The 57671-nt window shown below is 44.2% G+C and carries 55 protein-coding genes, 1 tRNA gene and 2 pseudogenes (1 of these 58 running past the window's edge); 28 read left to right on the top strand and 30 right to left on the bottom strand.

Features of this window, described 5'->3' with window-relative positions; genetic code table 11:
* The 5 genes from ACED42_RS12230 to ybaK all read left to right on the top strand — a co-directional run.
* On the top strand, nt 1-33 hold the 3' end of the coding sequence (locus ACED42_RS12230; protein ID WP_009848726.1) for a SirB2 family protein. It extends 351 nt beyond the left edge of the window; only the last 33 of its 384 coding nucleotides appear in the window; the start codon falls outside the window, past its left edge; the stop codon is at nt 31-33.
* Nucleotides 34-60: 27 nt separating this feature from the next.
* Nucleotides 61-870, top strand: coding sequence for a SirB1 family protein (locus ACED42_RS12225; protein WP_371702717.1), 810 nt, complete (start codon nt 61-63; stop codon nt 868-870).
* Between the two features lie 22 nt (nt 871-892).
* The gene (gene kdsA / locus ACED42_RS12220) at nt 893-1747 is read left to right on the top strand and encodes a 3-deoxy-8-phosphooctulonate synthase (protein ID WP_371702715.1); all 855 of its coding nucleotides are present in this window, start codon (nt 893-895) and stop codon (nt 1745-1747) included.
* Nucleotides 1748-2296: 549 nt separating this feature from the next.
* The gene (gene ushA, locus ACED42_RS12215) at nt 2297-3958 is read left to right on the top strand and encodes a bifunctional UDP-sugar hydrolase/5'-nucleotidase UshA (RefSeq protein WP_029223112.1); all 1662 of its coding nucleotides are present in this window, start codon (nt 2297-2299) and stop codon (nt 3956-3958) included.
* A 118-nt stretch (nt 3959-4076) separates the two neighbouring features.
* The gene (ybaK, locus tag ACED42_RS12210) at nt 4077-4550 is read left to right on the top strand and encodes a Cys-tRNA(Pro) deacylase (protein ID WP_017103969.1); all 474 of its coding nucleotides are present in this window, start codon (nt 4077-4079) and stop codon (nt 4548-4550) included.
* 106 nt (nt 4551-4656) lie between these two features.
* Here the strand turns inward: ybaK and rluF are convergent, their stop codons facing one another.
* The 3 genes from rluF to ACED42_RS12195 all read right to left on the bottom strand — a co-directional run bounded on the left by rluF (nt 4657) and on the right by ACED42_RS12195 (nt 6863).
* Nucleotides 4657-5796, bottom strand: coding sequence for a 23S rRNA pseudouridine(2604) synthase RluF (gene rluF / locus ACED42_RS12205; protein WP_009848721.1), 1140 nt, complete (start codon nt 5794-5796; stop codon nt 4657-4659).
* A gap of 177 nt (nt 5797-5973) precedes the next feature.
* Complete coding sequence (gene smrA, locus ACED42_RS12200; protein WP_009848720.1) at nt 5974-6555, bottom strand: DNA endonuclease SmrA; 582 nt, start codon at nt 6553-6555, stop codon at nt 5974-5976.
* A gap of 167 nt (nt 6556-6722) precedes the next feature.
* Complete coding sequence (locus ACED42_RS12195) at nt 6723-6863, bottom strand: DUF3149 domain-containing protein (protein WP_004736246.1); 141 nt, start codon at nt 6861-6863, stop codon at nt 6723-6725.
* 255 nt (nt 6864-7118) lie between these two features.
* Here ACED42_RS12195 and ACED42_RS12190 point away from each other — a divergent pair.
* A tRNA-Pro gene (locus ACED42_RS12190) sits at nt 7119-7195 on the top strand.
* A 391-nt stretch (nt 7196-7586) separates the two neighbouring features.
* Here the strand turns inward: ACED42_RS12190 and ACED42_RS12185 are convergent.
* On the bottom strand, nt 7587-8009 hold the full coding sequence (locus tag ACED42_RS12185; RefSeq protein ID WP_371702713.1) for a hypothetical protein: 423 nt from the start codon (nt 8007-8009) through the stop codon (nt 7587-7589).
* 121 nt (nt 8010-8130) lie between these two features.
* Nucleotides 8131-9018, bottom strand: coding sequence for a TraB/GumN family protein (locus ACED42_RS12180; protein WP_371702711.1), 888 nt, complete (start codon nt 9016-9018; stop codon nt 8131-8133).
* Nucleotides 9019-9422: 404 nt separating this feature from the next.
* Here ACED42_RS12180 and ACED42_RS12175 point away from each other — a divergent pair, with 404 nt between their 5' ends.
* Together ACED42_RS12175 and ACED42_RS12170 are read left to right on the top strand one after the other, a co-directional pair.
* Nucleotides 9423-12074, top strand: coding sequence for a beta-N-acetylhexosaminidase (locus ACED42_RS12175; RefSeq protein ID WP_371702710.1), 2652 nt, complete (start codon nt 9423-9425; stop codon nt 12072-12074).
* A gap of 533 nt (nt 12075-12607) precedes the next feature.
* The gene (locus ACED42_RS12170; protein WP_019824160.1) at nt 12608-13264 is read left to right on the top strand and encodes an oligogalacturonate-specific porin KdgM family protein; all 657 of its coding nucleotides are present in this window, start codon (nt 12608-12610) and stop codon (nt 13262-13264) included.
* Between the two features lie 247 nt (nt 13265-13511).
* Here the strand turns inward: ACED42_RS12170 and ACED42_RS12165 are convergent, their stop codons facing one another.
* On the bottom strand, nt 13512-13952 hold the full coding sequence (locus ACED42_RS12165; protein ID WP_065675626.1) for a DUF411 domain-containing protein: 441 nt from the start codon (nt 13950-13952) through the stop codon (nt 13512-13514).
* Nucleotides 13942-16725, bottom strand: a complete 2784-nt coding sequence (locus ACED42_RS12160) for a copper-translocating P-type ATPase (protein ID WP_371702708.1) — start codon at nt 16723-16725, stop codon at nt 13942-13944. Before ACED42_RS12160 ends, ACED42_RS12165 begins: the two co-directional genes overlap by 11 nt.
* A 331-nt stretch (nt 16726-17056) precedes the next feature.
* On the opposite strand from ACED42_RS12160, the gene gltX reads away from it, so the two are divergent.
* Nucleotides 17057-18484, top strand: coding sequence for a glutamate--tRNA ligase (gltX, locus tag ACED42_RS12155; RefSeq protein WP_017069020.1), 1428 nt, complete (start codon nt 17057-17059; stop codon nt 18482-18484).
* Between the two features lie 84 nt (nt 18485-18568).
* Here gltX and ACED42_RS12150 read toward each other — a convergent pair whose 3' ends face one another.
* The 18 genes and pseudogenes from ACED42_RS12150 to ACED42_RS12065 all read right to left on the bottom strand — a co-directional run bounded on the left by ACED42_RS12150 (nt 18569) and on the right by ACED42_RS12065 (nt 34308).
* Nucleotides 18569-19792: a beta-ketoacyl-ACP synthase gene (locus ACED42_RS12150; protein ID WP_017062286.1), complete on the bottom strand. Its 1224-nt coding sequence runs from the start codon at nt 19790-19792 to the stop codon at nt 18569-18571.
* Complete coding sequence (locus ACED42_RS12145; protein ID WP_104210988.1) at nt 19789-20514, bottom strand: 3-ketoacyl-ACP reductase FabG2; 726 nt, start codon at nt 20512-20514, stop codon at nt 19789-19791. Before ACED42_RS12145 ends, ACED42_RS12150 begins: the two co-directional genes overlap by 4 nt.
* Entirely contained in the window at nt 20511-20975 is a 465-nt protein-coding gene (locus ACED42_RS12140; protein ID WP_371702706.1) for a hotdog family protein, read from the bottom strand. The genes ACED42_RS12145 and ACED42_RS12140 overlap by 4 nt, the downstream gene beginning before the upstream one ends.
* Nucleotides 20968-22167, bottom strand: a complete 1200-nt coding sequence (locus ACED42_RS12135) for a beta-ketoacyl-[acyl-carrier-protein] synthase family protein (RefSeq protein ID WP_102257958.1) — start codon at nt 22165-22167, stop codon at nt 20968-20970. The genes ACED42_RS12140 and ACED42_RS12135 overlap by 8 nt, the downstream gene beginning before the upstream one ends.
* A gap of 5 nt (nt 22168-22172) precedes the next feature.
* Nucleotides 22173-22796: a DUF3261 domain-containing protein gene (locus ACED42_RS12130; protein ID WP_017103980.1), complete on the bottom strand. Its 624-nt coding sequence runs from the start codon at nt 22794-22796 to the stop codon at nt 22173-22175.
* The gene (locus ACED42_RS12125; protein ID WP_371702704.1) at nt 22793-25165 is read right to left on the bottom strand and encodes an MMPL family transporter; all 2373 of its coding nucleotides are present in this window, start codon (nt 25163-25165) and stop codon (nt 22793-22795) included. Before ACED42_RS12125 ends, ACED42_RS12130 begins: the two co-directional genes overlap by 4 nt.
* Nucleotides 25137-25835, bottom strand: coding sequence for an outer membrane lipoprotein carrier protein LolA (locus ACED42_RS12120; protein ID WP_371702702.1), 699 nt, complete (start codon nt 25833-25835; stop codon nt 25137-25139). Before ACED42_RS12120 ends, ACED42_RS12125 begins: the two co-directional genes overlap by 29 nt.
* Complete coding sequence (locus ACED42_RS12115) at nt 25822-26352, bottom strand: acyl-CoA thioesterase (RefSeq protein WP_371702700.1); 531 nt, start codon at nt 26350-26352, stop codon at nt 25822-25824. The genes ACED42_RS12120 and ACED42_RS12115 overlap by 14 nt, the downstream gene beginning before the upstream one ends.
* 39 nt (nt 26353-26391) lie before the next feature.
* Nucleotides 26392-27939 carry a histidine ammonia-lyase gene (gene hutH, locus ACED42_RS12110; protein WP_371702698.1) on the bottom strand — a complete coding sequence of 516 codons (1548 nt, stop codon included), beginning with the start codon at nt 27937-27939 and terminating at the stop codon, nt 26392-26394.
* Nucleotides 27917-28882, bottom strand: a pseudogene (locus tag ACED42_RS12105) (glycosyltransferase family 2 protein); the annotation flags it as partial. The gene hutH and the pseudogene ACED42_RS12105, both read right to left, overlap by 23 nt.
* A 62-nt stretch (nt 28883-28944) precedes the next feature.
* Nucleotides 28945-29737: pseudogene (locus ACED42_RS12100) on the bottom strand (glycosyltransferase family 2 protein); the annotation flags it as partial.
* Nucleotides 29730-30092, bottom strand: a complete 363-nt coding sequence (locus ACED42_RS12095; protein WP_065678580.1) for a 3-hydroxyacyl-ACP dehydratase — start codon at nt 30090-30092, stop codon at nt 29730-29732. The pseudogene ACED42_RS12100 and the gene ACED42_RS12095, both read right to left, overlap by 8 nt.
* A gap of 88 nt (nt 30093-30180) precedes the next feature.
* Nucleotides 30181-31563 (bottom strand): AMP-binding protein, encoded by a 1383-nt coding sequence (locus ACED42_RS12090; protein ID WP_371702696.1) that lies wholly within the window; start codon nt 31561-31563, stop codon nt 30181-30183.
* 6 nt (nt 31564-31569) lie between these two features.
* Complete coding sequence (locus ACED42_RS12085; protein WP_012603416.1) at nt 31570-32127, bottom strand: septation protein IspZ; 558 nt, start codon at nt 32125-32127, stop codon at nt 31570-31572.
* Entirely contained in the window at nt 32127-32384 is a 258-nt protein-coding gene (locus tag ACED42_RS12080) for an acyl carrier protein (protein ID WP_009848591.1), read from the bottom strand. The genes ACED42_RS12085 and ACED42_RS12080 overlap by 1 nt, the downstream gene beginning before the upstream one ends.
* A gap of 10 nt (nt 32385-32394) precedes the next feature.
* Nucleotides 32395-32655, bottom strand: coding sequence for a phosphopantetheine-binding protein (locus ACED42_RS12075; RefSeq protein ID WP_009848590.1), 261 nt, complete (start codon nt 32653-32655; stop codon nt 32395-32397).
* 106 nt (nt 32656-32761) lie between these two features.
* Nucleotides 32762-33532 carry a 1-acyl-sn-glycerol-3-phosphate acyltransferase gene (locus ACED42_RS12070; RefSeq protein WP_009848589.1) on the bottom strand — a complete coding sequence of 257 codons (771 nt, stop codon included), beginning with the start codon at nt 33530-33532 and terminating at the stop codon, nt 32762-32764.
* Nucleotides 33529-34308, bottom strand: a complete 780-nt coding sequence (locus tag ACED42_RS12065; protein ID WP_371702694.1) for a beta-ketoacyl synthase chain length factor — start codon at nt 34306-34308, stop codon at nt 33529-33531. The genes ACED42_RS12070 and ACED42_RS12065 overlap by 4 nt, the downstream gene beginning before the upstream one ends.
* 71 nt (nt 34309-34379) lie before the next feature.
* On the opposite strand from ACED42_RS12065, the gene ACED42_RS12060 reads away from it, so the two are divergent.
* The 3 genes from ACED42_RS12060 to ACED42_RS12050 are packed head-to-tail and all read left to right on the top strand — an operon-like array spanning nt 34380 to nt 37138.
* On the top strand, nt 34380-34769 hold the full coding sequence (locus tag ACED42_RS12060) for a hypothetical protein (protein WP_017103990.1): 390 nt from the start codon (nt 34380-34382) through the stop codon (nt 34767-34769).
* A 29-nt stretch (nt 34770-34798) separates the two neighbouring features.
* A complete protein-coding gene (locus ACED42_RS12055) occupies nt 34799-35872 on the top strand; it encodes a methyltransferase (protein WP_371702692.1) in 1074 nt (357 codons plus the stop codon).
* A 24-nt stretch (nt 35873-35896) separates the two neighbouring features.
* Nucleotides 35897-37138, top strand: a complete 1242-nt coding sequence (locus ACED42_RS12050; RefSeq protein ID WP_102257953.1) for an NAD(P)/FAD-dependent oxidoreductase — start codon at nt 35897-35899, stop codon at nt 37136-37138.
* Nucleotides 37139-37308: 170 nt separating this feature from the next.
* Here the strand turns inward: ACED42_RS12050 and ACED42_RS12045 are convergent, their stop codons facing one another.
* Together ACED42_RS12045 and ACED42_RS12040 are read right to left on the bottom strand one after the other, a co-directional pair.
* Complete coding sequence (locus tag ACED42_RS12045) at nt 37309-37815, bottom strand: hypothetical protein (protein ID WP_009848584.1); 507 nt, start codon at nt 37813-37815, stop codon at nt 37309-37311.
* Nucleotides 37816-37954: 139 nt separating this feature from the next.
* Entirely contained in the window at nt 37955-39088 is a 1134-nt protein-coding gene (locus ACED42_RS12040; RefSeq protein WP_017099160.1) for a flagellar assembly protein FlgT, read from the bottom strand.
* A gap of 192 nt (nt 39089-39280) precedes the next feature.
* Between ACED42_RS12040 and ACED42_RS12035 the strand changes: the two genes are divergently transcribed.
* Nucleotides 39281-39916 (top strand): FlgO family outer membrane protein, encoded by a 636-nt coding sequence (locus tag ACED42_RS12035; RefSeq protein WP_012603422.1) that lies wholly within the window; start codon nt 39281-39283, stop codon nt 39914-39916.
* Nucleotides 39917-39925: 9 nt separating this feature from the next.
* Nucleotides 39926-40357, top strand: coding sequence for a flagellar assembly lipoprotein FlgP (gene flgP, locus ACED42_RS12030; RefSeq protein ID WP_012603423.1), 432 nt, complete (start codon nt 39926-39928; stop codon nt 40355-40357).
* 284 nt (nt 40358-40641) lie between these two features.
* Here the strand turns inward: flgP and ACED42_RS12025 are convergent, their stop codons facing one another.
* The 3 genes from ACED42_RS12025 to flgA all read right to left on the bottom strand — a co-directional run bounded on the left by ACED42_RS12025 (nt 40642) and on the right by flgA (nt 42374).
* Nucleotides 40642-41067 (bottom strand): flagella synthesis protein FlgN, encoded by a 426-nt coding sequence (locus ACED42_RS12025; RefSeq protein WP_017099161.1) that lies wholly within the window; start codon nt 41065-41067, stop codon nt 40642-40644.
* 65 nt (nt 41068-41132) lie between these two features.
* A complete protein-coding gene (flgM, locus tag ACED42_RS12020) occupies nt 41133-41450 on the bottom strand; it encodes a flagellar biosynthesis anti-sigma factor FlgM (RefSeq protein ID WP_371702721.1) in 318 nt (105 codons plus the stop codon).
* 177 nt (nt 41451-41627) lie between these two features.
* The gene (gene flgA, locus ACED42_RS12015; protein WP_012603426.1) at nt 41628-42374 is read right to left on the bottom strand and encodes a flagellar basal body P-ring formation chaperone FlgA; all 747 of its coding nucleotides are present in this window, start codon (nt 42372-42374) and stop codon (nt 41628-41630) included.
* A gap of 76 nt (nt 42375-42450) precedes the next feature.
* On the opposite strand from flgA, the gene ACED42_RS12010 reads away from it, so the two are divergent.
* The 14 genes from ACED42_RS12010 to ACED42_RS11945 all read left to right on the top strand — a co-directional run bounded on the left by ACED42_RS12010 (nt 42451) and on the right by ACED42_RS11945 (nt 57004).
* Nucleotides 42451-43377, top strand: coding sequence for a chemotaxis protein CheV (locus tag ACED42_RS12010; RefSeq protein ID WP_009848577.1), 927 nt, complete (start codon nt 42451-42453; stop codon nt 43375-43377).
* Between the two features lie 11 nt (nt 43378-43388).
* A complete protein-coding gene (locus ACED42_RS12005) occupies nt 43389-44216 on the top strand; it encodes a protein-glutamate O-methyltransferase (protein WP_009848576.1) in 828 nt (275 codons plus the stop codon).
* A gap of 255 nt (nt 44217-44471) precedes the next feature.
* Nucleotides 44472-44867, top strand: a complete 396-nt coding sequence (gene flgB / locus ACED42_RS12000) for a flagellar basal body rod protein FlgB (protein WP_009848575.1) — start codon at nt 44472-44474, stop codon at nt 44865-44867.
* A gap of 4 nt (nt 44868-44871) precedes the next feature.
* The gene (gene flgC / locus ACED42_RS11995) at nt 44872-45285 is read left to right on the top strand and encodes a flagellar basal body rod protein FlgC (protein ID WP_009848574.1); all 414 of its coding nucleotides are present in this window, start codon (nt 44872-44874) and stop codon (nt 45283-45285) included.
* 17 nt (nt 45286-45302) lie between these two features.
* The gene (gene flgD / locus ACED42_RS11990) at nt 45303-46013 is read left to right on the top strand and encodes a flagellar hook assembly protein FlgD (RefSeq protein ID WP_009848573.1); all 711 of its coding nucleotides are present in this window, start codon (nt 45303-45305) and stop codon (nt 46011-46013) included.
* A gap of 45 nt (nt 46014-46058) precedes the next feature.
* A complete protein-coding gene (gene flgE, locus ACED42_RS11985; protein ID WP_009848572.1) occupies nt 46059-47363 on the top strand; it encodes a flagellar hook protein FlgE in 1305 nt (434 codons plus the stop codon).
* Between the two features lie 269 nt (nt 47364-47632).
* A complete protein-coding gene (gene flgF, locus ACED42_RS11980) occupies nt 47633-48382 on the top strand; it encodes a flagellar basal-body rod protein FlgF (protein WP_009848571.1) in 750 nt (249 codons plus the stop codon).
* Nucleotides 48383-48403: 21 nt separating this feature from the next.
* Nucleotides 48404-49192: a flagellar basal-body rod protein FlgG gene (flgG, locus tag ACED42_RS11975; protein WP_017103996.1), complete on the top strand. Its 789-nt coding sequence runs from the start codon at nt 48404-48406 to the stop codon at nt 49190-49192.
* 59 nt (nt 49193-49251) lie between these two features.
* A complete protein-coding gene (flgH, locus tag ACED42_RS11970) occupies nt 49252-50028 on the top strand; it encodes a flagellar basal body L-ring protein FlgH (RefSeq protein WP_135445487.1) in 777 nt (258 codons plus the stop codon).
* A gap of 93 nt (nt 50029-50121) precedes the next feature.
* Nucleotides 50122-51213 (top strand): flagellar basal body P-ring protein FlgI, encoded by a 1092-nt coding sequence (locus ACED42_RS11965; protein WP_009848568.1) that lies wholly within the window; start codon nt 50122-50124, stop codon nt 51211-51213.
* Nucleotides 51214-51223: 10 nt separating this feature from the next.
* Nucleotides 51224-52165, top strand: coding sequence for a flagellar assembly peptidoglycan hydrolase FlgJ (gene flgJ / locus ACED42_RS11960; RefSeq protein ID WP_371702690.1), 942 nt, complete (start codon nt 51224-51226; stop codon nt 52163-52165).
* Between the two features lie 220 nt (nt 52166-52385).
* Nucleotides 52386-54266 (top strand): flagellar hook-associated protein FlgK, encoded by a 1881-nt coding sequence (flgK, locus tag ACED42_RS11955; RefSeq protein WP_371702688.1) that lies wholly within the window; start codon nt 52386-52388, stop codon nt 54264-54266.
* A 9-nt stretch (nt 54267-54275) separates the two neighbouring features.
* Entirely contained in the window at nt 54276-55466 is a 1191-nt protein-coding gene (gene flgL / locus ACED42_RS11950; RefSeq protein ID WP_017100666.1) for a flagellar hook-associated protein FlgL, read from the top strand.
* A gap of 401 nt (nt 55467-55867) precedes the next feature.
* Complete coding sequence (locus tag ACED42_RS11945; protein ID WP_017100665.1) at nt 55868-57004, top strand: flagellin; 1137 nt, start codon at nt 55868-55870, stop codon at nt 57002-57004.
* Nucleotides 57005-57671: the final 667 nt, after the last annotated feature.

Here is a 57671-nt window from a genome sequence, read left to right as displayed (position 1 = left end):
GCAATGACGAAGACACCAACATTTTTCGGTTAATTATCTCCTTATTTCGGTTAACTACCTATGTACGAATTTTTTGATGAAGACTTTGACCAGCTAGAGTTAGCTGAAGGTGCATTGATCTTAAATAAAGCGATTAACCCAGAAACTCAAGACCGTTGGGCAGAACAAGAGTTGGCGAGATTGTTAAAAGACGCCGAGTTTGCTTTGGTTAACGAAACGGATGAACAGCAGAAGTTTGAATCCTTTATTCGACTATTCTTTTATGAGTGGGGTTTTGCTGGGGATAAAGATGCGTATTTTTCTTCGGAAAACGCATTTATCGATAAAGTACTTGAGAGAAAAAAAGGCATTCCAGTGAGTCTTGGTGCGATCTTTCTGTATCTAGGTCGCAAGTTAGGCTTCCCTGTTGAAGGCGTATCTTTCCCAACTCAATTCTTACTTAAAGTGAGTTGGTTCGGGCAAGCTGCTGTATACATTAACCCGTACAACGGCGAGTACGTTGGCGTGCAAACTTTACGAGCATGGCTTATTGGGCATGATGGCCCACTAGCTAAGGTAAAAGCTGAACACTTAGAAGTTGCTGACCACCCAACGATTATTGGTAAGTGGCTAGCGTTACTTAAGAGTGCATTGCTTCGAGAAGAGCGTTATACGCTAGCATTGAAGTGTACCGACCTTGCGTTAACGTTTGTGCCGGATGATCCGTATGAAATCCGCGACCGCGGCTTTATTTATCAGCAGCTAGACTGTCATCAAGTCGCTGCTACGGATTATCAATATTTTATCGACCAATGCCCAGATGACCCTGCATCTGAGCTACTAAAATCTCAAGTGAACGTCATGAACGAAAAGACAGTGGTTGTTCACTAATTAATAATTATTTAGAGAGAATATGATGGAACAGAAAACAGTTCACATTGGCAATATGCCAATTGCTAATGACAAGCCATTTACGCTATTTGCAGGTATGAACGTTCTTGAATCTCGCGATCTAGCTATGCAGATCTGTGAGCACTACGTGAAAGTAACAGAGAAGCTGGGTATCCCTTATGTATTTAAGGCGTCTTTCGACAAAGCAAACCGTAGCTCAGTTCACTCATACCGTGGTCCTGGCATGGAAGAAGGTCTTAAAATTTTCCAAGAGCTGAAAGGTACTTTTGGCGTGAAGATCATTACTGATATTCACACAGAAGCACAAGCTCAGCCTGTTGCTGATGTGGTTGATGTAATCCAACTTCCGGCGTTCCTTGCTCGTCAAACTGATCTTGTTGAAGCAATGGCTAAGACTGGCGCGGTTATCAATGTGAAGAAGCCTCAGTTCATGAGCCCAGATCAAGTGGGTAATATCGTTGATAAGTTTGCTGAGTGTGGCAACGAGAACATCATTCTTTGTGAACGCGGTTCTTGTATGGGTTATGACAACCTAGTAGTTGATATGCTTGGTTTTGGTGTGATGAAGAAATCATCAAACGGTAGCCCAATTATCTTTGACGTGACTCACGCGCTTCAAATGCGTGATCCATCAGGTGCTGCATCTGGCGGTCGTCGTGAGCAAACGGTTGAACTAGCTAAAGCGGGCATTGCGACGGGTATTGCTGGTCTATTTCTTGAGGCACACCCGAACCCGGATCAAGCACGCTGTGATGGCCCATCGGCGCTACCGCTAGATAAGCTAGAACCGTTCTTGAAGCAGATGAAAGCACTTGATGACCTTATCAAAGGCTTCGAGCACATCGAAATCAAATAGTTTTATCTGATGTTAAGTCACTAGTATTAACTAGAGAGTGTTAACTCGTTATTTGATTGTAATAGACAAACGCCCAACTCTTAGAGTTGGGCGTTTTTTAATGGAACATCCGTTTAGTTCACCGAAGCCTCGGCCTATTTGGTCTATGACTAAGCTGTCTGTCTGGCTGTTCACGAACTTGTTTTGCAGTGCGTCAATCTACGATAGGCGATTAAATCCTTGTTAACAGAGCCTCTGATTCCCTAAGAAAGCGCTGTAGGTGTGTGAGGTCTGTCCTGTTTGTAGTTAATTACTGACGTTCATCACACTTTATAAGTAAACGATTGCCTGTGATGCAGGGGAAGTTTGAGTGTAATCTCATAATTTTGTTACACTTAACTGTTGATCTATGCGTGACCAATTCGACATAAATATGAAATCGTCGTGTTACATTTAGAATGTTAATTTAAGATTAGTCATGTTGAAGTCTTATTGTTCGAACTCCAGACAAGGAGTCGCAATGGATTATAGAAAGCAGTGGATTCCCCTAAAAAGTTCAAAGGTATGACAATGAAGCAACGCCTTATTCTAAAGACAGCACTAAGTGCTGCAATCCTAGCTACTTTGGCTGGATGTGCGTCTCAATCAGCTCATGATTGGAACCAAGACGAAACTTATAAGCTAACTATCCTGCATACGAACGACAACCATGGTCGTTTTTGGCAGAACAAATACGGCGAATACGGCATGTCTGCACGTAAAACGCTTGTTGACCAACTTCGTGCAGAAGTTGAAGCAGAAGGCGGTAGCGTGTTGCTTCTATCTGGCGGTGACATCAACACGGGTGTACCAGAGTCAGACCTTCAGGATGCAGAACCTGATTTTAAAGGTATGAATAAAATTGGTTACGATGCAATGGCATTAGGTAACCACGAGTTCGATAACTCACTAGACGTACTGCAAAAACAGATCGACTGGGCAAACTTCCCAATGCTATCTGCAAACATCTACGATAAAGCGACAGGCGAACGTAAATTCCAAGCTTACGAGATGTTTGAAAAGCAAGGTATCAAGATTGCTGTTATCGGTCTAACGACTGAAGATACTGCGAAAATTGGTAACCCAGAATTTATTGCTGGTATCGATTTCCGTGACCCTAAAGAAGAAGCGAAGAAACTGATCGCTGAACTTAAAGAAACAGAAAAACCCGATCTTATCTTCGCTGTGACTCACATGGGTCACTACGAAAATGGTCAGCGTGGTGTTAATGCTCCGGGTGATGTAGCACTAGCTCGTTACCTAAATGAAGGCGATCTAGATATGATCGTTGGTGGTCACTCTCAAGAGCCTGTATGTATGGAAGGCCCTAACGTTGCGAAGCAAAACTTCAAGCCGGGCGATGAGTGTAAACCAGACGTTCAAAACGGTACTTACATCGTTCAAGCTCACGAGTGGGGCAAGTACGTAGGCCGTGCTGATTACGAATTCCGTAACGGCGAACTAGAGATGGTGAGCTACGACTTGGTTCCCGTTAACCTTAAGAAGAAAGTTAAGATTGACGGCAAGAAGCAACGAGTTCTTATTCAAGATGAAATCGCACAAGATCCAGAGCTGCTTGAATTCCTACGTCCTTTCCAAGAACAGGGCCAAGCTCAGTTAGAAGTTCAAATCGCTGAGACAAATGGCAAGCTTGAAGGTGACCGTAACGTAGTTCGCTTCCAACAAACTAATCTGGGTCGTTTGATTGCTACTTCTCACATGGAGCGTGCAAAAGCAGACTTCGCTGTGATGAACTCTGGTGGCGTTCGTGACTCAATTGAAGCCGGCGATGTGACTTATAAAGATGTACTAACAGTACAGCCTTTTGCAAACATCCTGACTTACACTGATATGACAGGTAAAGAAGTTCTAGATTACCTAAACGTAGTGGCGACTAAACCTGTTGATTCAGGTGCTTATGCACAGTTTGCAGGTATTTCTATGACTGTTGCTGACGGTGAAGTATCGAATGTCTTCATCGGTGGCAAGCAGCTTCGTTTAGACGAAACATACCGCTTTACGGTACCAAGCTTTAACGCTGCTGGCGGTGACGGTTACCCTAAACTGTCTGATCACCCAGGCTTTGTGAACACAGGTTTTGTTGACGCTGAAGTACTAAAAGAGTACCTAGAAGCAAACAGCCCTGTTGATGTGAACAAGTACGCGCCTTCAGGTCAAATGGTTTACAAGTAATTGAATCCAGTTAATTGAATCATTAGGTGCTAAATTAGATTGACTCTAGCACCATGATAAATTTAACTAAAGCGACGCCTCGGCGTCGCTTTTTGTTTATCTATCGTTTGGATTTGTTATGACCCCTGCAATCAATCTCGCCAAGAAAAAGAAAATCGCTCACAGTGTGCATCAGTATCATCATGATACAAATAACACGAATTATGGATTAGAGGCTGTCGAAGCGCTTGGTCAAGATCCCAAACGTGTATTCAAAACGCTTTTGTTCAGCTTGAATGGTGTGGCGAAAGATTTGGCGGTTGCCGTTATTCCCGTCGATAAGAAGCTAAATCTAAAGTTTGCAGCAAAAGCGGCGAAAGGTAAAAAAGCAGAGATGGCTGATCCAGATATTGCTCAGAAAACGACAGGTTATGTGGTGGGAGGAATCAGTCCTCTTGGTCAGAAAAAAGCATTGCCTACCTTTGTTCATTTCAGTGCTACCGATTTTGAAACGATATGTGTGAGTGCAGGGAAGAGAGGGTTAGAGATCGAGCTAGACCCGAAAGACTTAGTACTACTTACGCGTGGTCAGTTTGCTGAACTATGCCTGTAGCTTGTGCTTTCCATAACGATAAACGTACATGATCATAAATAAAACGCCCGCTAGACTAATCTAGCGGGCGTTTCTTTATCGACAGTCCCGTTTGAAAGGGTTCTGACTACTTTTTCAAACCTAAAGTACCACCAACACGTTTCGTTACAGGCTTGTTCGGTCTGTTTGAATCTGGACTGCGGTTTGTCGGTTTACCGCTTCTACGTTCGTTATTGTCGCGATCTGTGCGATTGCGATCCGAACGGTTTTTATCTGAATTAGAACGCTCTGAACGAGAGTTTGATTTCCAGTTCTCGGTATTGCCACCGCCACCGCTTTCACCGTTCGATGAGTTACGGCCACGCTTTGAGTTAGGCGCATGACGGAATTCATCCGCATTGTTACCGCGATAAGTGCGAGTACGGTTCTCGTTTTGATTACGGCGCGCTGTTGAAGTTTGGTTCTCTTCACGGCTATCAAAAAGTTTCGCGTCAGTCGCTTTACGAATGCGTTGACCCTTCGCGTTCATTTTTGACGCATCTTCAGTACTTACTGAGCCTTCACACATCGCCAAGATTTCAGTAATCTCTTCGTCGCTCAGGTAGCGCCATTTTCCGTTAGGAATGCCGTCTAATGAGATGTTCATAATACGAACACGGCGAAGCTTAAATACTTCATATCCGAGAGCTTCACACATACGGCGAATCTGACGGTTAAGGCCTTGCGTTAATGTGATGCGAAACGAGAACTTGGTCTCTTTCTCTACCTTACATGGCAAGGTAACAGTATCGAGAATATGAACGCCAGCGCCCATTTGCTTCAAGAACTCAGTCGTAATAGGTTTATCTACACGAACCACGTATTCTTTTTCGTGGTTGTTACCTGCACGTAGGATTTTGTTTACGATATCGCCATCGTTGGTCAAGAAGATAAGACCATCAGAAGGCTTATCTAGACGACCAATAGGGAATATACGCTTGTGGTGACCTATAAAGTCGACGATGTTGCCTGGAATATCACGCTCAGTAGTACAGGTGATACCTGTTGGTTTATTAAGAGCAATGTAGATCGGCTTTTCTCTTGAACGAACAGGTTTATTGTCGATCTCAACATCATCACCAGGCAAGACTTTAGTGCCCATTTCAGGGATCTTACCGTTAATAGTAACTCGGCCAGCATCAATGAGTTTGTCGGCTTCGCGGCGTGAGCAAAAACCAGTTTCACTGATGTATTTATTAAGGCGTTTAGCTTGGGATTCTTGTGACATGATATTCTCTTAGCGTTTCACAACGGAAATATAGATAAACAAAAAGCAACCTCTGAATAGTTGCTTTGAGTTGGGATTCGTTAACTGAGGACAATTTTAGCACTTGGTGTGAGTCTAGGCACGAAATATCGCTCTTGATGCAAGACCGCTATTAGCTTACTTATCTATCTCAACTTATCAACTGCTGCGCTTTTGATGGCGCTCTCTGTTCTCTAGCTTTTTGTCATTACTCTTTCTGAGCATGACATAGACCGCACCTGTACCACCGTGAAATTGCTGAGCTGAATGAACACATTGAACATCGTTAATTTGTGTTAGCCAATTTGCCACGTAGCTTTTCATCATTGCTGGTGGATTCGAACGCTCACCTTTACCGTGGACAATGATAACGGTGCGAACATCCATTCTTAAACACTGGCGTAAAAATGAGAGTACTTCGTTACGAGCGTCTTTCAGTGTTTTCCTGTGAAGGTCGAGTTTGGCTTGAATTGGATACTTGCCCAAGCGCAGCTTTTTGTATACGCCTTCTTGTACGCCATCTTTTTTATAAGCAATGACATCGTCAGGTTTGATCATTGGAGAGTAGTCTAATGATAAGTAGTCTTTCTCGTCGTCAGACAGCCACATAGCGGCTTCACGCTTAGCAAGGTGAGATTCTGTGACTCGGTGTACTTTCTGGTGTTCGGCGGTGTCATGGTCGATACGTTTAACATCGCCCATCATTTCTTGGAATAGATCTAAGTCGTCATCATGAGACATAGTGTGTATCTCAAGTTGGATAAGGATAGGGTAAGTATACCTAAGTTGAGGCCGGGTTTAAAAATGAAAAAACCGGAGAAGACAATAAGTCTGCTCCGGTGCAAAGCGTTTTTACATCCACCCAAAGAAAATGATACTTAAAAGTAGATGACTTAGGCTGAGCGATTCTAGTGAGGAGATTTTTCAGTCATAACTTTGTAGATGAAGAAGCCTCCATAGAACATCATGAGACCCAGAGCCCCGAATATTACTATCATTGAAGATAGCCCCACCGCATTACCAAATAGGAGTTCTAGCCAAAAGTCCATGTGTATACCTCAAAGTTATATGACACGAGTTAGTGTATTAACTGGTGTTATCAATTCACTGATCTGGATCAATCCTGTTTCATAAGTTAAATACTTGTTGGTAACTGTGTGTTTTTCGTCACATTGGCATTTCACTTGTACGTCTTTTGTTCGAACGATTCGATATTGTAAAAAAGAGTGAAAAAAGCCCTTGCGGATAAACTCAGAATCCGTATTATACGCTTCATCGACAGGCAATCAGCCAGTTAGATATCTCGGTGAATAGCGCAGCTTGGTAGCGCATCTGGTTTGGGACCAGAGGGTCGGGGGTTCGAATCCCTCTTCACCGACCACATTAAGAAAGCCTGCTCAATGAGCAGGCTTTCGTCGTTTTAGAGCGTAGAAAATAGGATTAGAACCAAAGTGGGGTTCGCCTGATGTTCAAAATAAGCTCTTCACCGACCATATTTAGAGAGCCTGCTCAATGAGCAGGCTTTTGTCGTTTTAGATCATGGAAATAGGATCAGAACCAAAGTGGGGTTCGCCTGATGTTCAAAATAAGCTCTTCACTGCCACATTGAAGAAAGCCGTAGCACTCTCGTAATAGAGGGGGCTACGGCTTTTTTGCATTTTGGTATATGTGTCATTCCCTAGAGCGACGAAGGAGTGAGTCGGAAATCTCTTGTTGTTCTAAACATCCCGCATAGAGAAAGGATTGACTCAATAAGCCAGCCGAAAATCTGTTTACTTCACATCACACGTGATGTTCTTGATTGGCGTCTCTGAAGTAGCAAAGCAAACATACGCTTCAACAGGGTTATTTCGACCAATTCGAATGTAACCCGCCTGTATTTCATCTTCGTTAAACGTCACCGAGTGAGAGTTACTCGTTTGGCCATCGTAAAAGCTCGCTTCAAATTTTCTATTCATTTGGCTCGCGATACGGTTGCGTGTCGTCGATGTAATGAACGTAATATTGGCACAGCGCATCGGTGGCTTCTCAGTGATCAGAAACTGGCCGCTTTCTTTATCTAACACACCGCCTTTTGTATCCGGTTGAATGTCTATCGCCTGAAACTGTTCGATGGTACAAGTTTCTTTAGCCGTCACTACCGTAGGCGTGAGGATCGCTAGGGCTAAAGGTAAAGCAAAGAGTACTAGTTTCATGAGAACAACACCGTATATAAAAAGAGCGAAAGATAATAACACCGTTATGGTGCGATTAAGTGTAATGATTCAGTTATTAAGTAATGGTTATATTATGAGAAGGTCATGGTATCGAATTTAGTTAGTTGTCGTCACTAGTCTCAAATTGACACCGGGCCTGTTGGCTTTGTGATTGTTGAGTGACATTGAAACCTTTCTCTTCTAACAACTGCAATAAGTTACCTTCTCCTATTAGGTGCAAGGCGCCAACCACAATTAAGTAGCTCTCTTTCGAGTCAAGTTTCCAATCATTGGCGGATAGTTTGTTTGCCCAGTCTATATTGCGATCGGTTAAAAATGCTTTCTCTAGTTCAGGTGACATCTCAGACAGCTCTGCGAAAGCTTCTAGCTTCGCTAAATCACCCGCTTTCCAGCTTTCGATTAAGCAATGAACCACACGATCAGTTTGGTCAAACTCTTCAAGGCTACTGACTAACCACTCCTTACCGTCGTCCTTTTGTTTTGTCATCAGGTCTATTTGGAATTGAAGCGGCTCTAAGCTGATAACGGGAACATCTTGGATAGTCGCTTTGTAAGCTAGCGTCGCATCAACGCCGCCGGCGGAGCCATAACCGAGTTTTTTTAACTGCTGCATCTGTATAGAAAGAGATGTCGCCCAAGGCGGTGAGCTAAGCAGTTGTTGCGTCGGCATGTCCAATGATTTTGAGATGTCGGTTAATAATCGCAGCTGTTCTTCATTGAGTACATCGGCTGTAGTGAGTTTGTTTCGGGGATATACAACGTCATCAGACTTTCTGATATCCGTTTCGATAACTAAGCCATCACTGTTTTTTAGCGCGTCGGTGATGGCCGAAGGAAGTGGGTACATACTCTCGTCTCCCACGTGCACAGAACCTAAGATAGTAAGCGTCAGATCATCCGTTTTGGCTTGCCAATAAAGAGGTTCGGCCACAGCTTGTCTGGCTGAAAATGCGAGAACGAATAAAGTTACGTACCAAAATGTGCGCAAGGAAAGCTCCTATTAAAAGATATGAACTCGTTAAAATTGATTTTGACGGCGTTTTTTAACGGTTTTTTTTGAGAACGATGTCACGTTGTTTGTACGAAAAGTATAACAACACGAACAAACTCTTAAACCTTTCTCTCTATCAACAACACGATTTTATGAAATCCGTTAAAAAGATTGTGATTCATTTCTCAATTTTTACGTCAAAATAAAAATGACGGAAGTGCCGTGGATTGTAACTTTATGATTTTAATATAATTAATTTTATCAGTGTTTTTTAGATTTGAAGCTGATCACTTTATTAACCTGATTTAATTCACGGCAAAAAATAAGCCCATATAGTTTATCTAACTTTCGAAGCGCTCCACTTTGCTTCTGACTCAATTTTAAATTTATGGGTGAATACGATGTTGAAGAGAAACTTACTATCTGTAGCGGTACTGGCTGGTTTGACGGGTTGTGCTGTAACGCAAGCACCTGAGCAACAGGTGGTTAATGCACTGGCTGATAACCTTGATGTGCAATATGAAATTCTAACCAATCACGTTGCGAATGAAGGCATGGCTTGTCAGGACCTAGGTGCTGAGTGGGCGTCATGTAATAAAGTGAACATGACTCTGACCAATGACGGTGAAGCGATTGATTCGAAAGATTGGACTATCTACTTCCATAGTATTCGCCTTATTTTAGATGTTGATAACGAACAATTTAAAATCACTCGTGTAACGGGTGACCTACACAAACTAGAACCTACAGATAAGTTCGATGGTTTTGCCGCTGGTGAAGAAGTGATTCTTCCGTTAACGAGTGAGTACTGGCAACTGTTTGAAACTGACTTTATGCCGGGTGCATTCGTAACTGCGCCAAACGCAGAACCTAAGATGATTGCTTCATTGAATACTGAAGATGTCGCGTCGTTCGTAACAGGTTTGGAAGGAAACCACCTTAAGCGTACACCTGATGACAACAATGTCATGGCGACTGCGGTTACGCGTTTCGAAAAGAATGCGGATCTAGCAACGCAAGACGTTTCAACAACGCTTTTACCAACCCCAATGTCGGTAGAAGCGGGGGAAGGTTCAGTGAGTATTGCTGGTGGTATCGCCCTACCTAAAGAGGCATTCGATGCTGAGCAGTTCGCTGCAATTGAAGAACGTGCAGATGTGGTAAACGTAGATGTGAGTGGCGACCTACCTGTTAGTGTTGCCGTTGTTCCTACTCAGTTTACGGGTGATTTAGCAAAATCTGGCGCTTATGAACTAAGCATCTCGGAAGAGGGGATTGCGATTAAAGCGTTTGATAAAACAGGTGCTTTCTACGCAGTTCAGTCTATTTTTGGCCTAATAGACAGTCAGAACGCTGAATCACTACCACAACTGTCGATCAAAGATGCACCACGCTTTGATTACCGTGGTGTGATGGTGGATGTTGCTCGAAACTTTCACTCAAAAGATGCCATCCTAGCGACGCTAGATCAAATGGCTGCATACAAGATGAATAAACTTCACCTTCACTTAACTGATGATGAAGGTTGGCGTTTAGAAATCCCAGGTTTACCAGAGCTAACGGATGTAGGGTCTAATCGTTGTTTTGATTTGGAAGAGCAAAGCTGTTTACTGCCTCAGCTAGGTTCAGGTCCAACAACAGACAACTTTGGCTCTGGTTTCTTTAGTAAAGCGGATTACGTCGAGATCTTAAGCTACGCAAAAGCGCGCAGCATCGAAGTAATTCCAGAAATTGATATGCCAGCACACGCTCGTTCTGCTGTGGTATCAATGGAAGCGCGTTACACTCGCCTAATGGCGGAAGGCAAAGAAGCTGAAGCAAGTGAATATCGCTTGATGGATCCACAAGATACTTCAAACGTGACGACTATTCAGTTCTACGATAAGCACAGCTTCATCAACCCATGTATGGAATCATCGACTCGCTTTGTTGATAAAGTGATTACTGAAATTGCAGCAATGCACAATGAAGCGGGTATGCCGCTAACGACTTGGCACTTTGGTGGTGATGAAGCGAAAAACATCAAGCTAGGCGCAGGCTTTCAAGATGTTGATGCTCAAGACAAAGTGGCATGGAAAGGTAACATTGAGCTAGACAAGCAAGACAAGCCATTCCAACAGTCTCCACAATGTCAGTCTTTGATTGCTGATGGTTCAGTGAGTGATTTTGGTCACCTGCCTGGCTACTTTGCAAAAGAAGTATCAAAAATTGTTGCAGACAAAGGCATTCCACACTTCCAAGCGTGGCAAGATGGCCTGAAATACAGTGAAGGTGAAGAGGCATTTGCAACCGAAAGTACGCGCGTTAACTTCTGGGATGTTCTTTACTGGGGCGGTACTTCATCAGTTTACGACTGGTCTGCGAAAGGGTATGACGTGATTGTTTCTAACCCAGATTACGTATACATGGATATGCCATACGAAGTGGATGCTGCAGAACGTGGTTACTACTGGGCAACGCGTGCAACCGATACTCGTAAGATGTTTGGCTTTGCACCAGAAAACATGCCACAAAACGCAGAAACATCATTAGACCGTGACGGCAATGGCTTCTCTGGTAAAGGCGAAATTGAAGCGAAACCTTTCTATGGTTTGTCTGCACAACTTTGGTCTGAAACGGTACGTACCGACGAGCAATATGAATACATGGTGTTCCCTCGCGTATTGGCAGCAGCAGAGCGCGCATGGCACAGAGCGGATTGGGAAAACGACTACAAAGTGGGTGTTGAGTACTCTCAAGAAACTAACCTAGTGAATAAGCAGACTCTAAACAGCGACTTCAATCGTTTCGCGAATATTGTTGGTCAACGTGAACTGGCTAAGCTTGAAAAGGCTGGCATTGATTACCGACTACCAGTTCCAGGCGCTCAAGTTGTTGATGGCAAGCTAGCGATGAACGTTCAATTCCCAGGAGTAGAACTGCAATACTCTGCTGATGGCGAAAACTGGCTAACGTATGATGAGCAACAACGTCCATCGGTCTCTGGTGAAACTTACATCCGCTCTATTTCAGAAAGTGGTGAGAAAGTAAGTCGAGCTACCTCAGTTAAATAATCGATAAGCACTATTAGTAAAAGAGCTCCTGACCTTTATCTTATTCAAGATAAAACGGGAGCTCTTTTTGTTTGATGCGAATTAGGTGTTTATCCAAAACTGAAACATATAGAAATCGCCTTTGTTTATATCGTCAACAACGCACATAAGGTGACTTTAATCCCAAAAGTGACGCGCTTCTCATTATTCTCTTCAAAAAATAAGTCCCCTGTAAAAAACTCTAAATCAGATGTGATTCAACTATCTGAATCTAATTTTTCTTCATGAAATAACGTGATCCCGATCTGTATATTTTTCCATCTTGAGTTTTTTATCAATTTTTATGTTTTTAAATTATTGATTTTAAAGAGTTAAATAACTTGTCTTTTTTTGATAGTGAGAGGGATCACTCTGTCGCCCCTTTTATTTTGAAACGCAAATTAATTCGAGCAACATAGATTTCATGCCAGGGAGGCGACCAACTACTCAAGCGGTGAAGGTGAATGATGTACCGAAGATATGCCGCTGAAAAAATCAAACTAAGGCAGTTTACTATGAAAAAAATTATCGCTCTAAGTGCTCTTTCTCTTGCTTTCGCTTCTAGTGCTTTTGCTGGTTCTTCTTACGTTACAGGTAACGTTCAATTTCACTCTGATTTCCAACCAAACGCTACGTCTACGCTAGAAGCGGGCCACACGTTTGATTCAGGTACAACGCTACTAACAGAGTTTGATGGTATCTCTCTTGGTAAGTACGACAACGACGCAATCCAAGATAGCGGTCTAGGTAACTCTCCATACATCACTCTTGGTGTTGAGCAGATGTACAACATCAACGACAACCTATGGGTTGCTGCTGGTTACCACCACCTACTAAACAACGGCGAAACGGTTCAGTATCGTCCATTAGTTAAGATCGGTTATAACTTCGACAACGGTATCTCTATCAGCAACCGTACTCGTTACCACGCAATGGAAGACAGCAAAGCTGACGACCAAACTCGTTTTGATAACCGTATCGGCTATGCAGTAAATGCTGAACTAGCGCTTAGCTACAACAACGTATACGTAATCAGCGATGCTGACAACACAATGGACCACGAGCTTCGTGCTACATGGACTCGTCAAGGTGTTCAACCTTACTTTGAGTACCGTAACCAAGCTGATAATGCTAACAACGCATTCGTATTCGGTGCTTCTTACGGCTTCTAAGCTGATTCGCTTAGCTGTTTAGTCGATTCGATTATTAGCTGAATGAACTTCTTTGTTAAATAGCTTGCTAGCTAATTAGCGAGGGGAACATAGCGGTATCAACAGCCCGGTTGGTGCCGCGACAAGATTTGCTTTACTGTCCAAAAGCAAAGAGCCTAGTAAGTAAACCACAGTCTTGGGTTTGCTTGATACTAGGCTCTATTTTTATGACTTCTTTTTTATAGTTGTGTGTTGGTCTGTTTAGGTTCTATTTCCCGTTGTAGTGACGGTATTCAAACACCTGACCTTTTTCATTAAACGCATACACAGAATACTCGTCTTTCTTATCGCCATACTCCATGCCTGGTGAGCCCATTGGCATACCCGGAACCGCCAAACCAATCGCATTACGTGGTGGGTTTTCTAAAAAGGCTTTTACGTCTTCTGCTGGAATGTGACCTTCAAATACATAACCGTCGATCTCTGCGGTGTGGCAAGAAGCCAGCTCTTGTGTTACGCCTAACTTTTGCTTGATAGGGTTCATATCATCGTGGAGCTTCTCTGTTACATCGAACCCGGAATCACGCATATGCTCCGTCCATTCAGTGCAGCAGCCGCAATATGGAGATTTATGGTTTAGCACATCAGTAGCCAAAGCCTGTCCTGAAATTGCAGCGAGTGCAGTAAGAGTCATAACTTTACGAATCATGGTTAACCTCATGAATATGGTTATTATTGATATTAGAATGAGTGGGTTTGAACAATCTCAGCCTGTTGGCGTTGCTTACCACAGTAATTGACGACATCGCCATTGCTGCACCTGCAACTACTGGGCTAAGCAAAAATCCAAAAAGTGGGTAGAGCACACCGGCTGCTATTGGAATTCCTAGCGAGTTGTAGATGAAGGCACCAAATAGGTTTTGCTTCATGTTTCTTACGGTCGCTTGAGATAGCTCGATCGCGTTGCTTACAGACAGTGGCGACGAGTTGAGGAGTGTCATTTGTGCACTTTCAATCGCAACATCACTGCCACTGCCCATTGCGATACCTATGTCGGCCTGAGCAAGCGCTGGTGCATCGTTAATGCCATCTCCAACCATAGCCACACTCTTATATTGTTGTTGAAGCTGAACAATATGCTGAGCTTTCTGCTCTGGTAGTACTTCCGAGATAACCTCATCAATACCGACGCTTTTGCCAATCGCTTGAGCAACAGAATCGTTGTCGCCTGTTAATAGCACAGTGTGAATTCCGGCGGATTTTAGTTGAGCAATGGCTTGTGTGCTATCTATTTTTAATGCGTCTGAAATGCCTAATATGCCTACCAGTTTTTGGTCGATGACTACGAAGATTGGCGTCCATGCTTGTGTACGGCAAAGTTCGATAAAGTCACGGCCTATTTGAGTATCAATACCAAGTTGGGTTAGGTATTTAAGAGAGCCGACTTGGACGTGTTTTCCGTTAATGTTGGCTTGTACTCCAAGGCCTCGGCGGTTTTCAAAGTCGCTGTGTGGGAGTGCTGAAACTTCTAGGTTTTCGGCATACTGACAAACGGCTTTCGCAAGTGGGTGTTCTGAACCGACTTCAACCGAATAGGCGTAAGCCAGCAGTTCTTGTTCTGATAGGTTGTGATAAAACGCCTGCTGAACGCTTGGTTTGCCTTGGGTTAGAGTGCCTGTTTTATCAAACACGACAGCATCGATTTTGCTGGCTGATTGCAACACATCGGCGTCTTTGATTAGAACACCAAGCTCAGCGGCTTTACCTACGCCGACGGTAATAGAAAGCGGAGTCGCTAGGCCTAAGGCACACGGACAAGCGATGATCAGCACGGTAGTCGATACCACAAGCATATAACTTGCACTTGGTTGTGGGCCAACAAAAAACCAAACTAGGGCGGCAACAGCTGCGATCGCGACCACAACGGGTACGAACACGGCAGAAATAGAGTCGGCTAGTTTCGCAATCGCAGGTTTGCTGCTTTGTGCTTGGCGAACCATTTGAATGATGCGTGCCAACATAGTGCTTGAGCCAATTCCTGTCGCTTCAATAACTAAGCTGCCATCACCATTAATAGTGCCCGCTGAAACGCCATCACTCATCGATTTAACGTTGGGAAGTGGTTCACCGGTCAACATGGATTCATCGATGTAAGACTCACCCGATACCACAACACCATCAACTGGCACTTTCTCACCCGGTTTGACGCGTACTTGCATGCCTACTTGGATAGCTTCTACAGCAATAGTTTGTTCTTTGCCATCGACAATCACCACCGCTTTTTGAGGTTGTAGGTTAATCAAAGCTTGTAGTGATTTTGTGGTGCGAGCTTTGGCTTTGGCTTCAATGTAGTGGCCCAAAGAAATTAGACCAACGATCATCGCACTCGCCTCAAAGTAGACATGGCGAGAGGCCTCAGGGAACCATGACGGAATCAACACAACTAGCATGGAGTAGAACCATGCTGCGCCTGTACCCAAAGCAACTAACGTATCCATGGTCGCGCGCTTGTGCATCAGTGATTGCCAAGCATTGGTGAAGAAGCTACGACCTGAAGTGGCTAGCAGCACTAAACAGATCACACCGACTAACCCCCAAGCCAGTTGGTCGTTAAACGTGGCAATGGTCATGCTGCCGCCGAACACTCCCCAAGCCATCAGCGGAGCCCCAAGCAGTAGCGCACTTACTGAATTTCTCAGGAAGGCCTGTTGAGTACGAAGTTGTTGCTCTTGCTGTTTTTGTTGTTGTGTTGCTGCATCGTCAACAAACTCGGCGCCATAACCTGCAGCTTTCACCGATTGGATGAGTTCGTTTTCGATCAGGTCACGTGTTTGAGAGGTGAAAACCAAGGCTGTTTGCTCGGCGAGGTTGATCTGAGCTTGGTCTACGAACTCGTTCTTTTTCAGTGCTTTCTCTACCGAAGAAACACAACTCGCACACGTCATTCCCTCAAGAACAAGGTGATAGGTATATTGGCTAGCAGCAGGTTTATCTTGTGTCGGCTCCACTGGCGCTGTTTTTTTATCGTATTCTGAATCTGAATTAGATAAAGGCTCATTAACTTCTGAGTAGGAAGCCGCGTGATAACCCACGCTTTCGATCAACTCAATAAGCTCGGGTTCTGAAAGCAGAGTAACCAAGGACAATTCATGTTTGCTGATTTCTAGGCCTGAGATTTGCTCGGTTTGTTCAAGTGCTTGAGTCAGCTTGCTAACGCACTTACCGCAGCTAAGACCGGATAACGAAAGGTGCAGTTTATTGCCCATGCTATAACCAAGCGTCGCCAACTGTTCGTTGAGTTGAACGTAATTAATTGGAGTCGAAATATCGATGTATGTCGGCGATATATCATTGATTGTCGTATTGTCGAGTTCAGCAAACAGGGTGCGGACTTTCTTCGCACAACCCATGCAATTTAAGCCGTTGAGCGCGGTTGTGTAGTTGTTCATATCGATACTCCAATTCTCATCTACGCCTAACATAAACCTTCCCGTAAGGGTAAGGTCAAACATAAATTCAAGAATTTGATCTTAGTGGTGCATTAGCTGGTGGATTCAATTTGGGAATGAGAGAGGGGAATAAAGAATGTGCGACTATAATCTACAGGCTAATACCATCGATTTGCTACTTTGAAGACGTAATTAGTCTTTCAATAACAGCTTTCGTACAACAACAGTGCATTAATCATTCACTACTGATTGTAGATTTAAGCGGTGGTGATAAAATAGCGCCCAAAATTTAGTGATATTTTTCTGTTACAGGCTTTGTAATGGCGAGCACTAAAAGAATCACCTACATAATCAAGGTATTTAAATGACGGTTAAAACTCGTTTTGCTCCTAGCCCAACTGGCTATCTTCACGTTGGTGGTGCACGTACTGCACTTTACTCTTGGCTATTCGCTAAAAACCAAGGCGGTGAATTCGTTCTACGTATCGAAGACACAGACCTTGAGCGTAACTCTCAAGAAGCGGTTGATGCAATTCTAGAAGGCATGCAATGGATGGGTATGGAATGGGACGAAGGTCCTTACTACCAATCTAAGCGTTTTGACCGTTACAACGAAATGGTTGATAAGCTACTTGCTGAAGACAAAGCATTCAAATGCTACGCGTCTAAAGAGCTGCTTGATGAAATTCGTGCAGAGCAAGAAGAAAACAAAGAAATGGCTCGCTACGATGCTAACCACCCTAAAATTGTTGCAGCAAACGAAGCAGCAAAAGAAGGCGATGCGTGCGTTATCCGTTTCCGTAACCCTAAAGAAGGCAGCGTAGTATTTGATGACCAAATCCGTGGTCGCATTGAAATCGCAAACAGCCAACTTGATGACCTGATCATTCGTCGTACAGACGGTGCACCAACTTACAACTTCGTAGTAGTAGTGGATGACTGGGACATGGGTATCACACACGTTGTTCGTGGTGAAGACCACATCAACAACACACCTCGTCAAATCAACATCTATGAAGCACTAGGCGCGCCAGTTCCAACGTTCGCTCACTGTGCAATGATTCTTGGTGATGACGGTGCGAAACTTTCTAAGCGTCACGGTGCTGTGTCTGTAATGCAATACCGCGATGAAGGTTACCTACCAAATGCATTAAACAACTATCTAGTTCGTTTAGGCTGGTCTCACGGTGACCAAGAGATCTTCTCTCAAGAAGAGATGATTGAATTCTTCAGCCTGAACGCTATCAGCAAGTCTGCTTCTGCATTCAACACTGATAAGCTACTTTGGTTGAACAACCACTACATCAAGACATCTGAGCCTGAGTACGTTGCAAAATACCTGCAATGGCACCTAGACGCACAGAAGATCGATACAACAAACGGTCCAGCTATCACTGAAGTGATCAAGCTAGTTGGCGAGCGTTGTAACACGCTTATCGAACTTGCTGAGCAATCTCGTTACTTCTACGAAGATTTCTCTGAGTTTGAAGCTGGCGCGGCTAAGAAGCACCTACGTGGTGTTGCTAAAGGCCCATTAGAGCTTGCTCTTGCTAAGGTTGAAGCACTTGAAGATTTCACGACTGCAAACATCAAAGATGGTGTGATTGCAGCGGTATGTGAAGAGCTAGAGATCGGCATGGGTAAAATCGGCATGCCACTTCGCGTAGCAGTAACAGGTGGCGGTCAGTCTCCTTCTGTTGATGCAGTGATGGAGCTTGTTGGTAAAGAGCGCGTAATCGCTCGTATCAAGATGGCTCTTGAGTTCATCGCTGAGCGTGAAGCTAACGCTTAATTTGAGCGATTGATAGAATCAAAAAAGGGTCAGTAACTTGGTTACTGGCCCTTTTTATTTACTTAGCGTTTTATGTAGCTAAGCTTAGACTTTCTTGAAGATGATAGAGGTGTTGATTCCACCAAAAGCAAAGTTGTTGCTCATCAAGTATTCAACATCCAATTCGCGACCTGAGCCCGTGATGTAATCGAGCTTGCCGCACTGTTCATCGACATTCTTAAGGTTTAGGGTTGGGCTGAACCAACCGCTATGCATCATCTCTAGGCTGAGCCACGCTTCAATTGCACCACACGCACCAAGCGTATGGCCAAAGTAACTCTTAAGAGAGCTGATTGGTACTTCACCAAAGATATTCGCTGTCGCGTTACTCTCTGCAATATCACCTTTTTCAGTCGCAGTACCGTGCGCAGAAACATAGCCAATCTTCTCAGCTGGAAGTTGTGCGTCTCTCAATGCTTTCTCCATACAGATTTGCATGGTTTCCATCTGAGGTTGAGTCACATGAGCCGCATCACAGTTGCTCGCAAAACCTATGATTTCTGCGTAGATCTTTGCGCCACGAGCAACAGCATGTTCGTACTCTTCAAGGATCAGGGTTCCAGCGCCTTCGCCGATAACCAAGCCATCACGCTCGCTGTCGTATGGGCTAGGGGATTTCTTGGGTGTGTCGTTTTTTAAACTGGTAGCGAAAAGGGTATCGAAAACGGCAGACTCAGTTGGGCATAACTCTTCACCACCACCGGCAACCATTACGGTTTGGTAACCATGCTTGATCGCTTCATAGGCGTAACCAATGGCTTGGCTTCCTGAAGTACAGGCGCTGCTGGTGGGAATCACGCGGCCACGCAGACCAAAGAACAGACCTACGTTTACCGCGGCTGTGTGTGGCATCATTTGAACGTAAGTGGTTGCTGTGATTGCTCGTGTCGACTTCTCGTTCAGCATTACTCCGAAAGCACCAACCGCATCGGTACTGCCAGTTGAAGAGCCGTAAGCGATACCAGTTTCGCCATTGGTCAATACATCGTGACCAATTAAGCCGGCTTGCTCCAATGCATTCTCAGTCGCAACGGTAGCTAGGCGTGATACACGGCCCATGCCACGCACTTGCTTACGCTTGTAGTGTTTAGGAAGTTGGAAGTCATCAATAGGCGCGGCAAGCTTAGTGTTGAGACCGTCATATTGCTCGAAGCTTGGCATATATTGAGTCGCATTCTCACAGGCCTTTAGCTTAGGCTCTATCTGTTGCCAGTCGTTACCAAAAGCAGTAACACCAGACATTCCTGTTACAACAACGCGACGGGTCATACTAAGCCTCCATTTACTGAAATCACTTGGCGAGTTACGTAGCCTGCAATATCAGACATTAGGTAGCTGACTAGGCCGGCTACTTCTTCAGGCTCGCCCATGCGGCGCAGTGGTACTTGAGGAAGCGCATGATCTTTCACGTGTTCGTCAACCATGCCTGTGTCAATTAGGCCAGGAGCGACACAGTTTACCGTGATCTTGCGTTTTGCGAGTTCTAGAGCAAGAGACTTAGTCGCGCCAATTACACCAGCTTTTGCTGCCGCATAGTTAGTTTGACCGCGGTTACCCATAATGCCTGATACCGACGCTAGAGTGACGATACGGCCACCTTTACGCTTTTGAACCATAGGCATTACACAAGGGTGAAGTACGTTGTAGAAGCTATCTAGGTTGGTATGGATCACACCATCCCACTCTTCTTCCGTCATCGCGGGGAAGGCTGTGTCGCGTGTAATACCGGCATTATTCACCACGCCATAGTAAGCGCCATGCTCAGCAATATCTGACTCAAGCGTTTCGCGACATTCGCTGCGATTGCTGATATCAAATTGGATCAGACGCCCTGCGCCACCCAGTTCAGTAATCGACTTCAAAGTATTTTCTGCACCTTGCTTATCACCCATGTAATGAACGGCGATTTCAAATCCGTCTTTCGCGAGTTGAATAGCGATCGCTTTACCAATGCCTTTGCTGGCACCTGTGACTAAAACCTGACGGGTCATGATGGGCTCCTAGTTTTCATTTCTTGTAATTTTTGTTCGGTCGGAACGTAGACGTTGAGTTGGCATTGAGCCACTAACTCGCCTTGGTATTCGACTCTGGCGGTAAACACGGCCATGCCACTGTCTTCCATGAGTTGTTCAGCATAGATATCAAGGGTTTGACCTTGAGTAAATTCATCACACAGTGACTTGTAGCGACGAGAACCGAGTAAGAAGCCGATTGGAGGAGTAGTGCCGTTTTTCAGCGCATGGTATCCAGACCAAGCTGCGACAGACTGCGCCATAAACTCGATGCCAACATAAGCTGGGACCGTTTGAGATTCGGCGTCAAAGAATAGGTTGTGCGCGCCAATATCGACCTGACAGTGAATCGACAATGCCTCAACGTTGATAGCTCGATCGATTAATATCATCGGATCATCGTGTGGGAGAAGTTGGTCTACAGAAGGGATATCAGTCATTTATTACACCAAAAATCAGGCTAATGTTGTTGCCACCAAAAGCGAACGAGTTGCTTAAGATGTTCTTTACTTTAAGTTTCTGGGAACAGTTTACCAAATCAATCTCAATATCTTCAGCTTTATACTGACATTTTTGTAAGGGGAGTGGTAAGTCATATTTTAGAATATGCCACGCAATTGCAGCCTCTATCGCACTTGCCGCTCCAAGAGTATGTCCTGTTAGAGGTTTGGTTGAACTGACGGGAACCTTGTTTGCAAAAATACGATGGATGGCTTTGCTTTCCATTGAGTCATTGAGTGGGGTTGCGGTGCCATGGGCATTAATATAACCGATGTCTTCTGCTCGTAACTGTGCAGAACCTAACGCCTTTCTCATTGCTTGCTCTGCGCCATTCCCTTCAGGGTGGGGCGCTGAAATATGGTGTGCGTCGGAGCTGTCTCCATAGCCTAATAGGGCTATATTCGAAGTGCTTTGAGTTGTATTAGTAGCGGTTGGTTTTGTCTTGCTAAGCAACATAAATGCCGCTGCTTCTCCGATGTTGATGCCATCACGAGAGGCGCTAAAAGGCTTACAATGTGTGGTTGATAGCGCTTCAAGACCATGAAAGCCATTGAGCGTCAGTTTACATAGTGTATCGACACCTCCAACCAACACAGCATCAGCCATTCCTGAATCTAATAAACGTTGGGCAGTAACAAATACACGGCCACTTGATGAGCAAGCGGTCGATATCGCATAGCTTGGCCCGGTTAATGCACAATGTTGGCTAACAAACTCAGAGGTGTTGCTTAGCTCTTGTTTTGAATAGTGGAAATCTTCGGGGAAAGAGCCATGTTCTAGTTTGTGTTTAAACGCCGTTTCACCATCAGAAATTCCCGAGGTGCTTGTGCCGATAACTACAGCAATTCTATCGGCACCAAATTGTGATTTTGCTTGCTCGATAGAGTCTTTGATTTGATTAACAGCCGATAATGCCAGTTGATTGTTACGAGTGGCGTATTCCGCTTGTTCTGATGGGATTTCTGGTAATTCGCCAGCCACCTTACCAACGACCGTCGGCTTACCGTCGTTTAGCATGTCGCTCACTTCAACCATGCTTGATTCATGCTCGCCTTTGAGGCAGCCATGAATGTCAGCAACGCTTGAGCCTAATGCGGAGTGGAAACCACAGTCTTGGATATAAATAGGCATGATGTTTAGCTCTTACTTGGGTTATCGACAATCGTTGAGTTCAACGTTTGTATCGTGATGGTGTAGCCTTGAATCAAATGCTTGAAAACAATGTTGCCTGCGGTTTTGTGTGTTCCGGGCTCTGCTTGGTAATCAATTTTAATGATTGGCTGTTGGTTTTCATCAAATACGGTGCGGCTGTTTTCGGTATCGACCAAATACCAACCGATGTCTTGTAAAGGTTGAGCCCATGCTTCAACTGGCCATAGAGTCAGCATCAAATTAAATAGTACTTGCTCGGGTAGCGGCAGGGTAGCGCCAAGACCAGATAGAACTTGAGTATCAATCGTTTGGTTTTGGTATTGCAGCGATAGAATGCGAGTACCCCAAGAGGAGAAACCCGCCAACACGACTTTGTCTGATGTGACTTCGACTTGAACAGGAAGTTGCTGCGTATCATCTTGCCATGTTGCGCTGATCAGCTGACTTGCCGTAAATGAGTATCCCAGTTCAGCAGGCAGCGGCAAGGCGAGCTCTGTGTCTTTGTCGATTGCGACACTTGCGCCTGTAGGCTGTTGAGACACCATCGAACAAGCGCTGAGTAGTAAGCCCAATCCAACGGCGAGCGCTATCTTGATTGTTTTGTTCATCTAAAAGCCTCTCGAGAGTTTGATTTTTCCGCTGCTTGTTGGTTGTTGATTGCAAGTGGCGAAAGCAACCACGCGACGAAAATACCAGTTAGGACGGTAACACCGAAGCTATGAATGGCATGAGTCTGACTCAGTGACAATAAGCCAAATGAGAGTAGCGTTGTGAGGCCTGACAAAGTAATCGCTAATAAGGTGCTTAGTGATTTCTTCTGTTCCGCAAAAAATAGGGTGTAGTCGATACCAATTCCTAAAATCAGAATTAGACCAAGCAGATTAAACAGGTTTAACGTTGAGCCTAAAATGCCCGCTATCGCTAAACCAGCGACTCCGGCAATTAATGAAGGCAACAGCATTAATAGGCTTTGCTTCACACCGTAGCGCCAACCTAACACCATTCCAATAGCGGCCAAAGCTATCAATAATAGCTCGGTGATCTTGACTCTATATTCCGAAAAGAGAGCGGAGATTTCATCGGCTTTATTAAGGTATTTAACGCCTTGTTGCTGAGCAAAGCTTGAATCGAGCCATTGAGAGAACAATTCTGAATTCGTGACGTCTTTTATCAAAATGACTGACGCGGCTTGCCCATCGATCGGTTTTAACCAAAGTGGTCGAACAGGTTCTGACACCGGTGATTCTAAAAATCCAGATACCGTGATTGCCTCGAACTTAGGTTGCTCTGGAAAGCTAGGCCAACCAAGAGTGTTCTGTAAGATATGGCTTTGCTGGCCATAGAGCTGTTCAACTAACTGATAGTTATCATGCTGGTCTTGTTCGCTTAGCAACTGTTGATTGATGCTGCGATATCCGGAGATACCTTGGCTATCGACCAAAGAATCTAAGCTCGTGGTGATATCTGCCAGTTTTTTTAGCAGTTTTTGATCGCTGTTGGCGGTCACCAGCAGCATATTTTGACCACTACCTAATCCTGAGATTTCAGTAATGGCTTGCTCTTGCTGTTTGAGTTGCTCTGGCATCGCCTGAAGTTGGCGAATATCGTCGTCGTAACGAATTTGACTGAGTGATATCAAACTAACGACAGTCACTATTAATGGTAAGCCAATTCTAAATTTTTGGTTGCTCCAGAGGCTTAACCAAGTATGCCAAAGCTTCGACAAGGGAAGAGGGCGTTCTTGGCTTGGTTTTGCCGCTAAAACCGGATACCAACACACCACACTGGCGTAAGCTGCGATCAGTCCAATCGACGAAAACAGAGCAAGTTGCTGCAATCCCGGGAAAGGTGCCACCAACAGACCTAGGTAGCCAATCAAGCTGGTGATCAGACCCAAGGTGATCGCAACGATAATATGTTTCAACCCTTTGTCGCTTTGCCATTGATTACCAGCCGCCAAGCGATCAGTCAGGTAGTGAAAGGAGTAGTCGATGGATACGCCAATCAAGCTAGCGCCAAACACCAAGCTAAACAGGTGAACTTTACCGAAGATAGCGACGGTGCTTGCCAGAGCGACCAATAATCCGGTACTGATTGAAAGCAAAGACAAGGCAAGTGGGAGGGCGCTACGAAATGTTAGCCACACCAATAAAATTACACCGGCCAATGAGCCCAAACCAATGGTACTGATTTCTGATTTCGCGCTTTCGGTACCGTAATTGGCGTAGAACACCACACCGGTATGCTGCACTTTGACACCAAACTGCTTTTCGATCTCGCGCTCAATTGAATCAAGAGCAGGAAGTTGCTCTTGAATCGCTAAACTATAAGGCGAACCCGCCAGAGTCGCCGTCACCAAAATGTGAGTTTGCTCATTAGATTGAGCTGTGAGGTATCCCTCTTTCAGAACAAAGTTACTTGATTGAACGCCCACAGCACTGATGTAGTCGCGAAATAACAAGAATGGGTCGAGAGATAGCTCTGCTGCGGTGACGCCTGAGAACGGATTGTACAAAGACTGAATGACATATTGAGCTCGCGAATCCGGCGAGTGTGTCAGCGTCTCTTTTTGTTGTTGAGTTAGAAGTTGAGCTCGGTGACGAAAATAGAAATCGCTCCATTGGCTTTGCGTGCTGGCGTTGATCTTGCCTTGAACTTGCTTAAACAGAGTTGGCTGATTTGAGAAAGATCTTTGGTTGAGGGCTTTTTCAAAAGCATCAGTCGCTGTCATGGCTTGTTCGACGTCGGAGGCGCTTATGATAAACACCACTTGCTCGCTCATCGAGCTGGATATCTGCTGAAAGGCTTGCTCTACCATGGGGTCTTGCTGGTTTTCTGGTAGCAATTTCATGATGTTGCTTTCAATCGGTACTGACGAAGAAAAAGCGAATTGTTTGATCAACAATCCGCTAAATAGCATTACGACAACAAGCCAAGCAAGGGCTAGGCTAGAATTGGAATTGTTGCGCTTCAGCATCTGATAATACTTCCGGTAGATGTCTTAACTGGCTAAATTCGATCACTGTGCTGTCCCCACGAACTTCTCTAAGTTCGATGCGTTCAATGTCACCTCGTCCTTGCAGCGTGATAGCTTCAAACACCGCGTTCATCGGAGCACTTTTCGGCTTTAGAGTGAGTGTCCATCGTGTGTCTTGTGAATTTGAGTTTGCACTTTCATCAGAATTTTTCGCAGTCGCTGGTTCAAATGACAGTGAGAATTGCTCTTGAAGTTTTTGCGTGTCGCCGTGAAACACTGATAAGAAGATATGGCTGAAATAAAACGCCATTGGGTTTTCTTTATCGGTAATGATCTTAGCGGGTTGATCGGCAAACCTTTGGCTCAGTTTGTTATCGGTTAGCACCAAGCTCACAGGAAAGGGGGTCGCTTGTGTCCAAAGCAACCCATTCGACTTGTCTAACAGGAAAGTACCTTGTGATGTTAGAGGTTGGGCGAACATTTCCATGTTACGTGTTTGAGTAAACTCACCACGAACGATACTATTTTCGCTTAACACGGTTTGTAGTTCTGTAATAGAGCCGACAGCATTCGTGTTCTCGCTAGCGCCAGCAAAGTGACTCGCCATCATTGAAGCAAGCCCGAGCAGTACGATACTGATTTGCTTACGCCCGTGTTTAAACAGACTCATGTTTCACCTGCTGCTGTGTGTTAGGTACTTGCGGTTGCTCTGATTGGTGATCGTTTGATTGCTGCTCAGTTGATTGGGGTAAGCAGCCAAATTGATGCCAGTGTTCGATTTTATCGGTAAACACTTTCGGCGAAGCAAAACACATCTCTTGCTCTTCAATGGTTACTGCAACCTGCATGGTGTGAGCGCGTGTCATACGAGCACCGGTGTTGGCATCGTGAATTTCGTAGTCAACACGCAAGCGGTTTTCCCACTCAGTTAACTTAGCGGATACCGTGATCTGATGATTAAACGGTATTGCTTTGATGTACTTTACGCGCGTGTCGATGAGCGGCCACATGTAGCCAGAATCCTTCATCTCATGGTAGTTGTACTCAATCTTATCCATCATGATGCGCCTAACTTCTTCAAAAAATCGGAAGTAGTTGCCATGGTAGATCACGCCCATTGGGTCGGCATCTTGGAATGAGGTTACTAAAGTAACCTCTGATTTTAATGGATGAAGGATTTCAGACATAAATCGCTCTCAACAATATTGCGTAAAGGGTTAGCTACTCTAGGAGTAAAGTGACCAGTGTTGACTTTGAATACGAGCAATGAAGTGGCGTAGATCGCCTTCAAGTGGTCGATCTTCTACGATAAATTCAAACTCTTTAAGCACTTCGTCGCGAATGTGCTTTAGGTTTTCACTCATGTGGTGCTCATCAAGCTCATTATGGCGTTTACGAAGCTCAAGCGCTTGTGTCCCCGCCAGAAGTGATGCTGCCGCTACTTGTTCAGTCAGTTCAAGAACGCGTAAGCAGTCACGAGCCGCAATGGTGCCCATGCTGACTTTGTCTTGGTTGTGACACTCGGTTGAACGAGAGAACACGCTTGCTGGCATGGTGTGTTTTAATGCTTCTGCTGTCCAAGCTGAAACGCCAATCTGTACCGCTTTGAAACCGTGGTTGATTGGTTTACGTTCGCCTTCAGCACCGGTTAGGTTAAATGGCAAGCCGTTGTTGAACTTGTAATCCATCAACTGCGCCATTTGTCGATCAAGTAGGTCTGCAAGGTTGGCTACCGCTGTTTTTAGTGTATCCATTGCCATTGCGATATGACCACCGTAGAAATGTCCACCGTGCAGTACGCGCTCATTGTCGCCATCGATAATTGGGTTATCGTTAGCGCTGTTAAGCTCGTTCTCAATCATTTGGCGTAGCCAAGGCAGAGAGTCTTGAACCACACCAATCACATGTGGGGCACAACGCAGTGAGTAACGATCCTGTAGGCGAGCACTGTTACGTGGCGGACGATCCGCTTGTAAGTCATCACGTAGCCATGCAGCAACTTGCTGTTGACCCGGATGAGGCTTCACTGCAAACAGCGCTTCATCGAAATGGAAATCGTTGCCTTGCATACCTACAGACACCATTGCGGTGATCTTAGTCGACAGCTGAGCTAGGTATTCTGCACGTTTGTAGGCGATACAAGCCAGAGCCGTCATTACCGACGTGCCATTCATCAATGCTAAGCCTTCTTTTGGCTTAAGCTTGATAGGGTTAATCCCTAGCTCTTTGTAAACGTCACTAGTAGGGCGAACTTCACCTTTGTAGATGACATCGCGCTCACCAATCAGTGCTGCTGCCAGATAAGACAGCGGCGTTAAATCACCACTGGCACCAACCGATCCTTCTTGAGGAATACGCGGTGAGATATCTTGATTGATCAGAGTGACGATCTGGTTGAGCAAATCGTGAGTCACACCAGAGACACCTTGTGACAATGAACAAAGGCGCGTTGCTAATACGGCACGAGCTTGCTCATGAGACAGTATTTCGCCTAAACCACAGCCATGAAAGCGCGTTAGATGCAGTGGTAATTCATCAACAAGGTTTGGTGGAATTGCAACGGTACATGAGTCACCGTAGCCCGTTGTCACACCATAGATCACGCCTTCTTCTTTCAATAGGCGTTCTAAAAAAGCGACACCGCGGTCGATCTTTGATGTGAACTCATTACTTGAGTTCATCGAGGCTTTTGCGCCTTGTGAAATAGCGACAACATCCTCAATCGTGAGGCGTTCGGCACCAAAGGTGATGCTATTTGGATTTTTTTTCGTCATGGTGCTTGCTCAATGTCCAAAAGTTAAAAAAGTTGTACCACTGAAGCGGTGCTTTCAGTGTGTAGTGCTGAAGTCGGTCTGCGTATTTCTGCACGACTTGCTGTAAAGATTGTTCGCGAGTCTTCCTTGGTAGCTCTATTTTGTCGCTGAAATGCTCAAAATAGACATTAAAATGCGGTTTGGTTTGTGGGTCATCTCGTAGGCCAAACAGTAAGAATACTGGCGCTTTGAGAACAGAGGCTAACATAAATGGCCCTTGAGGGAAGGGAGCTTCTTTACCCAAGAACTCTGCCCATACTGAGCGACTCTCTTTGCTGGTGGAGGTTCTATCGCCAACGATCACAATCCATTCACCTTGCTCCAATTTTTGTTGCAACAAGATGGCGGTATCAGGGCCCATCGATGTCACCTGAATCAGGTTTAAATCAGACTGTGGGTTTACCGCTTTCATCACCGAATTAAAGCGTTCGGCGTGTTCCGTGAAGACCAGCGCATTGATTTTGATGTGTGAGTGTCGACGTCCCAAAGCGCGGCACAACTCGATATTACCAAGGTGAGAACCTAGGATTAGCACACCTTGCTGGTTTTCCACCATACTTTCGAATTGCTCTTGACCATGAATAGTCAGGTTATCGACTGAAAAATCGCCTTTCCATGCGGCTAATTTGTCTAGCATGGTGTGACCAAACGAAAGCAGGTGGTTATAACTGGTTAATTCAGCGGGTAACTCAATATTCTGTTGCTCTGCGTATGTCTTAAGCTGGAATAGGTATTGCTCAGAAGCGTTTCGCGCGCGCTTGCCTGTCAAATGGTAGTAACGCATCACACCGCGCAAAATTAGGTTGAATACACCTCGGCCTAATAGTGAGTACACAGCTAACAACAGTTTGATACCGAGAACTGTGCCGCGCTCTTGAGTTCTGGACCAATGAGGCTGTTCAGTGCTATTTGGTGTCTGCTGCGCCTGATTGCTTTCTGAAAATTGTGTCGAACTTGTTAGGTGATCTTCAGAATTTGATTTGAAGTGACGAGCAATCAGCTTAGGGGCTCTTGGCAGCATGCCGAAGAACAGTCGAGTATGCATCCAACTGATTTTTACGTTGTCCCACAGCGCATCGAAATGAGAGACACCATTTTCAGGGTAGATGACTCGCGTCTCAATGAAGTCAATGTCGCAACCTTCCCAGTATAAGCGAACCAGAATCTCGATATCGAAGTCCATTCTCGAACCGACATCGTATTTATTCAGTACTGTTTGTGTCTTACCGATTGGATACGCTCTAAAGCCACACATGCTGTCTTTAATCGAGAGAGATAGAGTTTCTATCCACACCCAAATATGTGTCGCGTAGCGCCCGTAGAGCCTTGCCTTCGGTACGCTATCGTCATAGACAGGCTGACCTGAGATCAGGCGCTGGGGCTTAGCTTGTGACGCTTCGATTAATGCGGGTAGGGCGTCTAGGTCATGTTGACCGTCAGCGTCAATCTGAATGGCATGACTAAAGCCGAGATCCTGTGCTCGTTTGATGCCAGCCTTTACGGCACCGCCTTTACCTTGGTTCTGCTCTAGCGTCACCAAGGTTACGTTTGAATTCTCTACTAGGGGAGCCAGAAACTGTTTCGTGGTGAGTTCACTGCCATCGTCAACGATGATGATCGGCAACTCAAAATGATGGAGTGACGACACCACTGCAGGCATGGTTTCACCGTGGTTAAAGCACGGGATTAGGAAGCAAGCTTTGTAGTTGCTTTCTTTTGTTACGTGTTGAGAAGCAGCCTCAGCAGGAGCGCTATTCACTTTTCTCTCCCAGCTTCATTTTTCCTGAAGAGTGGGTCTGTTCACCGTTGTTTGAGGTGTAGCTGAAGCTCAGCTTGTCTTTGTCAGCATCCCATTTGAGTGATAGCTGGATTGTGGCGTCAGGAAGGATAGGCTCTTGGAATTTGATGACCTCCATACCTTTAAAGTAACCAGGGACATTTAACTCTTGGACAGCATAGTGAAGTGCCCAGTCAATTTGTGTCACACCGGGAAGAATAGGGAAGCTCTTAAAGTGCCCCTTAAAATCGGTGATGTCTCCGGTAACATGGAGTGTCAGGGTCGATTCTTTCTCTACAGTGTCAACAGCAATGACGTTTGGTTTTCTCTTATCCATAGCGTGTGCTTAGAATCCTTGGGCTAAAATGGGTCTTCTGACAAAAATATAAAAAGATAATCTCAGTGTAAAATACGATCAGCGGTTTCTATGATTTTACGAGCTGCTCTATGTGAGAGGTTAGTCGCTTGCCTTGGCTGTTGAGGGGAATCTCAGCAACAATGCGATACTTTCTTGGAATAGCGATTGGCTCTAACCATTTTCTGAGTTCTGAACGTAACATTAACCAGAATTTACCTTTACTCATGGTTGCGAGAGTCACTTGGCCTTCCTCTGATAATACCAAAACCGATGCTAAAATTAAGCGTTCAGGCTCTTCAAAGGGAATGACCACACACTCGCTTATCCAAGGTAGTTGCTCCAGTCGCTTTTCAACTTCAACCAGTGATACTCGTTTTTCTTCTATCTTGATCACTCGGTCGGTTCGGCCTTTCAATATAAATTGATTCTCTGAGACCATTTCGCACTCATCTGCGGTTTGATACCAGTTGTTTTTGTCGATGTACGGCGACAATAACTTAATGCAATTCTCACTATTAAGACTAGCCTTAATACAGTCAAAAAGCTGCCAAGGTGTTTGAACGCTCTGTTGCTGACGAAACGCGATGCCGCCGGTTTCTGTGCTGCCAAACACCTCGATAGGTAAATGCCCAAGCAGATCTCGTGATTGATGAGCCGACTCGGTAGGTAAAGGGCCACCAGAAGAGAACACCCCCGCTAGATGCGTAGACTTTGTCTCGTGTTTTAATCGTTTGAGTAGCGCAGGGCTGCTGATCAGCACGCTCTGCTTGTTAGCGTGAGACAGGATCTGTTCCGGGTATTCGAGATTGTTTCGAGAAAATGGAACGCTAGAACAAAGCGGCCATAAGATTCGAAACAACAGACCATAGATATGTTGGTGTGAGACGGTGCTGTGGACTTGGTTGTCTTTAAGCAAGGCGCCCCAGTTTTTATCTAGCTGAGCGATTTCAATATCTAGGTGTTCTAAGGTCTTATGGATTGCTTTTGGTGTACCGCTTGAGCCTGAAGTAAACAAGGTCAATTGGATTGCTGCTAACTCAATGGCGGGAAGATTATCGGTTAGAGGTTCTCGTATTTCGGTGTCTAATAAGGTTTGGATATTGCGAACTTCATTTATTTCCACTGCACCAATCGCATCATCGACCAACAGACAGTCAAAATGCTCACTCAGCTCGGCAAGCGCACACGGTTGATAGTTACCTGGCAAGATGATGTGTTTGTTGCTGGCTGCGCACGCTAAAAAGGCCACTGAAAATAGGTAGCTGTCTTGGGTGCAAATCGCAACTCGTTGAAAAGGGGATGAAGATAAAAGCTGTACGAGTTGAGATAAGTCGTCGTTAAATGTTTGCCACGAAATCTCGCTATTGTCGTCAAAGCAGACAATAGAATCAGGCGATCTGTTCTGACTGAGAAGTTCAGACAAGGAAGTGTAAGAGACGGTTTGGGTCATAACAATTTAACTCTGACGAATGCGCTGTCTTACTACCCACTCTCCTGCAAAGAGCAACCCTGCAAATACATAGCTGAGTAAGCCATTGTATAGGGTCCATATTTCAAGAGGTTGGAAGCAGGTGTAAAGGGCGATAGAGCCATTGATAACAAAAAACAGACACCAAACTTTGGTGACTGTTCGTGTGTAATCAACGCCACTTTGTGGAAGTTCTGGCTCTTGGAGGCGAGCAAGCCGCTCGATAATCGTTTGCGGTTGCCATAGGCTCGAGGCGAACACAACCAGCATACAAACATTAACGATGACGGGGTAATAAGTTAGCCAGCCGTGCTGTTTGAAGGTTAACCCTAATGCCAGCAGAACAATTCCGGCACTTCCGCTGATCCAAGCTAGGTGTTTTAGCTCTTTGATTTTAGCCTGACCACCGGTGAAAATGCGGACAGCAAAAATAGCGGCTAAGACGATACCAACGGTTTGTAGGCCAAACTTGTTGAGTCCAAAGTAAACCGCTATTGGATAAGTGAAAAGTATGATTGCCGACAGTAAAGTCAGCAGAGGACGCATTATGCGTCCTTCAATAGTTCAACCACAGACTCGACAACGTCATTAACGGTGCGTACTGCTTTGAACTCTTCAGGCTTGATCTTCTTACCTGTAACGTTCTGTAAATGAACGACCAAATCAACGGCATCAATGCTGTCGAGGTCTAGGTCGAGATAAAGGTGTGCTTCTGGAGTGATATCTTCAGCATCAAGCTCAAACAGCTCGATAAGCGCATCTTTAACCTGGTTGAATACTTCTTGTTGGTTAGCTTGTGTCATAAAGATCTGTCTAGTTGTTCGTTTTAGATGAAATGTAGTTAGCTAGGTTTTCAACCGATGCAAAATGCTGGCGAGTGTTTGAATCGTCGGCATCGATAACAATGTTGTACTTTTTCTTGATAGCAAGGCCGAGCTCAAGGGCATCGATAGAATCTAATCCAAGTCCATCACCAAACAGTGGTGCTTCCGTTTCAATTTCATCAATGCTCATATCTTCAAGATTCAGTGCGTCGATAATCAGTTGTTTTAGTTCGTTGTGTAATGTTTCCACTTAGGCCTACTTAGTACTTTATCTAAATGCTACTTCAAGGGGGGCGATTCTACATTATGTGATGTATTTTCGAAACGCTGATATCACCAGTTATTTTATTGATGAGCTAAATATTTTCTTCGGAAGGAAAAATAGTCTGTGCAAGGTGTTGATTGAGGCGCCTTGCTGCCGAAGTTAAGTTATTTGAATTCTCAATAAAGGGTGCGACGTCTATTTTACCTTTCACTGCGATATGAAAAAAGGGTTTAGTGGCAGGAACTTGATACCATTTTTTCTCTTTTGTTAAGAATGTCGGAGAAACTGTAATATGAATCACGCGTAAGTCGGTTTGTGTTCGAGTGGCAATTTGTGCCGCACCACGTTGTAAGGATGGTTCAATTCCTGGCGTTGTGCGAGTTCCTTCAGGGAAAACTAACAATACATTTCCACGCGAAAAGCGTTCTTCACAGCGTTCTAAAAGATCGTCAGGGGTTTGGTTGGGTATGTATCCCGCTGCTTTGACAATCCTCTTCATAAACGGGTTTTCCCATATTGCCGCTTTAACAAGACAATCACATTGAGGAAGTTGAGAGGCGATCAGTACATAGTCAATCAAGCTAGGGTGATTGGCGACAATGATGCAGTTGCGATCTTCGCGGAGCAGTTCGGCGCCATCAATTCGGTAATCAATCGCGCCTGTGAACTTCATTATTTGGCAGAATGCATTGAATGAGAAACGGATTAATCGTTGTGCTTTGAGCTCTCTTTCTATGACGTTGCGAGTCGTTAGGGCGATCGAAGGTAAGATTAAGAAGCTTAAGACTAAGCCTCCCAAACCAAAGATGGTAAAGCAGAGCCCCGTCGCGAATACTCGCCAACATTGGCCTACTTTGCTCATTTCTGTGCACCTGCTTGGGCGTTATTGACCCAGAACCAGTTTTGGTGCTTACCAGCAATAGTCCAATGCTGTGTTCCCAATAGGATATGTTGTAGCGTTTGTAGGCCTTGCGGTAAATCAGCGGCTGAGCTGTCTCTAACTTTGGGGGGGCTAGCGATTGGTTTACTTGTTACTGCTCTCGAAACCGAGTAGTCACTGCCTGCCGTGAGTACTAAACCTAGAGCGTAGTCAGCATAGTGCTGATTTTCGTATTCTCGATATACATCAGGCAGAGGTTGGTCGAAGTCAATGACGAGTACACGATGTGACGGATACTGATGTAGGTAAAGATAAGCTTCAATCAGGGCGTTGTGAAAGGTATCTTGCCCAGCAGCGATAGAGGTCAGTGGAATCGGTGCTTTTGCAGCAATCGTTGTTAGACCTGCAGCGGTGTTGTGTACCGATTGGGAAAACGCCATTGGAGAGGCGTCGTCACCTTCTAATATTGATTGAATTAAAGTGGCTGTTCGGTGGAGCTCACCATGCCGACTGGCAAAAACCAGATAATCAATCGAGGTATCTTTTAATAGGGTTAATGCGGTTTGGACGGCCAGTTTGCTTTGCAGGCTCATTCGGCGGCGCATCATAGGAGGGATGGCTTTAAATTCGGTTGAGCCATTTTGTGGCCAATCTAAATGAGTGCTCCACGTTTGCCACTCGGCAACGGAATAGAGGCCTGGCGAATTTGCTGACCATTTTTCAATATTAAACGACATTAATTGGGATTGATTTGACATAGAGTATTGATTTACTTTGGGTCTAACTAATACTATGCATGCTTATAAATAAACACGGGTAAGGAGTTTAAATGAAATTACTAAAAATAGCCGTTTCAATGTTATTTATACTCGTTCTTGCAGGCTGTGGACGTGTCCAACCTGTAATGAATGTTGAGGATACTCCAGTTGCTTTGAATCTTCAAAGTAAACAGGTGAAATCAGCGATTTATGAGTCTGCTGAGAACCGAGGTTGGTTGGTTTCAGAAATTAAGCCAGGCCTAATCCGTGCTGAACTGTATGTCCGTTCACATCATGCTGTGGTTGATATTCCATATAATGATAAGTTTTACTCTATTCTTTACGTCGAATCCGAGAATTTGAAGTACGACGATGGTGAAATTCACCGTAATTACAACCGTTGGGTTAATAACTTGAACGTTGATATTAAACGCAAGCTTGCACAAATGGCTGCTATGTAGCTCTCTATTATTTTAAAGTTAGGTTTTTCGTGTCGGAATATAAATTAGATCCATTTAACGCATTAGAAGCAAAAACAGAAGCGCAAAAATTGTCTTTTGCTCCTATTGTTTTTCATACAGCTCGTACACTTCGTGATTTAGGTATTTTGAAAGCGTTAGATGACGCGGGCAATGATGGTTTACCCGCTGAAACTATTTCTCAAGCAACGGGTGTATCCGAATACGGTGTCAAAGTTCTGCTTGATATGGCGTTGAGTGCTCACATCGTTACTTGGGATAAGCCTTATTATAAAATGGCTAACCTAGGTTTTTATCTATTGCACGATGGCATGACCAACGCAAATATGGATTTCACGGCTGATGTCTGTTACGCCGCGATGATGCATTTAACTGAAGCGATTGAAGAAGGTACACCCGCGGGCTTGAAAGAGCTGGGTGACTGGGAAACGATTTACCAAGGTTTGTCTCAATTGCCAGAAAAAGCAAAAGAGAGTTGGTTTAAGTTTGATCATTTCTATTCAGATCGTTCGTTCCCTGTGTTACTTGAGAAAGTTTTCAGTAAGAAGCCTAAATCGCTGGTGGATATTGGCGGTAATACAGGTAAGTGGGCAATGCAATGTTGTAACTACGACTCTGATGTCGAGGTGACGATTGTCGATTTGCCGCAGCAATTAGAAATGGCAATGGCAAACGCAACACAGCACGGTCATCAAGACCGAGTGACTCCATTCCCCGCTAACATGCTTGATAAACAGCAAGCGCTGCCGACAGGTACGGATGTGTGGTGGATGAGTCAGTTCCTTGATTGCTTCTCGCCAATGGAAATTCTTAGCATATTAAAGCGTGTTCGCTCTCATATGTCAGAAGACGCGACTGTTTATATTCTTGAACTGTTTTGGGATGCACAGAAATACGATGCGGCTTCTTATAGCTTAAATGCGACGTCTCTCTACTTCACTTGCTTGGCCAACGGCAACAGCCGCTTTTACCGCAGTGAAGATTTCCTAGAGATAGTGGAAGAGGCTGGCTTTGATGTGGTGACTCGTACCGACGATATCGGTCTTGGGCATACGCTTCTGGAGCTGAAAGCTAGCGCGAAATAATCATGGTAAACATGGCTTAAATTAATGAAAAAACTGTCAACTCAAGTAGTGATCATCGGAGCTGGCCCATCAGGGTCTATTGCGGCGTCTTTGCTTCATAAAAAAGGCATCGATGTTCGAGTGATTGAAAAAAGCCTTTTCCCCCGTTTTTCTATTGGTGAAAGCCTGTTACCAGCGTGCATGGAAGTGATCGAACAAGCGGGCATGAGCGAAGCTGTGGCTAATGCTAACTTCCAATTTAAAGATGGCGCGGCTTTTCGTAAAAATGGTGTTTATACGGCGTTTAATTTTGAAGATAAGTTCTCTTCTGGGCCGGGAACGACGTTTCAGGTTCAACGAGGTACTTTTGATAAGGTAATGGCAGACTGTGCTGAAGCGCAGGGTGTTACCATTGATTACCAACATGAACTGATAGGCATCAACTTCGCTGAAGACCGTACTATATTAGATGTACAAATACAGGGTGGAGAGCGTTATCAGCTAGAGGCTCAATACGTCCTTGATGGTAGTGGTTTTGGTCGAGTGTTACCCAAGATGCTCGATTTAGAAGAGCCATCACGACTTCCTCCGCGCAAAGCTATCTTCACACATATTAATGATCATATCTCAGCAACGGATAGTGATCTTGAATACGATCGCAGTAAAATTTTGGTCTCGGTACATCCAACCAATCCTGATGTTTGGTATTGGTTGATTCCCTTCAGTAACGGAGTCTCTTCATTCGGTGTGGTAGGGGAACCTAAATTCTTTGAATCATACCCAGAAGACAAGATTTCGGCGATTAAGCAGCTGGCAACAGAAGAGTCGGGCTTGGCCGAGATTTTGGCAAATGCGGAGTATCCAAATCCCGCAGGCGAAATTGGTGGCTATTCTGTCAACGTTAAACATCTTGCAACCGATAAGTATGCATTACTGGGTAATGCGGGGGAATTTCTTGACCCTGTATTTTCATCGGGAGTGACTATTGCGATGAAGTCGGCTCAGTTTGTCGTTGAGTGTGTGGAAAAACAACTCAATGGCGAGAAAGTCGACTGGGATCGTGAATACGCTGAACCATTGATGATTGGGGTAAATACTTTTAGAACGTATGTTGAAGGGTGGTACTCGGGGGCTCTTCAGGATGTGATTTTCTATCAAGAACCAAACCCGAAGATAAAGCAAATGGTATGTTCGATTTTGGCGGGCTACGCATGGGATCAAAGCAACCCCTATGTAAACGAGTCAAAACGTCGATTGAAGACGCTGGCAGAGATATGCCGAAGCTAGATGGTCTATTTAGTATAAAATAGAATGCTAAATGGTCACTATGGTTAGCCATAAATCAAAACAGCCGCAATGCGCGGCTGTTTTTGTATCTGATAATCAGCCTCTCAGCTCGAGTACCAACTCCAGTACGTCAGAATCCAAAGTTTCTAACGAAGTTATCGAGGTTGATACTACTTCAGATCAATGCTGTTCAATCGTCCCATAAAGATAAGCAGCTCAATCACATCTTTGTGAGCTTCAAGCAGTGCTCGTTTGGTTTGGCTGTAGGCTGCGAGTCGACCGTGTTTTCGTATAGAGCATACTTTTGTTCTATATTTGTAATCACCATTCTCAGAGAAAACACGCCATTTCGCTATGTAGCACTCGTCGCGATGTTCAGGGTCACTCTGCGTTGGATTAGGCTTAAATACAATTTTAGGCTCTAAACTATGAGGCAGACGTGTCATGAGATAGGGTTCTTTGAGGACCTTTGGCCAAAACTTGCCCCAAAGCTGTCTACCTAGCTCATCTCTTAATTTGATGGTTTTCTTGAGTGCTTTGTCTTCCCCCATACGAACAAAGCCAACTGAACGATGTAATACCGTATCGTCGGGTGTATGAATGTGGATCTTAAAAGCGGTCTTACCTTTCGAGATAAAGCGGTAACCGGTAGCACCAATTAGATTATTCTGGCTCATAGTTCGCTAAATGATGATTATATTATTAATAAGATTACGACAAATACCGCGAAACCGAAACTAATCCTCATGAAAAAAATAAAGCCTTAGTACTTTTGCTAAGGCTTTATTAGAAAACATGAGTTGATGGTGCTGCTAACTACATGATTTTCTGCATTACATCACCAATTTGAATGCTTCCCGCAAGGCTTGGTTGATCAATGGTGAGTTCAGCTTCGTTTTCATAAACGCGAGAAACCGTCAGGGTGATATCGCTTTGAGAGACCTTATTGCGTGGCAAGCCTCTTTGGTCGATAAATGAACCTGTGTGCCAAAGCTGAAGTTTGTCGCCTTGTTCTACACCGTGTATTCGGCCTAAATCAATGGTCACCATATTCCCAAACACAGCAGCAACTTCAGGAAGCGTGATTTTACAAGATACTTCCGATTCTAAATCCAACATAATATTACGACTGACACGAAGCATCATGCTGCCATAGGTTGATGCCCAGAAACGAGCACTGCGGGTGTCGATTTCACTGGTCTTCGCAAATGGCCATTTTGCTACTTCACGATAGCTTCGGTTGTAAACCTGATGACCTGTTTTACCATCGAATACCTGCATTTCTAACGCAAATTGGCGATTGATAATGTCGTCTTTCAAAAGCTTCGATTCAATGGTTGCGGTTAAGTCGGTGATGTCACCACCTATGATGTACTGTGCCCCCGTATCTTGTGCGATCATTTTGATCACTTCCGGTCGACGCTTGTCTATGTCGTAATTTGTTGTACCAACAGAGACAAAACTGCGAGATTCTTGCGCCAGTTGTCGGTTAACGACATGGCCAAAATCATCACCAATGTTATAGATTCGGCCCATCACAGCTTGTTGTGGAGAGCTTACATCAATATTACCGACCAAAAACGTCTTCTTATATTGGCTTTCATGGCAAGCACTTGCCGAAGGGTAGATGTCTATCCTTGCAGTGACCATTATATTGCCACCGCGTTTCTTCTCTTTTTCTACTAAGATGTAGCGCACTTCATGATTGGTAAATTGAAATTCTTTCTTTTTTGCATCTAAGTAGGGGGTGAGGTTTGCAATACTGCCGATGTCAGCGCCAGAGAACTGTATGGCTTTGTAAACGGCATCCTCTAGGGCATGAACCCTTGCCGCATCCTCTGACGATACGATGGTTGCAGTACCGGTAACTTCATACCAAGAGGCATGAGTACTGAAGCTGATGGTTGTCAGTAAACTTATTGAAAATAAGTAATAAATTATTTTTTTCATCTATTCGTTACCAGTTGGGTATAAATATTGCTTAACAAATATCTATAAGCTTAAAGCTGACTCAAGTGCGTTTTTCATAATCTGAACCATTAATGAAAAGCAAAGATTGTTCCAACATTGTAATCCATTGAAAAGAGTCATGGCGAGAACATATTGGAACAGCAAGCACTAAATATATCTGGAGATAAGAGAATGAAAAAATGGCTCGTAGTAATGAGTGTCATGTTAATGACATCATGCGCTTATTCGCCAATCTATAACGGTAAATCTGAGTATTCAGGCAGTCCGTTTATGTTGATGGATAGCCCGCGTCATACCATGGATTTTTTCGTGGAAAGCATGACCGAAGATTTGATCTTGTCGAATACGAGTATTTCAGCCAGAACACCCATTGCCATTACCTCGTTTGTCGATCTGCAACACATGGACACAACCAGTTGGTTAGGAAACTCGGTATCAGAAGGTTTCATTCATCAGTTTCAGCGTCGAGGTTTTAAAGTGGTTGATTTTAAAACCACAGGCTCTATCCAAGTGACCCACCAGGGGGATTTTGCTATTAGCCGCGATTGGAAAGACTTAGCCCAAGAGCAAGACGTCCAGTATGTTTTGACTGGAACTATGCTTCGTCAAGAAGGCGGTGTTCTAGTGAATGCTCGTGTGGTCGGAATGCAAACTCGCATCGTTGTTGCTTCCGCACAAGGCTTTTTACCTGCAGACCGTATTGGTCGTGACTTAGATACTCTGAACAGTATTCGAACTCAAGATGGGGTTATTATTCGTTCTGATCCAACGATCAGTCAGCCTCATACTGTTATTCTTCGCCCTTAGGAGTTCGTGATGAAGAAGTTAATATTTGTTGTTGCCGCTTTATTGCTTGTCGGCTGCCAACCATTACAAAGCATGAGACCTAATGACTTTTTGGTTGCGGTTGGCTACGCGAGTGTCAGCGAGCAGAAAGGTCGTAATGACGAAGAGAAACGTATTCGAGCAATGAGAGCCTCTAAAATTGATGCGTATCGTGAACTTGCCGAGCAAGTGTATGGTATGCGCGTGAGTGGTCGAGCTGAGCTTGAAGATCAGCGTCTTGGTACTGAGAGAACTTCAGGCGCGGTTGATGGTGTTATCCGTGGTGCTGAAGTGGTGCGCAGTTACCCTGTTGGCGACAGCTATGTGACTGAACTGCGGTTAGATATCCAAAAAATGGAACAACTGCGTAATTATGGCGAAGTTCAGCCAGTGCCTGAGAAGAGACAACAAACGTTGTTCTAGTTTAAGGGTCGTCTAGTTATAGGTTTCTGCTGTTATATTGGCTGCTATTCGCTTTCCAGATGGCGTAACGGCAACCAGTAACGGCTATGAATAAGAAAGCGGCAAGTATTAAAGTACTTGCCGCTTTTTTGTTTATCGGCTTGGGGAGTACATTCACAGGTTTAGTGGGAGGTTTGACTAGTGTAACGAGAAGGGTAGGCTGAGATACAGATACAGATACAGATACAGATACAGATACAGATACAGATACAGATACAGATATGAGAGGGAGGTGGTTTACCTAACTAGGCTTTAACGTTGGTTCCTAGCGTAGAAATTGTATGCGTTTGGCCTCCGGCATTGTAGGTCATGCCAATTTTGCCGTGACTTTGCTGCATCATATTGCTGAGTTTTTTGAAGCTAAGGTGTGCTCGATTCAAGGCTTCGCCATTTACCAAGTTCGCTTGATGGCAGTCGTGCACTATGGATTTGATGGTTGTGACTAACTGAGCGAGTTCAGGGCTCTCGGTCAGTTCAGATATATTAGTATGGGCAGCGATTCGTTGATCGGTTGATCTTAGTTGTTCAACAAGAACCACTTTCTCTTTGGCTATTCGCTCAATATCGCTTGATTGTCGGCTTGTAATAGCGATTTTCTCTGAACTCAATAATTCAGATAAGGCTTTGGCATTTTGAAGTTGGAAATTAACTAAATCTGCTAGTGCCGCCATAATGTAACCTACTAATAACCTCGTGTACTTTAAGATAATAACTTTATTTTAAAGCTAATGTTTGCTTAAAGACCTTTTAATTCGTTTTCAAATTTCATCATGTTGTCGGCCAACTTTTCTGGATCAACAGTGTATGAACCATTTGCGATCGCTTCTTTTATTGCCGCGACTTTCACTGAATCGAAACTTGGTTGTGCTGCCATCTCTTGATGGAGTTGACCAATCGCCTTGCCTTGTTGGCTTAGTGAAACCGCATCTTTGCTTGCTGGTGATTTAGATGATGCATCAGATCTTGATGCCTCAGACTTAGAATCAGAGCGTACTGCTGAGCGGTTAGTGCTCGTTAGGGTTTGCCCTGAACGAATATTATCAATACCTGCCATAGTTAAGCCTTTTTCTTCAAAATGGGAACCTGTACAGTCAATATCGACCATGGGTGAGAATACTTTAGCAATTTTTAGCTCAATAGTCGAAAACGAACCAAACACCTCAACCGTTATAATTGGATGTTAGAGTTGAGAATAAAAGCGCTAACGATACCGACACTTTAAAGTGAAGTGTTAAAAGTAAACCGTGACTTCAGACATGCTGGTAACAATACCTTCGATTATACGCTGTGATTTGTCATTTTTCACCCTAACTTGATCACCCATTGAGCCATCGGTAAGTGCAGTACCTTTGGTGGTAATGGTCATGCCACCTTTTACTGCCTGTATGATAACCTTCTCATTTCGGCATACGACACAAATATCGCCTCTTTCGACAACATCACCGGGTCTTAGGTTCTTTTTTACCTTAGCACCGATGACTTGTTGTGGAGTGGTAAAGCCTTGGCGACGAAATTTGTTGAGAGAAATCATCGCAGTCGTGACGTCGTATTGACCGACAATTTCGCCTCTCGCCAGTGAGCGAGTCGTTGTGACAAGTGGTACTGACATTGAAAGGCGCACTGGCACGTAAACACGCCATTCATCAGGAACACAACGAACTAAAACAGTAATGCTGCTACGGGTGTTGGTTGTTGTCGAGGCACTTGTCTCGAGGGGGATAGGACAATTTGTGGCTTTGATTCTAGAGTCTACATTAGCTGAATTAACAAAAAGTTCACCGCCTCGCGGTTGCTCCACCGAGTCAAGGATGTGTTGCTCAGCCGCTGATTGGATCATGTCAATTTGTTCCGGCGTTGCCGCGTGTGTAAAAAAACTAAACAATATTGTTAGAATGCCGATAAACTTAGCGACAGTTTTAAAAATAGTTCTACACATAGCTATGGAAAAAAGATATATGTTTGCTTTATGATATGTCATTTTATTTCTCTAGTGGTTCGTAGCCTGCAGTAGACTAACACTTTCTATCCAAAAAGTTTGATATGGAGATGAGCTCATGACGGGTATTCTTGATTCAGTGAATCAGCGTACGCAACTCGTCGGTCAAAACCGATTAGAATTACTAACCTTTCGCCTAATGGGGCGTCAGCGTTACGGTATTAATGTATTTAAAGTGAAAGAGGTTTTACAATGCCCTCGTCTGACTTTAATGCCAAATTTACATCATCTCGTAAAAGGTGTGGCTCATATTCGTGGTCAGACAGTTTCTGTCATTGATTTGAGCCTAGCGGTAGGCGGACGTCCTACATCTGATATCGATAAGTGCTTTGTGGTGATTGCTGAATTTAACCGTACTATCCAAGCATTCCTCGTAAGCTCTGTAGATAGAATTGTTAATATGCACTGGGAAGCTATTCTTCCACCACCAGATGGTTCAGGTAAAGATAATTACCTAACAGCGGTAACCAACATCGATAATGAATTGGTTGAAATTCTGGATGTTGAAAAGATTCTTGCTGAGATCTCACCTGTTGATGAAACCATGGATAGCAGAATCGCAGAGGAAATTGCAGAAGTTGAACAAGAGAAAGAATTGGTTCGCCGAATCTTGATTGCTGATGACTCGACGGTTGCTCGTAAGCAGGTTCAACGTGCTATAGAATCTATTGGTTTTGAGGTCATTGCTGTTAAAGATGGTAAAGAAGCCTATGAGACTCTGATGAAAATGGCATCGGAAGGCAGTATTTACGATCAAATTTCATTGGTGATTTCAGATATCGAAATGCCTGAAATGGATGGATACACGCTGACTGCTGAGATTCGTCGTCACGCAGAACTAAAAGATTTATACGTAATTTTGCACTCATCATTGAGTGGTGTATTTAACCAAGCCATGGTTGAGCGTGTAGGGGCTAACTCCTTCATCGCGAAATTCAATCCTGATGAGCTTGGTGGCGCGGTTAAAGCTGCGTTAACTAACTAAAAGAGACATTAATGACTGCTATAACAATAAGTGATCAAGAGTATCGCGATTTCAGCCGTTTCTTAGAATCTCAATGTGGCATTGTATTAGGTGACAGTAAGCAGTATTTAGTGCGTAGTCGTCTAAGCCCATTAGTAACGAAGTTTAATGTAGCTTCATTGTCTGATTTGCTAAGAGATGTAGTGACAGGTCGAAACCGTGAGTTGAGAGTGGCGGCAGTGGATGCTATGACGACTAACGAGACACTTTGGTTCCGAGATACTTATCCGTTTGCTGTACTAGCGGATAAACTTCTACCGGAAATAGCGGCAAATAAACGTCCTATCAAGATTTGGTCTGCGGCAAGCTCTTCAGGCCAAGAACCATACTCAATGGCTATGACGATACTTGAGACCCAAGCACGTAAGCCGGGTATGTTGCCAAATGTATCGATTACCGCTACTGATATTTCAGCAAGTATGTTGGATATGTGCCGCACCGGCGCTTATGACAACCTTGCCTTGGGCCGAGGACTTTCTCCTGAGCGCCGTCGCACTTTCTTTGAAGATGCTGGCGATGGTCGTATGAAAGTGAAAGACAACGTTAAGCGAATGGTAAACTTCCGTCCTCAGAACTTGATGGAGAGCTATGCACTGTTAGGCAAATTCGACATTATCTTTTGTCGTAACGTGTTGATTTATTTCTCTCCAGATATGAAGTCAAAAGTACTTAACCAGATGGCAAATAGCCTGAATCCTGGTGGTTACTTGTTATTGGGTGCGTCTGAATCGTTAACCGGCTTAACGGATCGTTTTGAAATGGTTCGCTGTAATCCAGGCATCATCTACAAATTAAAGTAATTAGTGTCACCACTTTAAGGTGCAATATTACTGTCCAAATTTAAAACCCAGCCAAGTGCTGGGTTTTCTTTTTCTAATTTAATCTATATCTTTAAGTCAGAGTGACATTCCAATTTACTCTATTTGTTGGCTTGTATATTGCAAGTTTACCCACGAGTAACCTGTAAAAGTAATGGTCGGCCACTTTGTTTTTAAAGTTGGTATATATATTGCTTAGGTTATTTCATAACAGTCAGTTCTTGAGTTGAGGTTTACATGGCTATTTCTTTTGACAATGCTTTAGGCATTCACCAGCACACAGTTGGTGTACGTGAGCGTAACGCTGAGGTGCTTTCCACCAATATCGCGCAAGCTAACACGCCTGGGTATAAAGCAAAGGGATTAGACTTTAATAAATCACTGCAGGCGGCAAGTTCTGGGGCAAGCATTGGTCTTAGCCGAACAGACGGTCGGCATATTTCTGCCTCAACAACGGTGAATGGGGAAACGAAGTATCGAATTCCTACGCAACCTGATACTGGAGATGGCAATACGGTTGATTTGGATTTGGAACGAAATCTTTTCATGCAAAACCAAATTAGGCATCAAGCCTCTCTCGACTTCTTAGGAAGTAAGTTCAAGAATTTAACTAAAGCGATAAAAGGGGAATAACTAGATGAGCTTATTTAATGTATTCAATGTGACTGGTTCTGCGATGAGTGCTGAATCTGTTCGTCTAAATACTACCTCAAGTAACCTTGCTAACGCAGACAGTGTAAGTAGCTCTGCTAAAGACACTTACAAGGCTCGCCACGCAGTGTTTGGCGCTGAGTTAAATCAGGCACGTAATAGTGGTCACACTGTGCCAGTAAAAGTATTAGGTATCGTAGAAAGCGATAAACCGCTGAATGCGGAGTACAACCCAGATCACCCGTTAGCGAACAACGAAGGCTACATCTATAAGCCTAACGTTAACGTTATGGAAGAAATGGCTAACATGATTTCAGCATCACGTGCGTATCAAACAAACGTACAGGTTGCTGACTCGAGTAAACAAATGCTGCTGCGTACGCTGCAGATGGGTCAATAAGGATAAGGAGGTAGCAAATGGCTGGAATCAACAATGTTGGTCAAAGCGGCTTGTCCTATGTTGACCAGCTGAAGAGTCTTCAAGATGGTGCTAAGAAGCCCGATGAAACGACAGGTAAGCAAGATCTTAAACAAGATGACTTCTTATCGTTGTTGACTAAGCAACTTGCACAACAAGACCCTTTTAAGCCGGTTAGCAATGACCAGATGATTGCGCAAATGGCTTCATTTGCGACCGTAGATGGCATTGGCAAAATGAATACACAGTTTGAAAGCTTGAATTCATCAATGACCTCTAACCAAGCACTGCAGGCATCTTCTTTGGTTGGCCGCGATGTATTGGTTCCTGGAGCGGCAGGTGTGAAACAAGGTGATGGCGGTATGGCGTCAATGGTTAAGCTTCCTCAGGCAATGGACAATGTAATGGTCCGTGTTGAGAATGAAGTTGGCCAATTGGTTCGCACTTTTGATATCGGCTCAAAACCATCGGGTGACACGCGTGTTGAGTGGGACGGAAAAGACGAAGACGGTAATCCATTGCCGGCCGGTAAATACAACGTGAAAGCGTCGGGTTTATTGGAAGGTGAGAACACAGAGTTCCAAGTGTCGAGTTATGCGAACGTGAACAGTGTGCTTCTTGGTAAAGGCGATGGCAACGTACTACTCAATCTGGCTGGTTTTACATCGCCAGTACGACTTGCTGAAGTACTAGAAGTTGGTAAAGCGTAGCTCTTTTTAGAGTGATTATGCTAGCTAGATTAGGAGAATATTGGAATGTCATATGTATCTTTAAGCGGTCTATCCGCTGCACAGTTAGACCTGAATACAACCAGTAACAACATTGCGAACGCAAACACATTTGGCTTTAAAGAGTCTCGTGCGGAGTTCGGGGATGTTTACTCAAGCTCGTTGTTCACTAACGCAAAAACGACGCCAGGAGGCGGTGCGCAAGCTAGCCAAGTGGCACAACAGTTCCATGAAGGTTCAAGTATCTATACGAATAACCCAATGGACTTGCGTGTAAGTGGTACAGGTTTCTTTGCAGTATCGAAAGACCGTATGGTGCCAGAGATCAATGAACTAACGCGTAATGGTGCATTTCACCTAAACAAAGATAACTACATGGTTACGGCCAATGATGAGTTTCTTTTAGGTTATGATGTCGATCCAAACTCGGGTGAAGTTCTTTCTTATGCACCAAAGCCTCTCGACATTCCAGCTGAGTTTGGTAAGCCTAAACAGACAGAAAACATTGAAGTAGGGGTTAACCTTCCTGCGAACGGTGATCTTAAAGACCCGGCAACATTTGACTTCAAAGATCCAGATACCTACAACCGTGCAACGTCTTCGACGGTCTACGATTCTATGGGACAGTCTTACAAGTTAACGACTTACTACCTAAAAGATCAGACTCAACCGAATACTTGGCAAACGTACTACACCATGTCAGATGAAACGGGTGAGAAGCCGGTAAACATTACTGGTGGCGACGCGACGAATTCAGCAGGTCATGTTGGTCACACCATGAAATTCAACAATGACGGTACCTTAGCAAGCCTTAACAGTGGTCAGCCAATTCTATCTGATCCAATCGGCGCTGGTGAGAACGCAATTGATTTGAACGGTGCAGATCCGACACAGGTACTTAACTTTGGTCTGGATTCTTCAACTCAGTTTGCCGCTCCATTCGAACTGTCTAGGTTTGATGAAGATGGCGCGACAACTGGTTTCTTAACGAAAATCGATTTCGATGAGTACGGCAGTGTCCTAGGCAGTTACTCAAACGGTGAAAATGTGATACTAGGCCGCGTAGGTTTAGTTCGTGTACCTAATGAGCATGGTCTAGATAAGAAAGGCGGCACTCAATGGGATTCTACTAACGCTTCAGGTGATAAAATCTGGGGTGAATCAAATAAAGGTTCATTTGGTAGTATCAACAATGGCTCACTAGAGCAGTCGAATATCGATATGACTCAAGAATTGGTTGATTTGATTTCTGCTCAACGTAACTTCCAAGCGAACTCTCGTTCTCTAGAAGTACACAACCAACTACAACAGAATATTCTTCAGATTCGTTAATCGTTTCGAGCGTTTGAATCATCTGCGAATACCCAATTCAATGTTATTGAATTGGGTATTGTTGATGAATTACGTATGGCTGTTTGCTTCTCTATTTGCCGCCCCTATTGCCGCCCGGTAACGCCTCTGGCAACAATTCTTCCTCAATGATCCTTTATGATCAGTTTTTTTTGTTGTTTCTCCGTTTAAGTTTTTGATAAATAACAGTTAAAAATATTGGCATAGTGTTTGCTTTATTAGTTCCAGAAAATGATTTTTGGAGCAAAATTATGGATCGCGCACTGTTTCTTGCCATGAGCGGCGCTAAGCAAAATATGCAGGCTTTGCAGCTGCGTTCAAACAACCTTGCCAATGTAAGTACAACGGGTTTCCGTGCTGATTTAGCACAGGCACGTTCAATGCAAGCGTATGGCGAAGGTATGCCTACTCGTGTTTTCAGCATGACAGAGCGCCCGGGTCATAATTTCGCTCAGGGTAGTGTGGTTACTACAGGCCGAGATCTAGACGTCACCATTCAAGGTGATGGTTGGATTTCAGTTATGGACAACACTGGTCGTGAAGGTTTAACCCGTAACGGTAACCTAAGGGTTGACCAAAACGGTTTGCTTACCAACGCAAGTGGTCATTTAGTGCTTGGTGAAAACGACGCACCAATCACGCTCCCAATCCCAATCAGTAAAGTAGAAATTGGTACAGATGGTACGATTTCGGTGATTCCTCAAGGCGCTCCAGCTGAAGAATTAGCCGTAGTTGATCGTATCAAACTTGTGCGTCCAGATAATCAAAGCTTATTTAAAGACACGAATGGTTTATTCCGTTCGAAAAACCCAGATCAGGCATACGAAGCAGATGCAGCGGTAACGTTGCTAAAAGGTGCCATCGAAGGCAGTAACGTAAATGCTGTCGGTGAAATGACCAGCCTAATTGACTTACAACGTCAATTCGAAATGCAGGTCAAGATGATGAGCACAGCAGAGGAAATGGACAAATCGTCTGATTCACTGCTTCGTATGAGCTAATAGAATTTAAAGGAATTTGCTATGCATCCAGCATTATGGGTAAGTAAAACCGGTTTAGACGCCCAACAAACCAACATCTCAACAATTTCAAACAACCTTGCCAACGCCTCAACTATTGGCTTTAAAAAGAGCCGTGCGGTGTTTGAAGATTTGTTCTATCAGAATATTAACCAACCAGGTGGCCAATCGTCTCAGAATACTGAGCTGCCAAGTGGTTTGATGTTGGGTGCTGGTTCTAAGGTAGTAGCAACTCAAAAGGTGCACACTCACGGTAATGCACAAACAACCTCGAACAGCTTAGATATGATGATCGAAGGTGACGGTTTCTTCCAAGTTGAAATGCCAGATGGTGAAACAGGCTACAGCCGAAATGGTCAATTCACACTGAACGGTGATGGCGCGATCGTAACATCGGGTCAAGGTTATGCCCTACAACCTGAAATCGTTATTCCTGAAGACGCGATCTCGGTAACGGTTGGTAACGATGGTGAGGTGTCGGTTCGTCTACGTGGTCAGCAAAACAACGTCGTGGTTGGCCAAATCACCATTACTGATTTCGTAAACCCAGGTGGTTTAGAGCCCATTGGCCAAAACCTTTACTTGCCTACAGGTGCAAGTGGTGACCCGCAAGAGGGGGTTCCGGGGTTGAACGGCTTAGGTAATGTTCGTCAGTCTATGCTTGAAGCATCCAATGTAAACGTAACTGAAGAGTTGGTTAACATGATCGAAGCTCAACGTGTATACGAAATGAACTCAAAAGTTATCTCGGCGGTAGATAAGATGATGAGCTTCGTTAACCAACAGCTGTAGCTGTTTACTTATTTCTTTTAATCGTTCTATTTACTATTGTCTGCTGAGAGTACATCGCCATGAAACGTATTGTTTGTTTAGCTCTGTTTTTATCTATGACGGGCTGTACCACACTGGAGCCAATTGAAACTCCGGCGCAAGAGAACGCAACGACTGTGGTTGATGCTGTAGAAGGCGACAAGTCGGCCCAGGAAAGCTCTGGTATTATCGACACACTTCGAGATAGAACGGACCCTATTGCTGGTGATCCTGCATGGGCGCCAATTAACCCGAAGAAAAAACAAGAGCATTATGCGGCAGCAACAGGCTCACTGTTCAATGCTAACCACATTGGTAGCATGTATGACGACTCAAAACCTCGCGGTATTGGTGACATTATTACCGTTGCGTTAGATGAGAATACGCGAGCGACTAAAAAAGCTAATGCAGATATGTCTAAATCGAACGATGCATCGATGGAACCGTTAGCTGTAGGTGGTGAAAATCTAGAACTTGGTAAATACAACTTTTCTTACGATCTGAGTAACACCAACACCTTTGCTGGAGATGCATCAGCTAACCAAAGTAATAGCATTAGCGGTTACATTACCGTTGAAGTTATTGAAGTATTAGCGAATGGCAACCTAGTGGTTCGCGGTGAGAAGTGGATGACGTTGAATACGGGTGATGAGTACATTCGCTTAAGTGGCACCATCCGCCCTGATGATATCGATTTTGAGAATACCATTGCTTCGAACCGTGTTTCGAATGCACGAATTCAGTACTCAGGTACGGGTGTGCAGAAAGATATGCAAGAACCTGGGTTCTTGGCACGATTCTTTAATGTATCTTTGTAGAGCTTGAGACTGTGTCGACATACTGACACTTTCAGAAGTATCTAACTTCAAGCTAACTCATTATAAATTAAAGCAATACAGACAGGTTACTCAATGAAAAAACTAACACTCGTACTCTTCGGCATGCTATTTCTTGCCTCCAGTGCTCATGCCGCGCGTATAAAAGACGTGGCAAAAGTAGCGGGTGTTCGTAGTAACCAACTTGTCGGTTATGGTTTGGTGACGGGTTTGCCGGGCACCGGTGAGACAACTCCCTTTACCGATCAAACGTTTAACGCAATGCTGCAAAATTTTGGCATTCAATTGCCGCCTGGCACCAAGCCAAAAACCAAAAACGTTGCGGCGGTAATCGTTACCGCTGAACTTCCGGCATTCTCCAAGCAAGGTCAGGAAGTAGACGTAACGGTGTCGTCTATTGGTTCAGCAAAAAGCCTTCGTGGTGGTACTTTGCTGCAGACTTTTCTTAAAGGTCTGGACGGTCAAGTGTACGCTGTGGCACAAGGTAATTTGGTTGTGAGTGGTTTTAGTGCTCAAGGCAACGATGGTTCTAAGCTCGTTGGTAATAACCCTAACGTCGGTATCATCTCTAGCGGTGCGACGGTAGAGCAAGAAATCCCAACCCCATTTGGTCGTGGTGACTACATCACTTTCAACTTAATCCAATCTGATTTTACTACGGCTCAGCGTTTAGCTGATGCGGTTAATAATTTCCTAGGCCCTCAAATGGCGTCTGCGGTCGATGCGACTTCTGTAAAAGTTCGTGCGCCACGTGAAATCAGCCAACGTGTGGCTTTCTTGTCTGCCATCGAAAACATCGAATTTGACCCTGCAGAGGGCTCTGCAAAAATCATTGTTAACTCTCGTACCGGTACTATTGTTGTTGGTAAGCATGTGCGCTTAAAAGCAGCAGCAGTAACACACGGCGGCATGACAGTCGCAATCAAAGAAAATCTAAACGTAAGCCAACCTAACGCATTCTCTGGTGGTCAAACGGTAGTCGTTCCTGATTCGGACATCGAAGTAACCGAAGCTGATGGTAAAATGTTCAAGTTCGAACCTGGTTTAACGCTCGACGATTTGGTACGCGCTGTCAATGAAGTCGGCGCCGCACCTTCTGATTTAATGGCAATCCTTCAAGCACTGAAACAAGCGGGTGCAATTGAAGGTCAGTTGATCATTATTTAAGGGATAAAGCATGATTAAAAATAACAATGACATCGGCTTTATTCACGATATTGGTAGCCTAGACCGTCTTCGTCAACAAGCGGTAAGCGGTGAAGAAGGCAGTGAAAAAGAAGCGCTAACCGCTGCTGCAAAACAGTTTGAATCTATTTTTACCTCGATGTTGTTTAAGTCGATGCGTGATGCGAACTCGAGCTTTAAGTCAGATATGTTGAACAGCCAGAATGAACAGTTTTATCGTCAGATGCAAGATGACCAAATGGCGAGTGAACTCAGTGCGTCAGGTTCGCTCGGTCTTGCGGACATGATCGTAGCTCAGTTAAGCGCTGGCCAAGCAAATGATGCAACTGAAGATAAGGTTCGCAATGAAGGCTTTGATACTTCACTGCAAAGACCGCAGTACTCTGGTCGTTCAGAAGATAGATCACCTGAAGTTCAATCTGCGCAAGCTATGTCAGCAACAGACGTGTCAGCAGCAAAACAACCAGTTTCCTTCGATTCTCCAGAATCGTTTGTTGCCTCAATGAAGCCTTACGCTGAAAAAGCAGCGAGTGCGCTCGGTGTCGATTCATCACTGCTATTGGCACAAGCGGCACTTGAAACAGGTTGGGGTTCTAAGATGATTAAGAACTCTTTGGGCAACAGCAACAACCTATTCAACATCAAAGCTGATAGAAGTTGGAAGGGCGATAAGGTTGCTACTCAAACTCTAGAGTTCCATGGTAAAACAGCCGTTAAAGAGTCTGCTTCTTTCCGTTCTTACTCTAATTTCGAAGATAGCTTTAATGATTACGTGAAGTTCTTGAACGAAAACCCAAGATACGAAACAGCGCTACAGCATCAAGGCAATTCAGAGAATTTCATCAAAGGCATTCACCAGGCGGGTTACGCAACCGACCCTAACTATGCCGACAAGGTTTTACGAGTTAAAGCTAAGATTGATGAGATGAAATAGCGTTATTGAATGCACTCGAGAGCTTGCCACCGGCAGGCTCTTTTCTTATCCGCCCCTTCAGTCTTACGCGCCATCCATAGTTTTCTCCTTACACTTCAAAAAATTATTGTCTTTTAACTCTCCGTTATTTCTATTGGCACATATATTGCTAAATATCTTAATAATAAGCTGTAGTAGTTAATCAGTTCATGCTGATTTTGTTAAGTTTTTTGGGGGCATTATGGCGTCGGATCTTCTGAATGTAGGAGCACAAAGTGTTCTTACTGCTCAGAGACAGCTAAACACCACAGGTCATAACATTTCTAACGCCAACACAGAAGGCTATAGCCGCCAGTCTGTGGTTCAAGGTGTGAATGACCCGCGCCAGTACGGTGGTCAAACCTACGGTATGGGTGTGCATGTGGAAAATGTTCGCCGCTCGTGGGACCAGTTTGCCGTCAAGGAACTTAACTTATCAACAACCAATGCCGCTAACAAAGCGGATACCGAAGCTAACCTAGATATGCTGTCAAGCATGTTGTCATCGGTTGTTTCGAAGAAGATCCCAGAGAACCTTAATGAGTGGTTTGATTCTGTTAAGACGCTCGCTGATACCCCGAATGATGTGGGTACACGAAAAGTCGTCATAGAAAAAGCAGGGTTATTAAGTAAAACGTTAAATGAATTTCATGAAACCGTTCGTCAACAGTCTGATTCTGCGAATAAGAAATTAGACATGGGTATCGAGCGAGTTAACCAAATTGCATACGAGATCCGTGATCTTCAGCGACTAATGGTACGAACTCCCGGACCTCATAATGATCTACAAGATCAACACGAACAGCTAGTTAATGAGCTTTCTGGTTACACTAAAGTGACGGTGACACCACGAGCTAATAATGAAGGCCTTAATGTCCACATCGGTAATGGTCATACCTTAGTTTCTGGTACAGAAGCGAGCCAACTGAAAATGATCGATGGCGTACCAGATGCACATCAGCGTCGTCTTGCTATCGTAGAAGGAAAGTCATTAAAGGCGATTACTAACCGCGATATTGATGGACAAATCGGCGCGATGTTAGACATGCGTGATGAACATATTCCTGCAGTTATGGATGAGCTTGGTCGTTTGGCGACCGCGTTTTCATACGAGGTCAATGCACTGCAATCGCAAGGTTTGGATCTCAATGGCAATGTAGGTAAAAACCTGTTTACCGATGTGAACTCTGAGTTAGTGGCTAAGTCTCGTGTTACTGCTCATGGACAGTCTAAAGCGGATGTCGCGGTTTATATTGATGATACTTCTGCTCTGAAAGGCGGCGAGTATGGTCTGAAATACGATGGCAGCGATTATGTGGTGATTAAGCCAGATGGTGAAACGGTAAAAGTTAGCACTAATTCAACCGGCAATGCCTTTTATTTAGATGGCATGCGAGTGGAAATTCGAAATCCGCCTGAACTGGGTGAGAAGCTTTTACTACGCCCAACTCGCAACTTTGCCGCGCAGATTCAGATGGAAACCAAAGACCCTAAAGATATTGCGGCGCAAAGCTATGAGGCATCAACTACCTTTGCCAAAGGCACTGCAGGTTTCAAAATTTTGGCGGCAGGTCAATTACGAGAATTTGAAGTGATCGTGTCACCAAAGGGCGAACAGTTTGCAGTTACCGATCCTAAGGGCAACATACTTATGCAGCCTCAACCGTATCCACCACAAGGCCCTGTGACAATTAATGGCACAACGTTTGAACTTACACCGGGCGCGGTGGCAAACGATAAATTTACGGCAAACCTTGTCCCATCAGAAGGTGACAATGGCAACTTGCGTAAATTGCAAGATCTCCAAACAGGCAAAGTCTTGGATGATGGTGAGTCTACTATTTTAGATCTTTACCACAACTTGAATACCAATACGGGCTTGAAATCTTCAACGGCAAATCGCTTGAGTGATATTGCTAGGCTAGAAAAAGAGTCAGCTCAAGAACGTATTGCTTCAGTCTCTGGGGTGAACCTAGATGAAGAAGCAGCAAATATGATGAAATTTCAGCAAGCGTACATGGCTTCTTCACGCATCATGCAAGCCGCCAATGATACGTTTAATACTATTTTGGCTTTGAGGTAGGAGATATAAATGTTGACTCGTATTTCTAGCTTTCATAATTATCAGTCAGTACAAAATGACTTTCGCCGCCAAGAAAACAAGGTGCATCATAATCAAGCACAACTGGCTTCCGGTAAGAAATTACAGTCGGCGAGTGATGATCCTTTGGCGACGCATTATTTACAAAACATCGGCCAGCAATCTGAGCAACTTAAACAGTATGTCGATGCGATCACTCTAATTAGAAACCGCCTTGAACATCATGAAGTCATGGTCGCCAACTCGGAAGGGTTCGCGGATGAAGCAAAACGAACCGTGATGGAAATGATTAACGGTGCACTTTCTCCGGAAGACCGCTTAGCGAAGAAACGTGAAATTCAAGAGCTATCGAATAATCTTCTACATTTAGCGAATACTCAAGATGAGTCAGGTAACTACACATTTTCAGGAACCAAGCCCAAGAGCCAGCCATTTTTTCAAGATAATGAAGGGAATGTTTCTTATCAAGGTGATGACTATCAAAGAAAGATGCGAGTAGCAACGAGCTTTGAAATGGCAATGAACGATCCGGGCAGTAAGTTGTTTATGGAAATAGATAACCCGTTCGGTGATTACGAACCTCAGTATGACCTTGAACCAGCCTCTGAGTTATTGCTAGGGCGTGCAACTAATACAGCTGACGATAGTGCAACTTATAAAGTCACTTTTGTTGATATGCAGACGGGCAAGTTCGCTTATCAGCTTGAAAAAGACGGTGCAGTGGTTGCTGCAGAAGATTTTGACCCTTCGAAGGGAGTTGTTTATGAAGGTTTGAATATCCAATTCAAAGGACAGATCACGAAAGGTGACTCGATCACTTTAGAGCCGAGAGAGACATTCTCTATCTTTGATACGTTCAAAGAGACCGCCGAACAGGCAGAAAATCCTGTATCAGATGCATCGGCAACGGCAAAGTTGCACCAAATGACCGAAGAATTTCATGCCGCGTTTATTCATTTGACTAAGGCGAGAACGGATGTCGGTGCTCGTTTGAGTACATTGGATATTCAAGAGCAGCAACATGAAGATTTTAAGTTGTCTTTAGCGAAAGCAAAAAGCAATTTTGAAGACTTGGACTATTCGAAAGCCATCATTGAATTCAATGAAAACTCTCGAGCGCTACAAGCTTCACAACAAGCGTTTGGCAAGACGAAAGACCTGACCTTGTTTAATTATATTTAGCTATGAACAGCCGTTAATCTGGGGTTAATTCTCTGCCGTATGTGCTATGCCATATGTGCGAATAATTCTATGGATTGCCACTTTTTTGTTCAGTGTGGCATGTTTGAAAAATAGCGGCAAAAAACGGCAACGAGAGAAATCAATATCTTATTTTCTCGACTTGATATAATTAGCTCCTATGGGGGTTGTGGTTTAAGTGTTTGTTTTTTATGTTTATTTTAAGTTTGTTGGAATTAAAATAAAAGTTGGCACACAACATGCTTTTATAATTTTCATAAATGATTAATACAGATCTTAAACCTTATCTAGGGTTTATCGCGTAATACACGGTCAGTGCTTATCCATATGAGAGTAAAGCTGGCCGCTTCGCAGTGACTTTGCGAACTCATAAGGAGAGCAATATGGCTATTAATGTAAGCACTAACGTATCTGCTATGACAGCACAGCGATACTTGAATAAATCGTCTAATGACTTAGCGACTTCTATGGAGCGTTTGTCATCAGGTCATAAAATCAATAGCGCAAAAGATGATGCGGCAGGCCTGCAAATCTCGAACCGCTTAACCGCGCAATCACGTGGTCTGGATGTAGCAATGCGTAATGCTAATGATGGTATTTCGATTGCTCAGACAGCAGAAGGTGCGATGAATGAATCAACGAACGTATTACAACGCATGCGTGACTTGGCGATTCAATCATCAAACGGCACCAACTCTCCGGCAGAGCGTCAAGCGCTAAACGAAGAGACAATGGCACTTCAAGATGAGCTTAACCGTATCGCAGAGACCACTGCTTTCGGTGGCCGTCGTCTATTGAATGGTTCATTCGGTGAAGCTTCATTCCAGATTGGTTCAAACTCTGGTGAAGCTATGATCATGGCGTTAACCAGTATTCGTGCTGATGACTTCCGCATGGGAGGAACGACGTTCGACTCTGAACACGCTAAAGACAATAGTTGGGAAGTTCCACCAACAGCAAAAGACCTTAAGTTTGAATTTAAAACTAAAGCGGGTGAAGCCATTGTTCTCGATATAAGCGCCAAAGTGGGTGAAGATATCGAAGAACTAGCAACTTACATTAACGGCCAATCTGATCTAGTGAATGCGTCTGTGACGGATGAAGGTCGCATGCAAATATTTGTTGCGGAACCTGATTTAGAAGGCGCGATGTCGATCTCGGGCAGTTTAGCCTCTGAGCTAGGCCTTAAAAGTGAAGGTCGAACTTCATTGGTTCAGGATATCGACTTGAATACCGTTGCTGGTTCACAAAACGCAATCGGTGTAATTGATTCTGCGATGCAGTATGTCGATTCACAGCGTGCTGATTTGGGTGCGAAGCAGAACCGTTTGAGCCACAGTATTAATAACTTGGCAAATGTTCAAGAGAACGTAGACGCTTCAAACAGCCGAATCAAAGATACAGATTTTGCGAAAGAGACAACGCAAATGACCAAAGCTCAAATTCTGCAACAGGCAGGTACATCAATACTTGCTCAAGCAAAACAGTTGCCTAACTCTGCAATATCACTATTGCAATAGTTATTGGTTGAACTTGCTACTCGTGTTCAGACGTGAACTGCGTAGCAAGGGAAACTGGCAAGCATACTTACTATCGGGTGTTTAGCTCTCTCATCTCTCACCTGCTATCCATTTTTACGGTAAGAATGCAACGGCGCGTCGGAAATGTGTTCATTTCTCGATGATCTCCGCACAGGCTCTGACACGCCAACTAGCCCCGTTTCCTTAACAGGAAAAGGGGCTTTTTCCTTTCTATTTCTACACTTTTATTTTCTTTTAGATCGTCTAGTTTACCTTTCAAATCCGCAAAACCTCGATCTCACTTATCTGTTTCACGACAAACAACTCAACTCTTTGTATAAGAAGCATACCAATCTGAGCTCTTTGGCGACTATTCATTTCTCTATATAGGATAACTCAAATAGTGATTAGTGTGTTTTTTGAACACTTTTAAATGCATTCTCAATTGAAGGCTGCCACTGTTATAAAAAATGTGAGATTTTAAGTGTCTGATAAATTTGATTTTAATATTTAATTTGTGGTTTTTTGAAAGTTTTTCTAAAGCTTCTGAATTTTGAGCCGTTATTAAAAGTAACTTAGAGATAACTATTTGGTTTTCCGAGACGTCGGAAACCGCTATACCGGAAAATCAATTGGAGAAATCACCATGGCAGTGAATGTAAATACC

It is taken from the genome of Vibrio sp. FF145 (genome assembly GCF_041439075.1).
GTDB lineage: Bacteria > Pseudomonadota > Gammaproteobacteria > Enterobacterales > Vibrionaceae > Vibrio > Vibrio tasmaniensis_A.
The sequence above is the reverse complement of the archived record's forward strand: the minus strand, read 5'-3'. Positions and strand labels throughout refer to the sequence as shown.

Excerpts from the sequence above, each read along its gene's own strand:
- ACED42_RS12225 (WP_371702717.1), top strand. The coding sequence starts at position 61 with ATGTACGAATTTTTTGATGAAGACTTTGACCAGCTAGAGTTAGCTGAA.
- kdsA (WP_371702715.1), top strand. The coding sequence starts at position 893 with ATGATGGAACAGAAAACAGTTCACATTGGCAATATGCCAATTGCTAAT.
- ushA (WP_029223112.1), top strand. The coding sequence starts at position 2,297 with ATGAAGCAACGCCTTATTCTAAAGACAGCACTAAGTGCTGCAATCCTA.
- ybaK (WP_017103969.1), top strand. The coding sequence starts at position 4,077 with ATGACCCCTGCAATCAATCTCGCCAAGAAAAAGAAAATCGCTCACAGT.
- rluF (WP_009848721.1), bottom strand. The coding sequence starts at position 5,796 with ATGTCACAAGAATCCCAAGCTAAACGCCTTAATAAATACATCAGTGAA.
- smrA (WP_009848720.1), bottom strand. The coding sequence starts at position 6,555 with ATGTCTCATGATGACGACTTAGATCTATTCCAAGAAATGATGGGCGAT.
- ACED42_RS12195 (WP_004736246.1), bottom strand. The coding sequence starts at position 6,863 with ATGGACTTTTGGCTAGAACTCCTATTTGGTAATGCGGTGGGGCTATCT.
- ACED42_RS12185 (WP_371702713.1), bottom strand. The coding sequence starts at position 8,009 with ATGAAACTAGTACTCTTTGCTTTACCTTTAGCCCTAGCGATCCTCACG.
- ACED42_RS12175 (WP_371702710.1), top strand. The coding sequence starts at position 9,423 with ATGTTGAAGAGAAACTTACTATCTGTAGCGGTACTGGCTGGTTTGACG.
- ACED42_RS12170 (WP_019824160.1), top strand. The coding sequence starts at position 12,608 with ATGAAAAAAATTATCGCTCTAAGTGCTCTTTCTCTTGCTTTCGCTTCT.
- ACED42_RS12165 (WP_065675626.1), bottom strand. The coding sequence starts at position 13,952 with ATGATTCGTAAAGTTATGACTCTTACTGCACTCGCTGCAATTTCAGGA.
- ACED42_RS12160 (WP_371702708.1), bottom strand. The coding sequence starts at position 16,725 with ATGTTAGGCGTAGATGAGAATTGGAGTATCGATATGAACAACTACACA.
- gltX (WP_017069020.1), top strand. The coding sequence starts at position 17,057 with ATGACGGTTAAAACTCGTTTTGCTCCTAGCCCAACTGGCTATCTTCAC.
- ACED42_RS12150 (WP_017062286.1), bottom strand. The coding sequence starts at position 19,792 with ATGACCCGTCGCGTTGTTGTAACAGGAATGTCTGGTGTTACTGCTTTT.
- ACED42_RS12145 (WP_104210988.1), bottom strand. The coding sequence starts at position 20,514 with ATGACCCGTCAGGTTTTAGTCACAGGTGCCAGCAAAGGCATTGGTAAA.
- ACED42_RS12140 (WP_371702706.1), bottom strand. The coding sequence starts at position 20,975 with ATGACTGATATCCCTTCTGTAGACCAACTTCTCCCACACGATGATCCG.
- ACED42_RS12135 (WP_102257958.1), bottom strand. The coding sequence starts at position 22,167 with ATGCCTATTTATATCCAAGACTGTGGTTTCCACTCCGCATTAGGCTCA.
- ACED42_RS12130 (WP_017103980.1), bottom strand. The coding sequence starts at position 22,796 with ATGAACAAAACAATCAAGATAGCGCTCGCCGTTGGATTGGGCTTACTA.
- ACED42_RS12125 (WP_371702704.1), bottom strand. The coding sequence starts at position 25,165 with ATGCTGAAGCGCAACAATTCCAATTCTAGCCTAGCCCTTGCTTGGCTT.
- ACED42_RS12120 (WP_371702702.1), bottom strand. The coding sequence starts at position 25,835 with ATGAGTCTGTTTAAACACGGGCGTAAGCAAATCAGTATCGTACTGCTC.
- ACED42_RS12115 (WP_371702700.1), bottom strand. The coding sequence starts at position 26,352 with ATGTCTGAAATCCTTCATCCATTAAAATCAGAGGTTACTTTAGTAACC.
- hutH (WP_371702698.1), bottom strand. The coding sequence starts at position 27,939 with ATGACGAAAAAAAATCCAAATAGCATCACCTTTGGTGCCGAACGCCTC.
- ACED42_RS12095 (WP_065678580.1), bottom strand. The coding sequence starts at position 30,092 with ATGGATAAGAGAAAACCAAACGTCATTGCTGTTGACACTGTAGAGAAA.
- ACED42_RS12090 (WP_371702696.1), bottom strand. The coding sequence starts at position 31,563 with ATGACCCAAACCGTCTCTTACACTTCCTTGTCTGAACTTCTCAGTCAG.
- ACED42_RS12085 (WP_012603416.1), bottom strand. The coding sequence starts at position 32,127 with ATGCGTCCTCTGCTGACTTTACTGTCGGCAATCATACTTTTCACTTAT.
- ACED42_RS12080 (WP_009848591.1), bottom strand. The coding sequence starts at position 32,384 with ATGACACAAGCTAACCAACAAGAAGTATTCAACCAGGTTAAAGATGCG.
- ACED42_RS12070 (WP_009848589.1), bottom strand. The coding sequence starts at position 33,532 with ATGAGCAAAGTAGGCCAATGTTGGCGAGTATTCGCGACGGGGCTCTGC.
- ACED42_RS12065 (WP_371702694.1), bottom strand. The coding sequence starts at position 34,308 with ATGTCAAATCAATCCCAATTAATGTCGTTTAATATTGAAAAATGGTCA.
- ACED42_RS12060 (WP_017103990.1), top strand. The coding sequence starts at position 34,380 with ATGAAATTACTAAAAATAGCCGTTTCAATGTTATTTATACTCGTTCTT.
- ACED42_RS12050 (WP_102257953.1), top strand. The coding sequence starts at position 35,897 with ATGAAAAAACTGTCAACTCAAGTAGTGATCATCGGAGCTGGCCCATCA.
- ACED42_RS12045 (WP_009848584.1), bottom strand. The coding sequence starts at position 37,815 with ATGAGCCAGAATAATCTAATTGGTGCTACCGGTTACCGCTTTATCTCG.
- ACED42_RS12040 (WP_017099160.1), bottom strand. The coding sequence starts at position 39,088 with ATGAAAAAAATAATTTATTACTTATTTTCAATAAGTTTACTGACAACC.
- ACED42_RS12035 (WP_012603422.1), top strand. The coding sequence starts at position 39,281 with ATGAAAAAATGGCTCGTAGTAATGAGTGTCATGTTAATGACATCATGC.
- flgP (WP_012603423.1), top strand. The coding sequence starts at position 39,926 with ATGAAGAAGTTAATATTTGTTGTTGCCGCTTTATTGCTTGTCGGCTGC.
- ACED42_RS12025 (WP_017099161.1), bottom strand. The coding sequence starts at position 41,067 with ATGGCGGCACTAGCAGATTTAGTTAATTTCCAACTTCAAAATGCCAAA.
- flgM (WP_371702721.1), bottom strand. The coding sequence starts at position 41,450 with ATGGCAGGTATTGATAATATTCGTTCAGGGCAAACCCTAACGAGCACT.
- flgA (WP_012603426.1), bottom strand. The coding sequence starts at position 42,374 with ATGACATATCATAAAGCAAACATATATCTTTTTTCCATAGCTATGTGT.
- ACED42_RS12010 (WP_009848577.1), top strand. The coding sequence starts at position 42,451 with ATGACGGGTATTCTTGATTCAGTGAATCAGCGTACGCAACTCGTCGGT.
- ACED42_RS12005 (WP_009848576.1), top strand. The coding sequence starts at position 43,389 with ATGACTGCTATAACAATAAGTGATCAAGAGTATCGCGATTTCAGCCGT.
- flgB (WP_009848575.1), top strand. The coding sequence starts at position 44,472 with ATGGCTATTTCTTTTGACAATGCTTTAGGCATTCACCAGCACACAGTT.
- flgC (WP_009848574.1), top strand. The coding sequence starts at position 44,872 with ATGAGCTTATTTAATGTATTCAATGTGACTGGTTCTGCGATGAGTGCT.
- flgD (WP_009848573.1), top strand. The coding sequence starts at position 45,303 with ATGGCTGGAATCAACAATGTTGGTCAAAGCGGCTTGTCCTATGTTGAC.
- flgE (WP_009848572.1), top strand. The coding sequence starts at position 46,059 with ATGTCATATGTATCTTTAAGCGGTCTATCCGCTGCACAGTTAGACCTG.
- flgF (WP_009848571.1), top strand. The coding sequence starts at position 47,633 with ATGGATCGCGCACTGTTTCTTGCCATGAGCGGCGCTAAGCAAAATATG.
- flgG (WP_017103996.1), top strand. The coding sequence starts at position 48,404 with ATGCATCCAGCATTATGGGTAAGTAAAACCGGTTTAGACGCCCAACAA.
- flgH (WP_135445487.1), top strand. The coding sequence starts at position 49,252 with ATGAAACGTATTGTTTGTTTAGCTCTGTTTTTATCTATGACGGGCTGT.
- ACED42_RS11965 (WP_009848568.1), top strand. The coding sequence starts at position 50,122 with ATGAAAAAACTAACACTCGTACTCTTCGGCATGCTATTTCTTGCCTCC.
- flgJ (WP_371702690.1), top strand. The coding sequence starts at position 51,224 with ATGATTAAAAATAACAATGACATCGGCTTTATTCACGATATTGGTAGC.
- flgK (WP_371702688.1), top strand. The coding sequence starts at position 52,386 with ATGGCGTCGGATCTTCTGAATGTAGGAGCACAAAGTGTTCTTACTGCT.
- flgL (WP_017100666.1), top strand. The coding sequence starts at position 54,276 with ATGTTGACTCGTATTTCTAGCTTTCATAATTATCAGTCAGTACAAAAT.
- ACED42_RS11945 (WP_017100665.1), top strand. The coding sequence starts at position 55,868 with ATGGCTATTAATGTAAGCACTAACGTATCTGCTATGACAGCACAGCGA.